The 55,947-nt window shown below is 69.9% G+C and carries 51 protein-coding genes, 1 pseudogene and 1 riboswitch (2 of these 53 running past the window's edge); of the genes and pseudogenes, 29 read left to right on the top strand and 23 right to left on the bottom strand.

Annotated features, from left to right (window positions below):
• Together mgtE and IE066_RS01830 are read left to right on the top strand one after the other, a co-directional pair.
• Positions 1-685 carry the 3' portion of a magnesium transporter gene (gene mgtE / locus IE066_RS01835; RefSeq protein ID WP_189446621.1) on the top strand. It extends 677 nt beyond the left edge of the window, so only the last 685 of its 1,362 coding nucleotides appear in the window; the start codon falls outside the window, past its left edge; it ends in the stop codon at positions 683-685.
• Between the two features lie 67 nt (positions 686-752).
• Positions 753-1,757 (top strand): HDOD domain-containing protein, encoded by a 1,005-nt coding sequence (locus tag IE066_RS01830; RefSeq protein WP_189446620.1) that lies wholly within the window; start codon positions 753-755, stop codon positions 1,755-1,757.
• Here IE066_RS01830 and IE066_RS01825 read toward each other — a convergent pair.
• The 5 genes from IE066_RS01825 to IE066_RS01805 form a co-directional block, all read right to left on the bottom strand.
• On the bottom strand, positions 1,754-2,704 hold the full coding sequence (locus IE066_RS01825) for an aspartate carbamoyltransferase catalytic subunit (RefSeq protein ID WP_425488880.1): 951 nt from the start codon (positions 2,702-2,704) through the stop codon (positions 1,754-1,756). The two genes, IE066_RS01830 and IE066_RS01825, sit on opposite strands and share 4 nt — an antisense overlap.
• The gene (gene ruvX / locus IE066_RS01820) at positions 2,670-3,134 is read right to left on the bottom strand and encodes a Holliday junction resolvase RuvX (RefSeq protein WP_189446618.1); all 465 of its coding nucleotides are present in this window, start codon (positions 3,132-3,134) and stop codon (positions 2,670-2,672) included. Before ruvX ends, IE066_RS01825 begins: the two co-directional genes overlap by 35 nt.
• Before the next feature lie 2 nt (positions 3,135-3,136).
• Positions 3,137-3,706 (bottom strand): YqgE/AlgH family protein, encoded by a 570-nt coding sequence (locus IE066_RS01815; RefSeq protein WP_189448730.1) that lies wholly within the window; start codon positions 3,704-3,706, stop codon positions 3,137-3,139.
• Between the two features lie 111 nt (positions 3,707-3,817).
• Entirely contained in the window at positions 3,818-4,978 is a 1,161-nt protein-coding gene (locus IE066_RS01810) for a PilT/PilU family type 4a pilus ATPase (protein WP_189446617.1), read from the bottom strand.
• A 77-nt stretch (positions 4,979-5,055) separates the two neighbouring features.
• Complete coding sequence (locus tag IE066_RS01805) at positions 5,056-6,093, bottom strand: type IV pilus twitching motility protein PilT (protein ID WP_189446616.1); 1,038 nt, start codon at positions 6,091-6,093, stop codon at positions 5,056-5,058.
• Between the two features lie 121 nt (positions 6,094-6,214).
• Here IE066_RS01805 and IE066_RS01800 point away from each other — a divergent pair, with 121 nt between their 5' ends.
• Genes IE066_RS01800 through IE066_RS01785 form a run of 4 tightly spaced genes read left to right on the top strand, consistent with a single transcriptional unit; the run spans position 6,215 to position 8,527 of the window.
• Positions 6,215-6,907 (top strand): YggS family pyridoxal phosphate-dependent enzyme, encoded by a 693-nt coding sequence (locus tag IE066_RS01800; protein WP_189446615.1) that lies wholly within the window; start codon positions 6,215-6,217, stop codon positions 6,905-6,907.
• Positions 6,908-6,910: 3 nt separating this feature from the next.
• Positions 6,911-7,195, top strand: a complete 285-nt coding sequence (locus IE066_RS01795) for a hypothetical protein (protein ID WP_189446614.1) — start codon at positions 6,911-6,913, stop codon at positions 7,193-7,195.
• A gap of 25 nt (positions 7,196-7,220) precedes the next feature.
• The gene (proC, locus tag IE066_RS01790; protein WP_189446613.1) at positions 7,221-8,051 is read left to right on the top strand and encodes a pyrroline-5-carboxylate reductase; all 831 of its coding nucleotides are present in this window, start codon (positions 7,221-7,223) and stop codon (positions 8,049-8,051) included.
• A gap of 8 nt (positions 8,052-8,059) precedes the next feature.
• Positions 8,060-8,527: a DUF4426 domain-containing protein gene (locus tag IE066_RS01785; protein WP_189446612.1), complete on the top strand. Its 468-nt coding sequence runs from the start codon at positions 8,060-8,062 to the stop codon at positions 8,525-8,527.
• 3 nt (positions 8,528-8,530) lie between these two features.
• Here the strand turns inward: IE066_RS01785 and IE066_RS01780 are convergent, their stop codons facing one another.
• Together IE066_RS01780 and pdxH are read right to left on the bottom strand one after the other, a co-directional pair.
• Positions 8,531-9,361, bottom strand: a complete 831-nt coding sequence (locus tag IE066_RS01780) for an ABC transporter substrate-binding protein (protein ID WP_189446611.1) — start codon at positions 9,359-9,361, stop codon at positions 8,531-8,533.
• The gene (pdxH, locus tag IE066_RS01775; protein WP_189446610.1) at positions 9,334-9,936 is read right to left on the bottom strand and encodes a pyridoxamine 5'-phosphate oxidase; all 603 of its coding nucleotides are present in this window, start codon (positions 9,934-9,936) and stop codon (positions 9,334-9,336) included. Before pdxH ends, IE066_RS01780 begins: the two co-directional genes overlap by 28 nt.
• 17 nt (positions 9,937-9,953) lie before the next feature.
• Between pdxH and IE066_RS01770 the strand changes: the two genes are divergently transcribed.
• The 6 genes and pseudogenes from IE066_RS01770 (at position 9,954) to IE066_RS01750 (ending at position 14,492) form a co-directional block, all read left to right on the top strand.
• Positions 9,954-10,805, top strand: a complete 852-nt coding sequence (locus IE066_RS01770) for a kinase (protein ID WP_189446609.1) — start codon at positions 9,954-9,956, stop codon at positions 10,803-10,805.
• Positions 10,802-11,296: pseudogene (locus IE066_RS14715) on the top strand (shikimate kinase); the annotation flags it as partial. The gene IE066_RS01770 and the pseudogene IE066_RS14715, both read left to right, overlap by 4 nt.
• Before the next feature lie 48 nt (positions 11,297-11,344).
• Positions 11,345-12,433 carry a 3-dehydroquinate synthase gene (gene aroB / locus IE066_RS01765; RefSeq protein WP_229790717.1) on the top strand — a complete coding sequence of 363 codons (1,089 nt, stop codon included), beginning with the start codon at positions 11,345-11,347 and terminating at the stop codon, positions 12,431-12,433.
• Positions 12,434-12,502: 69 nt separating this feature from the next.
• Positions 12,503-12,754 (top strand): WGR domain-containing protein, encoded by a 252-nt coding sequence (locus IE066_RS01760; RefSeq protein WP_189446608.1) that lies wholly within the window; start codon positions 12,503-12,505, stop codon positions 12,752-12,754.
• Positions 12,755-12,978: 224 nt separating this feature from the next.
• Positions 12,979-14,055: a uroporphyrinogen decarboxylase gene (gene hemE, locus IE066_RS01755; RefSeq protein WP_189446607.1), complete on the top strand. Its 1,077-nt coding sequence runs from the start codon at positions 12,979-12,981 to the stop codon at positions 14,053-14,055.
• Positions 14,052-14,492: a hypothetical protein gene (locus IE066_RS01750; protein ID WP_189446606.1), complete on the top strand. Its 441-nt coding sequence runs from the start codon at positions 14,052-14,054 to the stop codon at positions 14,490-14,492. The genes hemE and IE066_RS01750 overlap by 4 nt, the downstream gene beginning before the upstream one ends.
• A 13-nt stretch (positions 14,493-14,505) precedes the next feature.
• Here the strand turns inward: IE066_RS01750 and IE066_RS01745 are convergent, their stop codons facing one another.
• Entirely contained in the window at positions 14,506-18,042 is a 3,537-nt protein-coding gene (locus IE066_RS01745) for a two-component regulator propeller domain-containing protein (RefSeq protein ID WP_229790623.1), read from the bottom strand.
• Positions 18,043-18,184: 142 nt separating this feature from the next.
• On the opposite strand from IE066_RS01745, the gene IE066_RS01740 reads away from it, so the two are divergent.
• From IE066_RS01740 to IE066_RS01730, 3 genes are read left to right on the top strand one after another with little or no spacing between them, the layout of a single operon-like run.
• Positions 18,185-18,790, top strand: a complete 606-nt coding sequence (locus tag IE066_RS01740) for a YceI family protein (protein WP_189446605.1) — start codon at positions 18,185-18,187, stop codon at positions 18,788-18,790.
• The gene (locus IE066_RS01735) at positions 18,787-19,368 is read left to right on the top strand and encodes a cytochrome b (protein WP_189446604.1); all 582 of its coding nucleotides are present in this window, start codon (positions 18,787-18,789) and stop codon (positions 19,366-19,368) included. The genes IE066_RS01740 and IE066_RS01735 overlap by 4 nt, the downstream gene beginning before the upstream one ends.
• Positions 19,365-19,910 carry a YceI family protein gene (locus tag IE066_RS01730; RefSeq protein WP_189446603.1) on the top strand — a complete coding sequence of 182 codons (546 nt, stop codon included), beginning with the start codon at positions 19,365-19,367 and terminating at the stop codon, positions 19,908-19,910. The genes IE066_RS01735 and IE066_RS01730 overlap by 4 nt, the downstream gene beginning before the upstream one ends.
• Before the next feature lie 8 nt (positions 19,911-19,918).
• Here the strand turns inward: IE066_RS01730 and IE066_RS01725 are convergent, their stop codons facing one another.
• Entirely contained in the window at positions 19,919-20,164 is a 246-nt protein-coding gene (locus IE066_RS01725; RefSeq protein WP_189446602.1) for a glutaredoxin family protein, read from the bottom strand.
• Between the two features lie 79 nt (positions 20,165-20,243).
• Here IE066_RS01725 and IE066_RS01720 point away from each other — a divergent pair, with 79 nt between their 5' ends.
• Positions 20,244-21,626, top strand: a complete 1,383-nt coding sequence (locus tag IE066_RS01720) for an L-serine ammonia-lyase (protein ID WP_189446601.1) — start codon at positions 20,244-20,246, stop codon at positions 21,624-21,626.
• 138 nt (positions 21,627-21,764) lie between these two features.
• Here the strand turns inward: IE066_RS01720 and IE066_RS01715 are convergent, their stop codons facing one another.
• Genes IE066_RS01715 through metX form a run of 3 tightly spaced genes read right to left on the bottom strand, consistent with a single transcriptional unit; the run spans position 21,765 to position 25,083 of the window.
• Complete coding sequence (locus IE066_RS01715) at positions 21,765-22,868, bottom strand: homoserine dehydrogenase family protein (protein ID WP_189446600.1); 1,104 nt, start codon at positions 22,866-22,868, stop codon at positions 21,765-21,767.
• A complete protein-coding gene (gene metB, locus IE066_RS01710) occupies positions 22,868-24,064 on the bottom strand; it encodes a cystathionine gamma-synthase (RefSeq protein ID WP_189446599.1) in 1,197 nt (398 codons plus the stop codon). The genes IE066_RS01715 and metB overlap by 1 nt, the downstream gene beginning before the upstream one ends.
• On the bottom strand, positions 24,061-25,083 hold the full coding sequence (gene metX / locus IE066_RS01705) for a homoserine O-succinyltransferase MetX (protein WP_189446598.1): 1,023 nt from the start codon (positions 25,081-25,083) through the stop codon (positions 24,061-24,063). The genes metB and metX overlap by 4 nt, the downstream gene beginning before the upstream one ends.
• A gap of 64 nt (positions 25,084-25,147) precedes the next feature.
• A riboswitch (SAM riboswitch) is annotated at positions 25,148-25,249 on the bottom strand.
• 108 nt (positions 25,250-25,357) lie between these two features.
• Between metX and IE066_RS01700 the strand changes: the two genes are divergently transcribed.
• Together IE066_RS01700 and IE066_RS01695 are read left to right on the top strand one after the other, a co-directional pair.
• The gene (locus IE066_RS01700) at positions 25,358-26,461 is read left to right on the top strand and encodes an NHL repeat-containing protein (protein WP_189446597.1); all 1,104 of its coding nucleotides are present in this window, start codon (positions 25,358-25,360) and stop codon (positions 26,459-26,461) included.
• On the top strand, positions 26,458-27,384 hold the full coding sequence (locus tag IE066_RS01695) for a peptidoglycan DD-metalloendopeptidase family protein (protein ID WP_189446596.1): 927 nt from the start codon (positions 26,458-26,460) through the stop codon (positions 27,382-27,384). The genes IE066_RS01700 and IE066_RS01695 overlap by 4 nt, the downstream gene beginning before the upstream one ends.
• A gap of 3 nt (positions 27,385-27,387) precedes the next feature.
• On the opposite strand, the gene IE066_RS01690 is transcribed toward IE066_RS01695, so the two are convergent.
• On the bottom strand, positions 27,388-28,470 hold the full coding sequence (locus tag IE066_RS01690; protein WP_189446595.1) for an HDOD domain-containing protein: 1,083 nt from the start codon (positions 28,468-28,470) through the stop codon (positions 27,388-27,390).
• 177 nt (positions 28,471-28,647) lie between these two features.
• On the opposite strand from IE066_RS01690, the gene IE066_RS01685 reads away from it, so the two are divergent.
• The 3 genes from IE066_RS01685 to IE066_RS01675 all read left to right on the top strand — a co-directional run bounded on the left by IE066_RS01685 (position 28,648) and on the right by IE066_RS01675 (position 33,126).
• Positions 28,648-30,252 carry a peptide chain release factor 3 gene (locus IE066_RS01685; protein ID WP_189446594.1) on the top strand — a complete coding sequence of 535 codons (1,605 nt, stop codon included), beginning with the start codon at positions 28,648-28,650 and terminating at the stop codon, positions 30,250-30,252.
• A gap of 64 nt (positions 30,253-30,316) precedes the next feature.
• On the top strand, positions 30,317-30,991 hold the full coding sequence (gene trhA, locus IE066_RS01680; protein ID WP_189446593.1) for a PAQR family membrane homeostasis protein TrhA: 675 nt from the start codon (positions 30,317-30,319) through the stop codon (positions 30,989-30,991).
• Between the two features lie 158 nt (positions 30,992-31,149).
• Entirely contained in the window at positions 31,150-33,126 is a 1,977-nt protein-coding gene (locus IE066_RS01675; RefSeq protein ID WP_189446592.1) for an AsmA family protein, read from the top strand.
• On the opposite strand, the gene IE066_RS01670 is transcribed toward IE066_RS01675, so the two are convergent.
• Both IE066_RS01670 and mtgA read right to left on the bottom strand, forming a co-directional pair.
• Positions 33,114-34,073: a glycosyltransferase family 2 protein gene (locus IE066_RS01670; protein ID WP_189446591.1), complete on the bottom strand. Its 960-nt coding sequence runs from the start codon at positions 34,071-34,073 to the stop codon at positions 33,114-33,116. The genes IE066_RS01675 and IE066_RS01670 overlap by 13 nt on opposite strands.
• Positions 34,074-34,095: 22 nt before the next feature.
• Complete coding sequence (mtgA, locus tag IE066_RS01665; protein ID WP_189446590.1) at positions 34,096-34,821, bottom strand: monofunctional biosynthetic peptidoglycan transglycosylase; 726 nt, start codon at positions 34,819-34,821, stop codon at positions 34,096-34,098.
• An 84-nt stretch (positions 34,822-34,905) separates the two neighbouring features.
• On the opposite strand from mtgA, the gene hslO reads away from it, so the two are divergent.
• From hslO to IE066_RS01650, 3 genes are all read left to right on the top strand, one after another.
• Positions 34,906-35,805, top strand: a complete 900-nt coding sequence (gene hslO / locus IE066_RS01660; protein ID WP_189448723.1) for an Hsp33 family molecular chaperone HslO — start codon at positions 34,906-34,908, stop codon at positions 35,803-35,805.
• 103 nt (positions 35,806-35,908) lie between these two features.
• Positions 35,909-36,742: an XOO1806 family protein gene (locus IE066_RS01655; protein WP_189446589.1), complete on the top strand. Its 834-nt coding sequence runs from the start codon at positions 35,909-35,911 to the stop codon at positions 36,740-36,742.
• Between the two features lie 164 nt (positions 36,743-36,906).
• Positions 36,907-39,795 (top strand): TonB-dependent receptor plug domain-containing protein, encoded by a 2,889-nt coding sequence (locus IE066_RS01650; RefSeq protein WP_189446588.1) that lies wholly within the window; start codon positions 36,907-36,909, stop codon positions 39,793-39,795.
• Between the two features lie 100 nt (positions 39,796-39,895).
• On the opposite strand, the gene IE066_RS01645 is transcribed toward IE066_RS01650, so the two are convergent.
• Entirely contained in the window at positions 39,896-40,933 is a 1,038-nt protein-coding gene (locus tag IE066_RS01645) for a sulfotransferase family protein (protein ID WP_189446587.1), read from the bottom strand.
• Between IE066_RS01645 and IE066_RS01640 the strand changes: the two genes are divergently transcribed.
• The gene (locus tag IE066_RS01640; RefSeq protein WP_189446586.1) at positions 40,919-41,176 is read left to right on the top strand and encodes a hypothetical protein; all 258 of its coding nucleotides are present in this window, start codon (positions 40,919-40,921) and stop codon (positions 41,174-41,176) included. The genes IE066_RS01645 and IE066_RS01640 overlap by 15 nt on opposite strands.
• 326 nt (positions 41,177-41,502) lie before the next feature.
• Here the strand turns inward: IE066_RS01640 and IE066_RS01635 are convergent, their stop codons facing one another.
• Positions 41,503-43,302 carry a phosphoenolpyruvate carboxykinase (GTP) gene (locus IE066_RS01635; RefSeq protein WP_189446585.1) on the bottom strand — a complete coding sequence of 600 codons (1,800 nt, stop codon included), beginning with the start codon at positions 43,300-43,302 and terminating at the stop codon, positions 41,503-41,505.
• A gap of 48 nt (positions 43,303-43,350) precedes the next feature.
• Positions 43,351-43,935 (bottom strand): TetR/AcrR family transcriptional regulator, encoded by a 585-nt coding sequence (locus tag IE066_RS01630; RefSeq protein ID WP_189446584.1) that lies wholly within the window; start codon positions 43,933-43,935, stop codon positions 43,351-43,353.
• A gap of 207 nt (positions 43,936-44,142) precedes the next feature.
• Between IE066_RS01630 and IE066_RS01625 the strand changes: the two genes are divergently transcribed.
• The gene (locus IE066_RS01625) at positions 44,143-46,614 is read left to right on the top strand and encodes an acyl-CoA dehydrogenase (protein WP_189446583.1); all 2,472 of its coding nucleotides are present in this window, start codon (positions 44,143-44,145) and stop codon (positions 46,612-46,614) included.
• Positions 46,615-46,676: 62 nt separating this feature from the next.
• Complete coding sequence (locus IE066_RS01620) at positions 46,677-47,141, top strand: hotdog fold domain-containing protein (protein WP_189446582.1); 465 nt, start codon at positions 46,677-46,679, stop codon at positions 47,139-47,141.
• Here IE066_RS01620 and IE066_RS01615 read toward each other — a convergent pair.
• Together IE066_RS01615 and IE066_RS01610 are read right to left on the bottom strand one after the other, a co-directional pair.
• Positions 47,107-47,997, bottom strand: a complete 891-nt coding sequence (locus tag IE066_RS01615) for a metallophosphoesterase (RefSeq protein ID WP_189446581.1) — start codon at positions 47,995-47,997, stop codon at positions 47,107-47,109. The genes IE066_RS01620 and IE066_RS01615 overlap by 35 nt on opposite strands.
• Entirely contained in the window at positions 47,994-49,304 is a 1,311-nt protein-coding gene (locus tag IE066_RS01610) for an NTP/NDP exchange transporter (RefSeq protein ID WP_189446580.1), read from the bottom strand. Before IE066_RS01610 ends, IE066_RS01615 begins: the two co-directional genes overlap by 4 nt.
• Positions 49,305-49,414: 110 nt before the next feature.
• Here IE066_RS01610 and IE066_RS01605 point away from each other — a divergent pair, with 110 nt between their 5' ends.
• Both IE066_RS01605 and IE066_RS01600 read left to right on the top strand, forming a co-directional pair.
• A complete protein-coding gene (locus tag IE066_RS01605; protein ID WP_189446579.1) occupies positions 49,415-51,010 on the top strand; it encodes a GMC family oxidoreductase in 1,596 nt (531 codons plus the stop codon).
• A gap of 222 nt (positions 51,011-51,232) precedes the next feature.
• Positions 51,233-52,567: a serine hydrolase domain-containing protein gene (locus IE066_RS01600; protein ID WP_189446578.1), complete on the top strand. Its 1,335-nt coding sequence runs from the start codon at positions 51,233-51,235 to the stop codon at positions 52,565-52,567.
• A 670-nt stretch (positions 52,568-53,237) separates the two neighbouring features.
• Here IE066_RS01600 and IE066_RS01595 read toward each other — a convergent pair.
• The 3 genes from IE066_RS01595 to gcvT all read right to left on the bottom strand — a co-directional run.
• The gene (locus IE066_RS01595) at positions 53,238-53,681 is read right to left on the bottom strand and encodes a histone H1-like repetitive region-containing protein (RefSeq protein WP_189446577.1); all 444 of its coding nucleotides are present in this window, start codon (positions 53,679-53,681) and stop codon (positions 53,238-53,240) included.
• Positions 53,682-54,593: 912 nt separating this feature from the next.
• Complete coding sequence (gene gcvH, locus IE066_RS01590) at positions 54,594-54,986, bottom strand: glycine cleavage system protein GcvH (RefSeq protein ID WP_189446576.1); 393 nt, start codon at positions 54,984-54,986, stop codon at positions 54,594-54,596.
• 108 nt (positions 54,987-55,094) lie between these two features.
• Positions 55,095-55,947: the 3' portion of a glycine cleavage system aminomethyltransferase GcvT gene (gene gcvT / locus IE066_RS01585; protein WP_189446575.1), read on the bottom strand. 242 nt of this gene lie beyond the right edge of the window; the window shows 853 of its 1,095 coding nt (coding positions 243-1,095); the start codon falls outside the window, past its right edge; its stop codon occupies positions 55,095-55,097.

The raw sequence follows: 55,947 nt of genomic DNA, 5'->3' as shown, positions 1-55,947 counted from the left end.
GTTCTCCGACTACGACTGGATCAGCGCCCCGGTCGTCGACGAGAACAACATCCTGCTCGGCCGCATCACCATCGACGACGTGGTCGACATCATCCGCGACCAGGCCGAGCACCAGGCGCTCTCGGCGGCCGGCCTCGACGAGGACGAGGATCTCTTCAGCCCCGTGCCGCGCGCGATGCGCCGGCGCCTGATCTGGCTGTCGATCAACCTCGCCACGGCATTCGTGGCGGCCAGCGTGGTGGGCCAGTTCGAGGGCACGATCTCGAAGCTCGTGGCGCTCGCGGCGCTGATGCCGATCGTCGCCGGCATGGGCGGCAACGCCGGCACGCAGGTGCTCGCCCTGATGGTGCGCGGCCTCGCGCTGGGTCAGGTCAGCGCGTCCAACCTGCGCGTGCTGCTGTGGAAGGAGATCCGCGTCGCGCTGCTCAACGGGCTCGCGCTGGGCACCATCCTCGGCCTGGTGGTGCTGCTCTGGTTCAAGATGCCGGGGCTCGCGCTGGTCATCGCGGTCGCGCTCACGCTCAACCTGCTGTTCGCCGCCAGCGCGGGGGTGCTGGTGCCGATCACGCTGCGCCGCATGGGTTTCGACCCGGCGCTCGCCAGCAGCATCTTCCTGACCACCGTCACCGACGTCATGGGCTTCTTTACGTTCCTCGGCCTCGCGACACTGTTCCTGCTCAAGTAAACGCGGCCCGGGCCGCTACCATGTCGGAACGGACTGCGTCGATGGACCGGCCGACCAGGGGATTCTCATGTTGAAGCGCTTTCTGCAGCGGCTGCAGGGACGTCCCGCGCGGCGCGAGGAGAATGCCGGCGCAACGGCCGATGCCGCCGACGCGCCGCTTGCAACGAACGCCGTCGTCATCGATCGCGACCGGCTCGCGGCAGGCTTCCTGCGCCACCTGCTCGATACCGCGCCGGCCGAGGCGGTGGCGGATGGTCTGGCCGACGACATGATCGATCGCCTCGGAACGGTGGCCGGACGCCTCGACCTCGCGCGCCTGCCGCGCCTGCCCGCGCTGGTGCCGCAACTTCTCGCCGCACTACGCCGCGACGACGTCGATGCGAATGCCTTGGCGGCGATGGTCGGCCGCGATCCGACGCTGGCTGGCGCCGTCGTGCGCTCGGCCAACAGCGTGCATTACAGCCGCAGCACGACGGTGTCGGCGTTGCCGCAGGCGATCAGCGTGATCGGCAACGAGGGGCTGCGCTTCGTCGTGCTGACCAGCGTGATGCGGCCGATCCTGCAGGCCGATCCGTCGCGACAGGGCGCCCGCGCCGGCCAGTGCCTGGTCGCGCAGAGCGAAGCGCGCACCTGGGCCTGCGGCGCCCTCGCCGCGCGCGGCGGCGATCCGGGGCAAGCGCAGCTCGCCTCGATCATTGCCTCGACCGGCACCGCCGCACTGTTGCGGATGATGCCGCACGCGCTACTCGCTCAAGCAGCGGCCGACCCCACGTTCGCGCCGCGCTTCTTCCACCTTGCCGCCGACCTCTCCGCGCGCACCGCTGCCCACTGGCGCCTGGACGCGGCTCTGCAGCAGGCGCTTCTGAAGATGCCAGGCGACGCCGCGCCTTCGCCGCTCGCAGCCACGCTGGCGACCGCCGACGCGCTGTCGATGCTGCACGTGCTGCGCGCCGCCGAGGCGATCGATACCGATGCGGTGCTGTCGGCCGATCCGGCCCTGCAGCAGGTCCATGCCGGCCTGCTGCGCACGCTGGCCGCGATGGACGCGGCCGAGGACGCCGCGGCTGCCTAGCCGCGGGCGGCGAGCAGCCGCTCCAGCACCGCCATGCGCACCGCCACGCCGTTCGCGACCTGGCGCAGGATCAGCGAGCGCGGGCCGTCTGCCACCTCGTCGGTGATCTCCACGCCGCGGTTGATCGGCCCCGGATGCATCACCAGCGCACCGGGCGCCGCGCTGCGCAGGCGCGCCTCGGTGATGCCGTAATCGCGGTGGTAGCCGTCCAGCGATTCGACCAGCCCGTCCTCCATGCGCTCGCGCTGCAGGCGCAGCGTGATCACCGCATCGGCGCCGTCGATGGCCTCGTCGAGATCGTGCGTGACGCGGCAACCGGCAAGCGTCGCCGCCTCCGGCAGCAGCGCGGCGGGCCCGCAGACTCGGATGTCGGTGGCGCCGAGCGCGCGCAAGGCGTGCAGGTCCGAACGCGCGACGCGCGAATGCTTCACGTCGCCGACGATCGCGATGCGCATCCGGGCGAAATCGTCACCCTTGGCCTGCCGCAGCGTCAGCATGTCCAGCAGACCCTGCGTGGGATGGTTGCTGCGCCCGTCGCCCGCGTTGAGCAACGCCGTGCCCTCGCCCGCCGCCGCGGCGAGTTGCGCGACCGCGCCGTCGTCGTGGTGGCGCACGATGAAGCCGCGCACGCCCATCGCTTCGAGGTTGCGCATGGTATCCAGCGCGGTCTCGCCCTTTCGCGCCGACGAGGTCGACACGTCGAAGTTCAGCACGTGCGCGCCCAGTCGCATCGCGGCGAGCTGGAAGCTCATCCGCGTGCGCGTGGACGGCTCGAAGAACAGCGTGCAGGCCGCGATGCCTTTCAGCGCGTCGACGTCGCCGCGCAGGTCGGCGAAGTGCTGCGCGCGGTCGAGCAGCTCGACGACGGTGGCGCGGGGCATGCCGTCGAGCGTGAGCAGGTGTCGCATGGGTCTATCCGGAAAGTGTGGCTTCGAGGTCGACCGCATCGGCCGGCGCCGCCAGCCAGCGTTCAACGATGATCGCGGCGGCCACCGCGTCGAGAATCTGCGCGTCGCGCCGGCGCTTGCCTCCCTGCGCGCGCTCCACGGCGAAACGCTGCGCGGCCTCCACCGAAGAGGAGCGTTCGTCGACGAGCATCACCGGCTTGCCGAAGCGGCGCCCGAGCTCACGCGCGAAGGCGATCGCGCGCCTGCGCGCGGGCTGGTCGCCACCGTCGAGGGTCATCGGGTCGCCGACGACGAAGCCGTCGGGCCGCCATTCGCGCGCGAGCTTCTCGATCGCGGGCCAGTCGGGGCCGTTGGCATGCACGTCGACCACCGCGATCGGACGCGCGCCGGTACCGAAGGCGCTGCCCACGGCGACGCCGATCCTGCGGGCGCCGACGTCGAAACCGAGGACCGTCGTCGCCGCCGCCATGATCAGGCGTGCCCCGTGTAGTCGGCCAGGCGCGCGAAGTCCACGCCGATGCGGCCCGCGGCGGCGCGCCAGCGTTCTTCCAGGGGCGTGTCGAACAGCAGCGACGGATCGGCCGGCGCGGTGAGCCAGCTGTGGTCGACGCTGAGTTCCTGCTCCAGCTGCCCCGCACCCCAACCCGCGCAGCCCAGCGCGACGACCGCGTGCTCAGGGCCCTCGCCGTTGGCCATGGCTTCGAGGATCTCGCGCGAGGTCGTCAGCCAGAGGTCCTCGCCGATCGGCAGCGTGGAATCCCAGCGCGTGCCGCCGTCGTGGATCACGAACCCGCGCTCACGGTGCACGGGGCCGCCGTTGAGCACGATCTGCGAGCGCAGCGCTTCGCTGCCGCCCTCGAAGCCCATCTGTTCGAGCACCTCACCCACCGTGTACTCGGACGGACGGTTCACCACGATGCCGAGCGCGCCGTCCTGGTCGTGCTGGCAGATCAGCGCGACAGACTTCGAGAAGCCGGACTCGGCGAGCGACGGCAGCGCGATGAGCAGCTGGCTGGCGAGGGGCGTCGGGCTGTCGGACAGGGCCATGCCCGCATTCTAGCCCGCGTTCCCTGGCGCGATGGAAGCCCCTCTACGCGACGAAAACGGCGAAGGCGCCCGAAGGCGCCTTCGCTTGGAACGATTCGGACGCGGTCAGCGGATGTCGGCCACGCCCACGTCGCCGAGCCCGGCCGCGAGCGTGCGCGCATCGCCGCCCTGCGCGAGCTTGATACGCAAGCGCACCTCGTTCTGCGAGTCGGCGTAGCGCAGCGCGTCCTCGTAGGAGATCTCGCCGGCCTGGTAGAGCTCGAACAGCGCCTGATCGAAGGTCTTCATGCCCAGGTTGGTCGATTCCTTCATGACCTCCTTGAGCTTGTGGATCTCGCCGTCGCGGATGTAGTCCTGCACCAGGGGCGTGCCGAGCAGGATCTCCATCGCGACGCGGCGGCCCTTGCCGTCCGGCGTCGGGATCAGCTGCTGCGCGACCACGCCCTTGAGGTTGAGCGACAGGTCCATCAGCACCTGCGCGCGACGGTCCTCGGGGAAGAAGTTGATGATGCGGTCCATCGCCTGGTTGGCGTTGTTCGCATGCAGCGTGCAGAGCACCAGATGTCCGGTCTCGGCGAAGGCGATCGCGTGGTCCATGCCCTCGCGCGTGCGCACCTCGCCGATCATGATCACGTCAGGCGCCTGGCGCAGCGTGTTCTTCAGCGCGGCTTCCCAGCTGTCGGTGTCGATGCCGACCTCGCGCTGCGTGATGATGCAGCCCTCGTGCTTGTGCACGAACTCGATGGGATCCTCGATCGTGATGATGTGGCCGGTCGAGTTCTTGTTGCGGTAGCCGATCATCGCGGCGAGCGAGGTCGACTTGCCGGTACCGGTCGCGCCGACGAACATGATGATGCCGCGCTTGGTCATCGCGAGCGTCTTGATGATCGGCGGCAGCTGCAGCTCCTCGACCGTCGGGATCTTGCTCTCGATCCGGCGCAGCACCATGCCGACCTGGTTGCGCTGGAAGAAGCAGCTGACGCGGAAGCGGCCGACGTTGGCCACGCCGATCGCGAAGTTGCACTCGTGCGTCTTCTCGAACTCCTCGCGCTGGGCGGGGCTCATCACCGACAGCACCAGGTCGCGCGACTGCTGCGGCGTGAGCGGCTGCTGGGTGATCGGCGAGATCTTGCCGTGCACCTTGATCGACGGCGGCATGCCGGCGGTGATGAACAGGTCCGAGGCGCGGTGCTGCGCCATCAGCTTGAGGTAGGACGAGAAATCGATCGCGCCGGGGCCGGGCGCTGCGGGATTGGGCGTGCTCATCGTGTGCTCCTCGGGAGCGTCTGAAGCCGGGCGGAAGTTCGATCAGGTGTAGTCGCGGCCGGGCCGCGGCTACCGCGTCATTCGAACAGGCGCTTGTCCTTGGCGTACTCGCGGGCCTGTGCCTTGAGGATGAGGCCGCGCTTGACCAGGTCCTGCAGGTGCTGGTCGAGCGTCATCATTCCGTAGTTCTGGCCCGTCTGGATCGACGAGTACATCTGCGCGACCTTGTCCTCGCGGATCAGGTTACGGATGGCGGGCGTGCCCACCATGATTTCCCACGCCGCGGTACGACCGCCGCCGACCTTTTTCAGCAGCGCCTGCGAGATCACCGCGCGCAGCGATTCGGACAGCATCGAGCGCACCATCGGCTTCTCGCCGGCGGGGAATACGTCGATGATGCGGTCGATCGTCTTCGCGGCCGACGAGGTGTGCAGCGTGCCAAACACGAGGTGGCCGGTTTCCGCGGCCGTGAGCGCGAGGCGGATGGTCTCGAGGTCGCGGAGCTCGCCGACGAGGATGTAGTCGGGGTCCTCACGCAGCGCCGAACGCAGGGCCTCGTTGAAGCCGTGCGTGTCGCGGTGCACCTCGCGCTGGTTGATCAGGCACTTCTGCGAGGTGTGCACGAACTCGATCGGGTCTTCGACCGAGAGGATGTGCGCGTACTCGTTCTTGTTGATGTGGTCGAGCATCGCCGCGAGCGTGGTCGACTTGCCCGAGCCCGTCGGGCCGGTGACGAGGATCAGGCCCTGCGGCTGGTTGATCAGCTCGCGGAAGATCGGCGGCGTGCCGAGGTCCTCGAGCGTCAGCACTTCCGACGGAATCGTACGGAACACCGCCGCGGCGCCGCGGTTCTGGTTGAACGCGTTGACGCGGAAGCGCGCCAGGCCCGGGATCTCGAACGAGAAGTCGACCTCGAGGAATTCCTCGTAATCGCGGCGCTGCTTGTCCGACATGATGTCGTAGACGAGCGCGTGCACCTGCTTGTGCTCGAGCGCGGGAATGTTGATGCGGCGAACGTCGCCGTCGACGCGGATCATCGGCGGCAGGCCCGCCGACAGATGCAGGTCTGACGCCTTGTTCTTGACCGAGAAGGCCAGCAGCTCGGCGATATCCATGTAAGTCCCCGGTGGTGCGAACGATCCCTCGATCCGGCGCGGTCTGGCCGCCCGGACCCCCTGAGGGCAGTATAGGCTCCCGCTCCGGCCCGGCAATCGGGCCGACCAAGAGGTCACCGACGTGCTCGCCGACGCCCTGCGCGAGGTCTCCGACAGCCTTTATAGCGCGGCCACCGCGGCCGGGTGCTCCGTACCCGTGCTGGTCGCCGTTTCGAAACTGCAACCTGCGGGTGCGATCACGGAACTCGCGGCCGCGGGCCAGCGCGATTTCGGCGAAAACTACGTGCAGGAAGCCCTGCGCAAGCAGCAGGAACTGCGCGCGTCGGGCGGTGCGCAAGCGGCCGTCTGGCACCTGATCGGGCACCTGCAGGGCAACAAGGCCAAGGAAGCGGCCGCGGCCTTCGATTGGGTGCAGACGGTCGACCGGCCCTCGATCGCCGAGGCGCTCTCGAAGCATCGCCCCGCCGACCGGCCGCCGCTGAACGTGCTGCTGCAGGTCAACGTGGACGACGAGGCCGGCAAGCATGGCTGCCACCCCGGTGAGCTGCCGGCGCTGGCAGCGGCCGTCGCGGCGCTGCCGCGGCTCGCGCTGCGTGGGCTGATGATCATCCCGACGCCGCATCCGGACCTCGAGGCGCGCCGCCCGGCCTTCCGTGCCGCGCGACAGCTGTTTGACGACCTGAAAGCCGCGCATCCCGGCGTCGACACCCTGTCGATGGGCATGAGCGACGACTACCTGCTCGCGCTCGGCGAGGGCGCGACGATGGTCCGCATCGGCAGCGCGCTGTTCGGCGCCCGTACGCCGCGCGCCTGAGCGATGCTGCATCGACTGCGGCCCGTGGTCCTCACGTTCCGCCTGGCCATCGTGGCCGGGGGTCTGGGGTTGTTGCTGCTCGCGGTCGCGGTGACGGTTGCCGCGGCGCGCTTCGGCAGTTGCGGGCCTAGTGCGCTCAATGCCGTCGAGCCGGCCTGCCGGCACGGCCTGCAACTGCTCGTCGCCGCCTATGTCGTCCTGTCGGCTGCGCTCGTGCTGGGCGCGACCAGCCTGACGCTGCTCTGGAGCGACCGCCGCCGTCGGCGCCGCGGGACGCCGCTATCCTGAGACGTCCGCAACGAGGAAACCGTCGATGACGCAGCAAGACGCCGCAGGCCCGATCGCCTTCATCGGTGGCGGCAACATGGCGCGCAGCCTGATCGGCGGGCTCGTGGTGCAGGGCCGCGCAGCCGGTTCGATCCGCGTGGCCGAGCCGGTCGATGCGCTGCGCGATGCGCTGGCGAAGGACTTCGGCGTCGCCGTGTTCGCGACCGCGGGCGAGGCGGCGGCGGGCGCGTCGACTGTGGTGCTGGCGGTGAAGCCGCAGGTGATGCGGGCGGTCTGCGGTGAACTCGCGGGCGTGGCACCCGCCGACGCGCTCATGGTCTCGATCGCCGCAGGGATCACCAGCGCGCAGATCGACCGCTGGCTCGGCGGCGGCCGCGCGATCGTGCGCGCGATGCCGAACACGCCGTCGCTGATCGGCCAGGGCGTCACCGGGCTGTTCGCGACGGGCGCCGTCACGCCCGCGCAGCGCCAACGCGCCGCGGCCCTGCTCGAAAGCGGCGGCCCCACCACGTGGATCGACGACGAGGCACTGATGGACGCGGTGACCGCCGTGTCCGGCAGCGGCCCGGCCTACGTGTTCCTGCTCGCCGAGGCCATGCAGGCCGCAGCCGAGCGCCAGGGCCTGCCCCCGGACGCCGCTTCGCTGCTGGTGCGGCAGACGATCGCGGGCGCGGCCGCCATGCTGGTGCAGGCCGTCGAGCCCGCACCGGTGCTGCGTGCGCGGGTGACCTCGCCCGGCGGCACCACGCAGGCTGCCGTCGAAACCCTGCAGGCCGGCGGCTTTGCAGCCTTGCTCGACCGCGCGATCGAGCGCGCCACGCAGCGCGGCCGCGAGCTGTCGGCCGCCAACGACTGAGGAATCCCATGCGACGCATCGCCCTGCTGGCTCCCTTCGTCCTCGCCCTCGCCGCCTGCGGCGGGAGCACCCCGCCGGTGACGGCCTCCACGTCGCAGGCCCCGCAGCAGGCCGAGGCGCGCCTGGGTGACGTCGTCGTGCATGCCAGCGCGCTGCAGACCTCGACGCTCGACGAGGCAATCGCGAAGCGCTATGGACTGGAGCGCTCGGGTCGCGTCGCCATGCTGCTGGTCAGCGTGCGCCGCGCCGACGGCAGCGACGCCGCCGGCCTGCCGGTGAGCATCGATGCGACGGTGACGCCCGACCGCGGCACGCCCGAGCGCATCACGTTGCGCGAGATCAGCGTCGACGGCTTCGTGGACCGTGTCGGCACCGTCCAAATCGCGCCGCCCGAATCGCTGCGCTTCGACCTGGTGATCCGCTACGGCAATTCGACGTCGACGATGCAGTTCACGCGGGACTTCTTCCCGCACTGAGCCTCAGGCGCGTCGAGCCGCCCAGGCGTGCACGATCCGCTGGATCTCCCGCACGCCGTCAGTGAGCGCCGCGGGGCCCGGCTGCAGGATCAATGGCGACTTGATCTCGTGCAGTTCGTCGTCGCGCACCGCGGGCACGTCCTGCCAGCCGGGCCGCGCGGCCACGCGCTCGGGCCGGAACTTCTTGCCGCACCAAGAGCCGATGACGATGTCGGGCGCGGCCTGCGTGATCTCCCGGTCGTCGGCGATGATGCGGTTCTTCGCCAGCGGCTCGATCGCGCGCGCGGGCAGCAGGTCGATGCCGCCGGCGATGTCGATCAGCTCGGCCACCCAGCGGATGCCGGTGATGATCGGCTCGTCCCATTCCTCGAAATACACCTTCGGACGCACCGGCAATGCACGGCCCGCGGCGGCGATCTCGTCGAGCCCGCGCGCGAGCGCGTCCGCATAGGCGTTCGCGCGCTCGCCGGCGCCGACCAGCGCGCCGAGCCGGCGGATGTAGTCCAGGATGCCGTCCACGCTGCGGTGGTTGCTGATCCAGACTTCGACACCGTGACGGATCAGCGCCGACGCGATGTCGGCCTGGATGTCGGAGAAGCCGACCACGAAGTCGGGCTGGAGCTTGAGGATCTCGTCGATCTTCGCGCTGGTGAACGCGCTGACCTTCGGCTTCTCCTTGCGCGCCTTCGCGGGGCGAACGGTGAAGCCGCTGATGCCGACGATGCGGCGGTCCTCGCCGAGCGCGTAGAGCGTCTCGGTCGGTTCCTCGGTTAGGCAGACGATGCGTTGCGGCCCGACGACGCGGGTCACGGATAGAGCATCCGCGTGGTCCATTCCCCGGCCACGTCGCGCTCGTAGACCTTGCGCTCGTGCAGCCGGTACTGCGCGCCGTACCAGAACTCGATGCGGCGCGGCTTGACCCGGAAGCCGGTCCAGCGTGGCGGGCGCGGGATGTCGCGGCCGGCGAATTCGCGTTCGACCTGCTGCAGACGGGACTCGAAGGATTCCACCGACTCCAGCGTTTCCGACTGCTTCGACGCCCAGGCGCCGATCTGGCTGCCGCGCGGACGCGAGGCGAAGTAGAGGTCGGCCTCCTCGTCGGCCACCACCTGCACCTCGCCCTCGATGCGTACCTGCACGCCGTTGCGCAGGCGCGGCCAGTGGAACAGCAGCGAGGCCTGCGGGTTGTCCTGCAACTCGCGGCCCTTGCGGCCGTCCATGTGCGTGTAGAACACGAAGCCGCGCGCATCGTGCGCCTTCAGCAGCACCATGCGCAGCGAGGGGCGCGCATCGAGCGAGGCCGTGGCCAGCGCCATCGCGGTGGGATCGGGCTCGCCGGCCTCGGCGGCCTGCACGAACAGGTGCTCGAAAGTGGCGAGGGCTTCGGCAAGCAGGGCGGGCGTCTCCATCGCGCTATTGTGCGGGCATGTCCGTACCGCTGCACGTGCATGCCCCGGCCAAGACGTTCGTCGACGCCGTGCTCGCGCGGGCGCTCGCCGCGCCGATGCCCTATGCGATCGCGGGGCTGCAGGGTTCGGGCAAGTCGACGCTGGCCGCCCGCTGCGTGGAAGCGGCCGAGGCGCGCGGGCTGCGTGCGATAGCGGTGTCGCTCGACGACTTCTACCTCGACCGTCCCGCACGCCTGGTGCTGGCGCAGCGCGTGCACCCGCTGCTGGCCACGCGCGGGCCGCCGGGCACCCATGACGTCGAGTTGGCGATCGAAACGCTCGACGCATTGGCCGCGCGGCGCCCGCTGCGGCTGCCGCGCTTCGACAAGCGCAGCGACCGCCGCCTTCCCGTGCGCGACTGGCCGCCTGTCCATGCCTGCGACCTGGTGTTCGTCGAAGGCTGGTGCCTGCGACTCGCGCCGGAGCCGTCGTCCGCACTCGCCACGCCGGTGAACGCACTGGAGCGCGACGAGGATCCGCAGGGCATTTGGCGAGGATGGTGCAACGAGGCGCTCGCGCGCGACTACCCCTCGCTCTGGTCGCGGCTGCCGGGCCTGCTGTTCCTCGCGCCGCCGGGCTTCGACGTCGTGGCCGGCTGGCGCTGGGAGCAGGAACGCGCGCTGCACGCCGGCGATCTGTCGCGCGGAATGTCGCCGGCGCGAATCGAGCACTTCGTGCAGCACTTCGAGCGCCTGAGCCGGCACGCGCTGCGCGCGCTGCCGGGCATCGCCGATGCGGTGGTGCGCATCGATGCACAGCGCGTTCCCGATGCGGGCGACGTCGAACGATTACGTAATGCGAATACGACGCCGCCTAGAATCGGCGCATGACCTCCTACCAGCGATTCGTACTCGTCGGGCCCACCGGCGCCGGCAAGTCGACCGTCGGCCCGTTGCTGGCCACGCGGCTCGGCCTGCGATTCGTCGATCTCGACCAGACCCTCGAGCAGGCCGCGGGCCGCCGCATCACCGATATCTTCGAGCAGGACGGCGAGGCCGCGTTCCGTGCGCTGGAGTCCGAGATGCTCGTGCGTTGCCTCGAGGAGGACGGCATCGTGCTGGCCACGGGCGCCGGCGCGGTGCTCGACGCCGGCAACCGCGAGCGCATGCGTGCGGCCGGCTGCGTAGTGCACCTGCATGCCGGCGTGCGCCGCCAGCTCGAGCGCCTGCGCGATCGCGGCGACCGCCCGCTGCTCGCGCTGGTCGACCGCGAGGCGACGCTCGAGGCGATGGCCCGCGATCGCGGCGCGCATTACGCGGCGGTGGCGCACCTTCGGCTGGACACCGACGCGCGTACCGCGCACGAGGTCGTCGAGGCGCTGTTCCGCGCGCTGCCGCTTGCATCGGCCTCGGGCGGCGCGCGCCATCGCCTGGACGTCGACTCGCCGTCGGGCCCCTACCCGATCCACATCGGTGCCGGCCTCGTGGCCGACGGCGAGGCGCTGGCCGCCGCGCTTCGCGGACGCCAGGCGCTGCTGGTTACCGATGCGAACGTCGCCGCGCTGCACGCGCCAGTGGTCGAGGCCGCGCTGCGGCGGCATCGGCCGACGCTGGACCTCGCCACACATGTGATTCCACCGGGCGAATCGGAAAAGACGCTGGACCGCTGGCGCGAAGTGATCGATGCGCTCGCAGCGCTCGGCGCCACGCGCGACGCGGCGGTGGTCGCACTCGGCGGCGGCGTGGTCGGCGATCTTGCCGGCTTCGCGGCCGCCTGCTGGATGCGCGGCATCGACGTGGTGCAGGTGCCCACCACGCTGCTGGCGATGGTCGATTCCTCCGTCGGCGGCAAGACCGCCGTGGACCTGCCGGCCGGCAAGAATCTCGTCGGCGCGTTCCATCCGCCGTCGGCGGTGGTGGCCGACACGGCGATGCTCGCCACGTTGCCGGATCGCGAACTGCGCGCGGGTCTTGCCGAGGTGGCGAAATACGGCGCGGTGTTCGACGCGCACTTCCTGGGCTGGCTGGAAGCGAAGGCCGACGCGCTGCTCGTGCGCGATCCGGACGCCATCGCCGAGGCGGTGGCGCGCTCCTGCGGGTTCAAGGCCGAGGTTGTCGCGCGCGATCCGTTCGAGCGCGGCGATCGCGCGCTGCTCAACTTCGGCCATACCTTCGGTCACGCGATCGAGGCCGAGCAGGGCTATGCGGGCGCGGTCGGCGGACTGGTTCATGGGGAGGCGGTCGCGGTCGGCATGGTGCTGGCTGCGCGTCTCTCGGCTGCGCTTGGGCGCGCACCGATGGCGGACGCCGATCGACTCGAGCGCCTACTTGCCCGTTTCGGCCTGCCCACGCGGATTCCGGCCGGGCTGTCGCCGCCGTCGTTGCTCGCCCGGATGCGGCTGGACAAGAAGGCCGATGCCGCGGGCCTGCGCTTCATCCTCTGGGACGCGGCCGGCGAAGGCCGCATCGCGCGCGATGTTCCCGAGGCGAAGGTGCTCGAGGTTCTGGCCGCCGACTGATCGGCGCGCCGCGGGCGACCGGACCGGCCCGCGGCCCGGCATTCACCCCGCGCGGCTACAATTCCGCCGATGCGACTGCTCCTGCAACAACGGCCCGAAGGCCGCGAAGCGCCGCGCTTCGTCCAGTTCATGCTCCAGCCCGACCTGCTCGGCGGGTGGACGCTCGTGCGTGAGTCCGGCCAGATCGGCGGCCGCAGCACCGTGCGTCGCGAGCAGTTCCTGGACCAGGCTTCCGCGTTTGCAGCGCTGGAAAGCGCGCGCGACACGCACATCAAGCGCGGCTTCCAGCTGATGTTCGCGGAGGGCGCTGCCCCGCGCTGATGGACTGCCGGGGCAGTCCATGCGGGGCAGCGCGCCCGGGCATGGATGCCCGGGCAGGACGATCGGAAGCGATCCGCGTGCGCCATGGATGGCCTCAGTCGACGACCGAAGCGACGTGAGCGCCGTCGATGGCATCAACCGTTCCCCGAAGCGACGTAACCGCCGCCTGCGCCATGCGCAGAATGCACCGCACCCGACCAGACCAGCCGGAGCGACGTTCCCACATGACTCATCCCACCCTCCAGAACGACCGCTTCCTGCGCGCGCTGCGCCGCGAATCCGTCGACCGCACGCCCGTGTGGCTGATGCGACAGGCCGGCCGTTACCTGCCGGAGTACCGCGCCACGCGCAAGCGCGCCGGCAGCTTCCTGGCCATGGCGAAGAACCCGGAGATCGCCTGCGAGGTCACGCTGCAGCCGCTGGAGCGTTTCCCGCTGGATGCGGCGATCCTGTTCTCCGACATCCTCACCGTGCCCGACGCGATGGGCCTTGGGCTGTACTTCGTCGAAGGCGAGGGCCCGAAGTTCGAGCGCCCGGTGCGCACGGCCGACGACATCGCCAGGCTCGCCGTGCCCGACGTCGGCAGCGAGCTCCGCTACGTCACCGATGCGGTCTCGCTGATCCGCCGCGAGCTGGGCGGTCGCGTGCCGCTGATCGGCTTCTCGGGCAGCCCGTGGACGCTGGCCTGTTACATGGTCGAAGGCGGCGGCAGCAAGGATTTCGCGCGGGTGAAGTCGCTCGCGCTCAACGATCCGCAGGCCATGCATCGCCTGCTCGACGTGGTCACCGACGCGGTCATCGCCTATCTCGACGCGCAGCGCATCGCCGGTGCGCAGGCGATGCAGGTGTTCGACACCTGGGGCGGCGTGCTGTCGCCGGCCATGTACCGCGAGTTCTCGCTGCGCTACCTCGAGCGCATCGCGCGCGAGCTGCCGCGCGGCGAAGGCGCTGACGCTGCGCCGCTGATCCTTTTCGGCAAGGGCAACGGCCTGCACCTCGAAGCCCTCGCCGCGACCGGCGCCGAGGGCGTCGGCATCGACTGGACCGTCGACCTCGGCGACGCTGCGCGTCGCACCGGCGGTCGCGTCGCGCTGCAGGGCAATCTCGACCCGGTGACGCTCTACGCCTCGCCCGAGGCGATCCGCCGCGAGGCCGGCCGCGCGCTCGATTCGTACCGCGACGGCAACGGCGGCTCGCGCGAGGGGCACGTGTTCAACCTCGGACACGGCATGTCGCCTGACATGGATCCGGAGCACGTCGCCGCGCTGGTGCGCGCGGTGCACGAGCTCAGCGCGCGATGAGGGCGCTGGCGCTGCTGCTCGCGGGCATGGTGCTCGCGCCGGCTGCAGGTGCCACCGAGAGCTTCTCCGGACGCTACGACCACCGCACCGACGGGCCGCCCGATCCCGTCTGGACGCTTCGCGACACGGCTACGGGCGTGCGCATGGAGCGCCATGACGGCCTTTCACTGCCCGTGCGCGCGCTCGACGGTGGCGAACTCGCGCAACTGTGGTCACGTCTCGACTGGCCGGCCGACACCGCGGCCGCCGTGAGCTGCATGGGCTGGGCCGACGAGCCCGGCCCGTTCTCGCAGCCCTTCGTCGGCACCCTGACCGCGGTGATCTGCCGCGTGCCCGCCGCCGCACGCGCACGCATCGACTGGCTGCGCGACAACGCCAGCGACTGGATCTACTACGACACCGGCTTCGGCGTCACCGCGCTGCGTCGCTTCGACTGACGACGCGCGCAGCTCAGCCCGCCTCCGCCGCCAGCGTCTCGCGCAGCAGTTCGCCCAGCATCGCGCCGGTCACGGGCTTGCGCAGGAAACCGTCGAAACCGGCCGCGCGCGCCGTCGGCTCGGATGCCGCGTCGGCGCGTGCGGTCACCGCGACCATCGGCGCCCGGAAGCCCTGCGCGCGCAGCTGGCGCGCCACGGCGAAGCCATCGATGCCCGGCAGGTCGAGGTCCAGCAGCGCGATGTCGTAGGCGGCGACCGTCGCCTCCGCGAGCGCGGCCAGGCCGTGCGCCACGTGCTTCACGCGGTGGCCCTGCGCTTCCAGCAGGCCGCGCACCACGGCCGCCACGGTCGCGTCGTCCTCTACCAGCAGCACCGACAACGATGGCAGTGGCGACGCCTCGCGGACGGCAGGCGTCGCCGGTATCGAAACCGGGGCCGACACCGCCTCGCGCAGCGGCAGGTCGACGTGGAACGTCGCGCCCGCGCCGGGCACGCTTTCGACCGAGATGCGGCCGCCCATCGCGTCCGCGAGTTCGGCGCTGATCGCGAGGCCCAGCCCGCTGCCGCCGTAGCGTGCGGCGGTGCGCGCACCCTCGGCCTGCTGGAAGCGATGGAACAGGCGCGCGGCCTGCTCGCGCGACAGACCCGGGCCCGTGTCGGACACGCTGAAGCGCAAGCGGTCGCCGTGCCGTGCGATGCGCAGCCTGATGGAGCCGTGCTCGGTGAACTTGCCCGCGTTGCCGAGTAGGTTGAGCAGGATCTGCCGCAGCCGGCTGCAGTCGCCGACGATGGCGCGCGGCACGTCGGGCGCGACCGCAAGCGCGAAGGCGAGCCCGCGCTGCCCGGCCAGCGGCGCTGTCAGCGCGGCGACCTCGTCGAGCATGCGATGCAGGTCGAACGGCTCGTCGGCGATTTCCAGATGTCCCGAATCGATGCGCGCGAGATCCAGTGCGTCGTTGAGCAGACGCAGCAGGTGCTCGCCCGCCGTGCGGATCGAATCGAGGTAGCCGCGTTGGCGCGCGTCCAGCGGCGTGTCGGCGAGAAGCTCGGTCATGCCGAGCACGCCCGTCATCGGTGTGCGCACCTCGTGGCCGAACGTGGCGAGAAACCGCGTCTTCGCGTCGGAGGCCTCCTGCGCCAAGCGGCGCTCGTGCTCGATGCGCTGCAGGGCGGCGCGCCGCTGCAGGCGATTGCGGAGCACCAGCGCGGCAGTCGCCAGCGCGAGCAGCGCGACTACGGCGAAGGTCGCGTAGGCCCAGCCGGTGCGCCACCACGGCGGCCGCACGCTGAATTCCAGGCTTTGCGGCGCGGACCAGACCTGGTCGGCGCCCCGCGCGATCACCTGCAGCCGGTAGCGGCCCGCCGGCAGTTGCGAAAACACGCGCTCGCCGTCCGCGCCCACGTCGATCCAGCCGCGGTCGAAGCCGGCGAGCCTGAAACGATAGGCATTGGCGCCCGCGTTGTTGAACGACACCAGCCGCGCGCGCACGCGCAGGTCGCGATCGCCGTCGCGCAGTTCGGCGAGCGTTCCGGCCGACAGCGGGATACGGCGGTCGCCGCGGCGCACGTCCACCGATTCGATGCGCAGTTGCGGCACGTGCGACGCCGGCCGCACCACCGCCGGGTCGAACACGACCAGCCCCTCGGGCGTACCGACCAGGATGCGGCCGTCGCCCGGGCGTGCCACCGGTGCCGCGGCGAACTCCTGGCTCGGCAGCCCGTCGCGCACGCCGTAGACGCGGATACGCCGTGCCAACGGATCGACGCGCACCAGGCCGCGCACGCTGGTCGCCCAGCCGATGCCGTTCGCATCGACGGTGATGCCGGTGGGGGCGACGCGCGGGAAGCCGGCGTCGGCATCCAGGCGATCGCGCAACGCGAGCCGGCCATGCTGCAGGCGATAGCGCTCGACCGCGCCGAAGCGCGCGAGCCAGACGTCGCCCGCCGCATCGAGCGCGAGGCCATGCACCGCGGCACCGTCGGTGCCGGCGACGCGCACCAGGCGCTGCCGCGCCTCGCTCCATTCCAGCAGGCCGACGGAGGTGGCGAGCCAAGGCACGCCACCGGGGCCGAGCTCGAGATCGTGCACCGCCGCGCCGCGCGGCAGGCCGCGGCCGTCGCCGGGCTGCAACGAGGCCAGCACGCGCCCACCGGGCTCGCGCAACTGCACGCCGCCCTCGCCGCCCAGCCAGATGCGACCGGCGCGGTCCTGCAGCAGCGCGTGCGACTCGCCCGACAGCGCGCCGTCGTGCATGCCGACCGACCAGCGCATGAGGCGGCCGCTCGGGGGATCGAAGCGCGCGAGGCCGTCGAGGTAGCTGATCCAGACGCGGCCGTCGCGATCGGCCAGCACGCCATCGAGGATCACGCCCTGGCCGACATCGTGCGCGACGTGGTCCACCTCGCCGGTCTCGCTGTCGAAGCGGTCGAGCACGCCGCCGCTGCCCACCAGCCACAGCGTGCCGTCGCCGCCCGGTGCGATGCCGCGCACCTGCGCGTTGGCCAGCGTGGCGGGATCGTCGATGCGCCGCGACAGCACGGAGAACTGCCGCCAGCGCGGCGGCAGGTACCACAGGCCGTGCGTATTGCTGGCGAACCACAGGCCGCCTTCGTGGTCCTCGTGCGCGCCGACCCACGCGGGCCGCACCAGCCCGCGCGACGCGGAGCTGTAGAGCGGCACGGTCACCACGCGGTGCTCGCTTTCCACGCCGAGGCCTTCCGGCACGTCGAACCAGTGCGTGTCCTCGCGGTCGCGCAACAGCATCTGCAAAGGCGCGCCGCCGGTGGGGGTCCACGCCGGCGCGTGCAGCGACCCGTCGCGATCGCGTCGCACCAGGCCGCGCGGCGTGCCGATCCACAGCGCGCCATCGCGCTCGGCGGCGAGCCCGTTGATGGCGGGATCGGGCAGCCGCGTGGCGTCGTCGCGCACGAATCCCGCGCCGTCCCAATGCGCGACGCCGTTGGCGGTGCCCACCCAGAGGCGGCCGTCGCGCCCGATCTCCAGCTTGCGCACGGCCGTGTGCGGCAGGCTGCGTGCATCGCCCGGGCGCGGCACGAAGCGCTCCACGCGCCCGGCGTGAAGGCGATGCAGGCCGGCACTCGCGGTGCCGAACCAGATATCGCCATCGCGCGCGGCGGCAACGCACCAGACCTCCGTTCCGCCCACGCCCGGCGTGGTGGCGTCGTACCAGGTGAAGCGCTCGCGGCGCGCGTCCAGCATCGCGAGACCGGCGCTGCGGGTGCCTATCCATACGCGGTCCTGCGCATCGATCGCGAGGCTCCAGACGAAGTTGTCGCGCAACCCCTGCTCCACGCGCCAGATGCGGAAGGACACGCCGTCGAAGCGCGCGAGCCCGTCGCTGGTGGCGATCCACAGGTAGCCGGCGCGATCCTGCGCGATGTCGTTGATGCGGTTCGAGGGCAGGCCGTCGGCCACGGTGAACTGCCTCGGCCGCGGTGTCTCGGGCAGGCCCGCGCGCGCGTGGCCACCTGCCAGCATTGCCGCCACGACGAGCAGCCCCGCGATGCGGCCGACGATTCCCCTGTGCATCCTGCATCCCCCCTGGTTCCGGCGAAGGCTGCGCCATCGCGTCCGCCGGGGCAACTTCGATGGAACGTCCCGTTCCGGCGCGGCCCGACACTCGCTTCCGCGCGGCGCGCCTAGAATCGGCCGCATCCGCCGAGGACCGTCCATGCGCCCACGCCTGCTGCTCGCTGCCTCGCTGCTGCTGCCTGTCGTGGCGATCGCCGAGGACTTCGCGATCGATCCCGTGCACACGCGGGTGATGGTCGCGGTCGAGCACGCCGGTTTCTCGCGCGCGCTGGGCACCGTGTCCGGCAGCAGCGGGCGGGTGACGTTCGAGGAGGGCTGGCGGAATGCGCGCGTCGAGGTCGCCATCCCGCTCGACCGCCTGGACTTCGGCGACGCCGACTGGAATCGGGCCGTGCAACGCCTGCTCGACAGCGCGCGCACGCCCAGCGCGCGCTTCGTGTCAGACCGCGTGACGCCGCGGGACGCCACGCATGCCGAGATCTGCGGCACGCTGAGGCTGCACGGCATCGATCGCCCGCTGTGCATGGAGGCCACGTTGAACGCGCTCAAGCGCCATCCGATGCCGCCGTTCCGCCGCACGCTCGGCGTCTCCGCGACCGCGCGCCTCGACCGTTTCGACTACGGCATCGACGACTGGCCCGGCGTGATCGGCCGCGACGTCGAGATCCGCATCGAACTCGAGGCCAGCCGCGGCATCGGCGCGCCGAGGGCGGACCTTCCCCCCGACGAGGACACCACGAAATGAGCACCGGCGCCTCGCTGCTGCCGCCCCGCTGGGGCGTCGTCAGCCAGCTGTTCCACTGGACCTGCGCTGCACTCGTGATCGCGCTCGGCGCGATCGGCCTGTACATGACCGAGCTCAGCAGCCCAGTGGCGAAGATCCGCATCTATGCGCTGCACAAGTCGCTGGGCATCACGCTGCTCGCGCTGGTCGTCTTGCGCCTGCTCTGGCGATGGAGCCGCCCCGCGCCCGGGCCGGTGCCCGGCATGTCGCGGCATCTGCGCCTCGCCGCCGACGGCACGCACGGCTTTCTCTACGTGATGATGATCGCCATGCCGCTGAGCGGCTGGCTGTACAACTCCGCATCGGGTTATCCGCTGCAGTGGTTCCGCCGCTTCAACCTGCCCGCGCTCGCGGGCAAGGACGAACAGCTCGCCAGGCTCGCCCACGCGTTGCACGAATACGGCTTCTGGCTGCTGCTGGTGCTGGTCGTCGGCCACGTCGGCGCCGCGCTCTACCACCACCTCTTCCTCGACGACGGCACGCTGCACCGCATGCTGCCGTGGCGTCGCCGCCCGCCTCCGCCGGAGTCCCTGCCGTGATCCGCTTCGCCCCGTTCGTCCTCGCGCTCGCCGCGCTGTCCGCCCATGCCGCCGACTATGTGCAGGCACCGGGCTCCACGCTCACGTTCGCCACCAAGTACCAGGGCGAGGTCTTCGTCGGCCGATTTCCCGCGTTCACCACGCGGCTGAGCTTCGATCCGAAGGCACTCGCGGGTTCCAGGCTCGACGTCGCCATTCCGCTCGCGGGCGCCGCCACGGGCGACGGCGAGCGCGATTCCAGCCTCAGGGGCGCGGACTTCTTCGACGTCGCGAAATTCCCGCAGGCCCGCTTCACCTCGACGAAATTCCGCGCGCTCGGCGGCAACCGCTATGCCGCCGACGGCCAGCTCACGCTGCGCGGCGCGACGCGTCCGGTCACGTTGACCTTCACCTGGACGCCAGGCGCGAAGCCGGTGCTCGCGGGCCAGGCGACGGTCAAGCGGCTGGACTTCGGCGTCGGCGGCGGCGACTGGGCCGATACCGGGCTCATCCCGAACGAGGTTGCCGTGAGCACCAAGGTGATCTTCGCGCCTGCGAAGTAAGCCCGGGTCTAGCGGGAGGTGTCGCCCGCGAGTGCCGTCGCGCGCGCGGCATCGAAGGGCCAGTCGAGTTCACGCCCGGTGGCCGCGTCCCGCAGTACCGGCACGCGCATGCCATAAGCGGTCTCCAGCACCTCGTCCTCGTCGATGAAGACGCTTTCGAAGTCGGGGAAGCGGGCCTGCGCCAGCACCTCGAGCGCGAGGTCGCAGAGGTGGCAGTCGTCGCGCTGGAAAAGGATGAACCGGGTCAGGGGCATGCGCTGCAGTACGGAAAAGCGGCGGCGGGTACGGACGTAGAATAGCCGCCTCCCTCTTCTTCCTTGCGCTGGAGCCGGCGTGGCCGTCAGCACCTTCGACCTGTTCAAGATCGGCATCGGCCCGAGCTCCTCGCACACGGTGGGGCCGATGCGCGCCGCCGCGCGTTTCGTCGAGCGCTGGCTGGTGGAGAACGGCGATCTCGCCCGCACCGCGCGCGTACGTGCCGAGGTATTCGGCTCGCTCGCGCTCACCGGCCGTGGCCACGGCACCGACAAGGCCGTGCTGATGGGGCTGGAAGGCCATTGGCCGAACCTGATCGATCCCGACGTCATCCCGCCGGCGCTCGAGCGCATCCGCGCGACCAAGCGCATCCACCTGCACGGCGAGCACGAGATCGGCTTCGACGAGAAGCACGACCTCATCATGAACAAGCGCCAGAAGCTGCCATTCCACACCAACGGCATGCGCTTCACCGCGTACGACGCGCACGGCGAGGTGATCGCGACGCGCGATTACTACTCCGTGGGCGGCGGCTTCGTGGTCAACCAGGACGAGGCGGCGGAAGACCGCATCGTCGCCGACGAGACCGAACTGCCCTACCCGTTCTCCACCGGAGACGAGCTGCTCGCGCAGTGCGAGCGCACGGGCCTGTCGATCGCGCAGCTGATGTTCGCGAACGAGCAGGTGTGGCGCTCGCCCGCCGAGATCGAAGCGGGGCTCGACGAGATTTGGAACGCGATGCAGAGCTGCGTGGCGCGCGGCATCCGCGAGGTCGGCACGCTGCCGGGCGGCCTGCACGTGCCGCGCCGCGCGCCGGCGCTGCATGGGGAGCTTTCCTCGCGCCCGGAGGCGGCGATGCGCGATCCGCTGACCACGCTCGACTGGGTGAACCTCTACGCGCTCGCGGTGAACGAGGAAAACGCCGCCGGTGGCCGCGTCGTCACCGCTCCCACCAATGGCGCGGCCGGCATCATCCCGTCGGTGCTCCACTACTACGACCGCTTCATCCCGGGCTCGAACATCGGCGGCGTGCGCACGTTCCTGCTGACGGCGGCGGCGGTCGGCATCCTCTACAAGGAGAACGCGTCGATCTCGGGCGCGGAAGTCGGCTGCCAGGGCGAGGTCGGCGTGGCCTGCTCGATGGCCGCGGCGGGGCTCACCGCGGCGCTCGGCGCATCGCCGGGCCAGATCGAGAACGCGGCCGAGATCGGCATGGAGCACAACCTCGGCCTTACCTGCGACCCGATCGGCGGCCTCGTGCAGATCCCGTGCATCGAGCGCAACGCGATGGGCGCGGTAAAGGCGATCAACGCCAGCCGCATGGCGGTGCGCGGCGACGGCAAGCACAAGGTCTCGCTCGACAAGGTCATCAAGACCATGCGCGACACCGGCCGCGACATGCAGGACAAGTACAAGGAAACCAGCCGCGGCGGGCTGGCGGTGAACGTCATCGAGTGCTGATCGCGTGACCGCTTGGCCCACGCGTTGACCGCGACCGCCTTTTCCTGCGGGCCACGCGCTCCTCGTGCGCATCAGACGTAGCGACCGCAGCTCGGGACATCGGTGATGCGACATCGGCGGTTCGACGCCATCCGCGCATCAGCAGGACGCGTCGCGCACGATCGCCAGCACATCGTCCAGCAGCGCGGCCGCGGTGACGCCGGCACCGGCGCCCGGCCCCTGGATCAGCAAAGGTTGTCCGTCGTAGCGGTCGCAGCGGATCGCGACGCGGTTGTCGGTGCCGCGGCCCGGCGCCAGCGGGTCGTCGGGCGCGAGCGATTCCAGTCCCACGCGCGCCAAAATCCGGCCGTCGGCGACCTCGAGCCGCTCGACATGACGCAATCGCTCGCCGCGCCTGTAGGCGGCCGCGAACCGTTCGCGCGTTACCTTGTCGAGCATGGGCAGCGACGCGTCGACGCCATCGCGGGGCAGCGCGGCGAGATGCACGGGCACGAGCGACTCCACGTGCACGTCGTCGCGCTCCAGCGGGAAGCCCGCGGTACGCGCGAGGATCAGCAGCTTGCGGCGCACGTCCTCGCCTGAAAGGTCCTCGCGCGGATCGGGCTCGGTGTAGCCGCAATCGCGCGCCGTGCGGACGAAGCCGGAGAACGGCCGAAGCCCGTCGAACTCGCCGAACAGCCAGGCCAGCGAACCCGACAGCACGCCCGCGATGGACGTGATCGCATCGCCGCCGTCGCGCAGTGCGCGCAGACTGCGCAGCAGCGGCAGGCCGGCGCCCACCGTCGCGGCGTCGCCGTAATGCGTGCCGGCGCGAGTGCAGGCCTCGCGGATCGCTCGCCATCGATCGAGACCGGCGCCCTGCCCGAGCTTGCTGGCCGTCACCACATGCACACCGCGGGCGAGCCAGCCCGCGTGGCATGCGGCGATCGCCTCGCTGCCGCTCGCATCGACGACGATGGCCGGCACGCGGCCGTCGAAAGCATGCAGTGGATCGCTCGGAACGCGCGCGTCGTCGGCGAGACGCGCGCGTGCCAAGGCGGCATCGATGCCGTCGCCGCCCACCACGGCGCCGCGCGAGTTGGCGAGATGCACCAGCCGCAACGGCGGGATCCGGCCGTCGAGCCGCGCCAGCCGGTCGAGCAACGCACCGCCCACCGTGCCGATGCCGAGCAGCGCGATCTCCGCCGCCACGACGGGGCGCCGACGCAATGCAACCGCCGTTGTCGACAACGCGGCGGCCATTACGCCACTGCCGGTTCGCGCCGGCACGCGCGCCGCACGCGGGCAAGCGCGGCGTCGATGTCCTCGATCAGGTCGTCGACGTGCTCGATGCCCACCGACAGCCGCAGCAGCCCGTCGCCGATGCCGGCGCCGCGGCGCGCCTCGGGCGACATCGCCGCATGCGTCATCGTGGCCGGATGGGCGACGAGGCTTTCGACGCCGCCGAGCGACTCGGCCAGGGTGAAACATCGCAGGCCGTCGAGGAAGGCGCGCACGCCCGCCTCGCCGCCTTCGATCTCGACGCTCAGCATCGCGCCGAAACCGTCCTGCTGCCGCGCGGCGAGCGTGTGCCCCGGGTGCGTCGCAAGGCCGGGGTAGTGCACGGCGCGCACCGCGTCGTCGGCCACCAGCCGCTGCACCAGCGCCGCGGTGTTCTCCTGGTGGACGCGCAGCCGCGCATCCAGCGTGCGCAGGCCGCGCAGCGCGAGGAAGCTGTCGAACGGCGAACCGGTGAGGCCAAGTGCGTTCGCCCACCACGACAGCCGTTCGTGCACGGCGGCATCGCGCGCCACCGCGGCGCCGCCTACGACGTCGCTGTGGCCGTTGATGTACTTGGTCGTCGAATGCACCACCACGTCGGCGCCGAATCCGATCGGGCGCTGCAGCGCGGGGGAGAGGAACGTGTTGTCGACCACCGCCAGCGCACCGGCCGCGTGCGCGGCCCCGACAGTCGCCGCCAGGTCGGTGATGCGCAGCAGCGGATTGGACGGCGTTTCGATCCAGACCAGCGAAGCGCCGTCGGCGAGCGCCGCGTCACGCGCGGCCGCGTCGGTCAGGTCGGCCGTCACCAGCTCGAACATGCCCTTCGCAGCCAGCGCGTTGAACAGGCGCCAACTGCCGCCGTAGGCATCGTGCGGCACCACGATCCGCCCGCCCGCCGGCACCAGCGCATGCAGCACCAGGGCGACCGCCGACATGCCGGTCGACGTGATCACGCCGCCGCAGCCGCCTTCGAGCGTGGCCAGCGCGTCGCCGAGCAGGTCGCGCGTGGGGTTGCCACTGCGCGTGTAGTCGTAGGCGCGCTTCACTCCGAAGCCTTCGAACGAGAAGTTCGACGACAGCACGATCGGGGGCGTCACCGCGCCAAACGCGGGGTCGCGGTCGATGCCCGTACGCACCGCGGCGGTCGCGGGTCGCGGCACGGCACGCCCGCTCATGCCGGCTGCTCCGCGTCGATGGCCTCGCGCAGGATCGCGGCGATCGCCTCGGGCTCCTTCAGGAACGCATCGTGGCCGTAGCGCGAGCGCAGCACGCGCAGCCGCGTTTCGCCACGCAGGCCCTGCGCGAGTGCGTAGGCATCGGCCACCGGCACCAGCCGGTCCTGCTCGACCGCCACCAGCGTCACAGGCGCGGTGACGGACGACGGCGCGACGTCCTGCAGGTCGATCGATTCGGACAGGCGCAGGAACGCGGTGATCGGCGTGCGCGCGGCATAGGCCTGGCCGGCGTGGTCGAGGTAGTCCTCGGCGGGCACATGCACGCGGCCGTCCACCACCCGTGCCGCGCCGAAACGCTCCTCGAATTCCTCCGGCGTGCGATAGCCGAGCAATGCGACCTGCCGCGCGAGCACCAGCCCGTCGACGCCGTCGCACTGCAGGGCGCCCAGCTGCACGACACGGCGCTGCAGCGCGCGCCAGGCACTCGAATACGGATGCGCGCGATGCACGCCGCTGATCGCCACCAGCCGATCGACGCGTGCCGGATGCCGCGCCGCGAGCTGCAGGCCCACCATGGCCCCGTACGACGCGCCGGCGAAGGCGTGCAGATGCGCCACGTCGAGGCGGTCGAGCAACGCGGCGATCGCGTCGGCCTGGTCTCCGGGATCGATCGGCACGTCGAGCACGCCATCGGCGCCGAGCCAGTCGATGGCGAGGACGTGGTGCCGCGCGGGATCGATCGCGCGGCCGGCGCCGACCTGTGCTTCCCACCAGCCGCGCACCGGGTCGGCCGCATTCGCGGCGAGGTGCCGATGCGCCGAGATGCCCCCGGCGACGAAGACCGCCGGCAGGCGCGGGTCGCCCACCGTCTCGTAGCGCAGGCGCACGCGGCGCATGCCGGCATGGCGCAGCGCGAGGTCGAACTCGAACTCACCGCGACGGACGGGCGGCGGCGCGAAAAGGATGTCGGTGGCCGTCCATTCGACGTCGCGACGGGAAACGGTTGAAACGAGGCTCATGGCGTGCGCTCCGGGTTGACGGGGCCATCGAGCCTGCGACCCCCGCCCGCGAAGGCGGGGAGCGCGACCATCTTCCGGCATGACGCCGCAGGAATTGGCACCTGGCACTCGCGTGCTGGTTGCCCCGGCGTCTAAGGGCCTGTCCCTCAGCCGGTCTCGATGGATGGCGCGCAGTCTGCCCATGCGGCGCGAGCCTGTCAATCGCTTCATTGCGATGAAGCGATGAAAGCAAATCGCTCAGGCTCCGTGCGGGTGGCGCCCGTACACTGGCGGCATGCGTTCGACCCTCCTGCTCGCCGCGATCCTCGCGGCCCTGACCGGCTGCGCGACGTCGCGCCCAACCACACGTATCGCGTCGCCTGAAACGCCTGCGGTCGACACGGTCGCGCCCGTCACCGGCGCGATCGTGGCCGAACGCTTCGTATCCGAGGCGGACGCCGCCGACGAGCTCGATTCGGCCGCCACGTGGACCACCGAGGACGGCCGCACCTGGGTGATCGTCACCGCCAAGTCGTCCAATCGCCTGGTCGTGTTCGACGGCGACAGCGGCGAGCGCCTGCGCGTGGTCGGCGGCGATGCCGGCGTCGTATTCGGGCGTCCCAACGGCATCGCCGTGCATGGCGATCTCGTCTTCGTCGTCGAACGCAATGCGCATCGCGTGCAGGTGCTGTCGCTGCCGCGATTCGCGCCTGTCGCCGTCTTCGGCGAGGGCGAGCTGCGCAATCCCTATGGTGTCTGGCTCAACGAGACCGCGCCCGGCGAGCTCGACGCCTACGTCACCGACAACTTCATGTACGGCGAACGTTACGACCGCCTGCCGCCGCTCGCCGAGCTCTCGCAGCGCGTCAAGCGCTTCCGCATCGACGTGGATGGCGACCGCGTGCGCGCCAGGCCCGCCGGCGCATTCGGCGACACCAGCGAGGCCGCCGCGCTGCATGCGGTCGAGTCGATCGCGGGCGATGTCGATCACGATCGCCTGCTGATCGCCGACGAGGACGCGGGGCGGCCCTCCACGCTGCGCGAGTACACGCTCGCCGGTCGTTACACCGGCCGCAGCCTGCCGCAGGACACGTTCGACGCCGAGGCCGAAGGCGTCGCGCTCTGGACGTGCGACGACGACGCCGGCTACTGGATCGCGGTCGACCAGCTCCGGCCGCAGACCGTCTTCCATGTCTTCGACCGCGCCACGCTCGCGCCGCGAGGGCAGTTCCGCGGGCGGATCACCTCGCATACCGACGGCATCGCGCTGCACGCCGCCGGCACGCCGAGCTTCCCCGCGGGCGTGCTCTATGCCATCCACGACGACCGCGCGATCACCGCCTTCGACCTGCGCGACGTCGCGCACGCGCTCGGGCTGTCCGAGCGCTGCGCGCGGTGAGCCGTCGCTTCGCCCGCTTCGCGCTGGCCGCGCTGGTCGCACTCGCGGTACTGCCGGCCGTACGCGCCGGCAAGGTCTATCGCTGGGTCGACGCGAAGGGCGTCGTGCACTACGGCGACCACGTGCCGCAGGACGACGCGGCGACGGCACCGGCGCGCGTGGACGTGGTGCCGGTGTCGGCCGAACCCACCGCCATCGCGACGCTGCGCACGCAGGCCTCGGGCCACGGTTTCCAGGCCATCGCCGAGAACCGGCTCGCCGGCCCGATCGAGGTTCGCATGGATTTCTCGCGTGCCCGCAACGTGCGCGGTAATCCGGATCTGCCGGTGCGCGCCGTCGTGCCGGCGCTGCGCGGCGCGGTGGTCAGCTACATCGACAGCGTGGACCTGTCGCAGCCGGGGGATTTCGAGCTGCGCATGGACGTGGTGCCGGGCGACCCGCGCGCGCGGCCGCAGGACGTCGAGTACGTGCTGCCGCTGCAGATGGCCGGCTGGCGCATCGACCAGGGCTTCGGCGGCAGCTTCAGCCACGACGACGAGCAGAACCGCTACGCGCTCGACCTGGCTGCACCGATCGGCACGCCGGTGCTGGCCGCGCGCGACGGCGTGGTGATGCAGGTGGAATCGGATTTCGCGCGCGCCGGCCTGAATCGCGAGCGCTACGCGGGCCGCGCGAACATGGTCCGCATCCTCCATGACGACGGCACGATGGGGCTGTACGCGCACCTCGACGTGGCCGGCGTGCGCGTTCGCAACGGCGAGCGGGTGCGCGCCGGGCGGGTCATCGCGCGATCGGGCAATACCGGCTTCACCACCGGGCCGCACCTGCACTTCGCGGTGCAGGTGAATCGCGGCATGCGGCTGGAATCGATCCGCTTCCGCATGCGCGGCCCGCAGGGGCCGCTCAACCTCGGCGGCGGCTGATCCTCAGACGGCCGCGAGCTTCTCGGCCTTGTCGCGCCATTCCGGCACGCGCTCGATCTGGAACACCGAGCGCAGGTACTCCTCGTCCAGCGGCAGGCCGCCGACCAGCGCGCAGGCCACGTGCACGGCGCCCGGCACCCAGAAGCCGGACATGCGCACCGCGCCCGGGCGGTGGTGGTAGGCCACGGCCTCGACGATCGGCATTGGCAGGCCCCACAGGCCCAGCAGGTAGGCGCCGGCCTCGGCGTAATGCGGGCCCGCGTCGTCGGGGCCACCACGGTTCACGCCCGGCAGCAGCTTGCCGACCTCGGCCAGCAGCGCGGCCGTCGCCGCGAGCTCGCCGCTCGGGCCGCTGAGCAGCTGCCCGGCCAGTCGCGACGTGCGCAGCGCGCGGTCCTGCATCGCCTCGCGCTCCACGTTCGACACCGCGCCGGATCCGAACGCCTCGCTGGTGAGCACGAGGCGCTGCAGGATGCGCGTGCCCAGCCGCGTCACCGCCGTGCGCATGTCGGTGATCGCGCGGCCGGACGAGAAATACGCGGAGTTGCACAGCCGCAGCACCTTCGCCACCACCGCCGGGTCCTGCGAGATCAGCTCGGCGATCTCACCGGCGCCCACGTCCGGGTCCTGCATCAGCCGCTCCAGCTCCATGTAGAGCTTCGGCGGCGGCGGCAGCGAGCCGATGCGGCCGATGGTCTGTACCAGCGTCGGATTGGTGAGCAGGTCGCGCAGTTCCTGCACGCTCTCCACCGCCTCGATCAGTTCGCTCGCGTCCAACGGCTTGCGCAGGAAGCGGTGGGCGACGTCGAGCACGCGGGTGGCATCGGTGCCCTGGCTGCGCTCGAGCAGCAGGATGCGCGCGGCCTCCGGATGCAGCGTTCGCACCTGCTCGAGCAGCTCGCTGCCGGCCATCGCGCCCACCTGCATGTCGCTGACCACCACGTCGATGCGGCGGTCGGACGGCAGCGTCATCGCGTCGCCGGTATCAGTGAGCCAGCAGACCGTCCAGTCCAGGCCGAAATCATGCAGCGCGAGCTGGAGCTCGCCCGCACGGCCACCTTCTTCACCCACGATGACGATGTACACCGATCCCCCGGAACAAAACGGTTCAGGCCCGTACGGCGGTAACGGCCGCCGACGGCGGTTCTTCAGCCCGGTGCGGGCGGGACTGCGACCTCCCGCCCGTTTCGGGCCCGGAGCGGCCGCGCCGGTATAATCGGCGCCCTCCCCGCTCCGCTGCCGCGCGAACCGCGCGCCGACGCCATGTCCGACGTTTCCCTCGAGGCGCTGCGCCGCCGCACCTTCGCCATCATTTCCCATCCCGACGCCGGCAAGACCACGCTGACCGAGAAGCTGCTGCTGTTCGGTGGCGCGATCCAGATGGCCGGCTCGGTCAAGGGACGCAAGGCCGCGCGCCACGCGACGTCCGACTGGATGGCGCTGGAGAAGGAGCGCGGCATCTCGGTGACGTCCTCGGTGATGCAGTTCCCCTACGAGGGCCGCATCGTCAACCTGCTCGACACGCCCGGCCACGCCGACTTCGGCGAGGACACCTACCGCGTGCTCACCGCGGTCGACAGCGCACTGATGGTGATCGACGTCGCCAAGGGCGTCGAGGAACGCACGATCAAGCTGATGGAGGTGTGCCGCCTGCGCGACACGCCGATCATGACGTTCATCAACAAGCTCGACCGCGAGGGCAAGAGCCCGATCGACCTGCTGGACGAGGTCGAGAGTGTGCTGAAGATCCAGTGCGCCCCGGTGACCTGGCCGATCGGCATGGGCCAGCGCCTCAAGGGCGTCGTGCACCTGCTGACGGGCGAAGTGCACCTGTACGAGCAGGGCCGCAATTTCACGCGGCAGGACTCGACGATCTTCTCCTCCATCGACGACCCCGAACTCGAAGCGCGCATCGGCGCGCAGATGCTCGCCGAGCTGCGCGACGAACTCGAACTCGTCGAAGGCGCGTCGCATCCGTTTGACGTCGAGGCCTACCTGCGCGGCGAGCAGACGCCGGTGTTCTTCGGCTCCGCGGTCAACAATTTCGGCGTGCAGCTGCTGCTGGATTTCTTCGTCGAGCACGCGCCGGCGCCGAAGCCGCGCGCGACCACTGGACGCCCGGTCGAACCGGTCGAAGACAAGCTGACCGGCTTCGTGTTCAAGATCCAGGCGAACATGGACCCGCAGCACCGCGACCGCGTCGCCTTCATGCGCATCTGCTCGGGCGAGTTCAAGGCCGGCATGAAGGCCTTCCACGTGCGCAGCGGCAAGGAGCTCAAGCTCGCCAACGCGCTGACCTTCATGGCCAGCGACCGCGAAATCGCCGAGGCCGCGTACCCGGGCGACGTCATCGGCATCCACAACCACGGCACGATCTCCATCGGCGATTCGTTCACCGAAGGCGAGGCGCTGAGCTTCACCGGCATTCCGAACTTCGCGCCCGAGCTGTTCCGCCGCGCGCGACTGCGCGATCCGCTGAAGCTCAAGCAGCTGCAGAAGGGCCTCGCGCAGCTGTCCGAGGAAGGCGCGACGCAGTTCTTCCGCCCGCTGATGTCGAACGACCTGATCCTCGGCGCGGTCGGCATGCTGCAGTTCGACGTCGTCGCCTATCGCCTGAAGGACGAGTACGGTGTCGACGCGAGCTTCGAGCAGGTGCAGGTGGCGACGGCGCGCTGGATCCGCTGCGACGATGCCAAGAAGCTCGAGGAATTCCGCGAGAAGAACGCGATGAACCTCGCGATCGACGCGGCGGGCGAGCTGGTCTACCTCGCGCCGACTCGCGTCAACCTGCAGCTGGCGCAGGAGCGCGCGCCCGCCGTGGAATTCCTGGCCACGCGCGAGCACGCGCATGCGGTCGGCATCGACTGAGGCCCAGCCGGGTCGCTCAAGCGGCTGTCACACCCCATCCGGGCCCGTATCGTAGGATCGGGGCATGGACGCCACCTCCAGCCTCGACCGACCTACCGCTTCGCGCCGGCACGACGCCGTCGAGCACGCCACGCACGAGCTGGCCAATGCGCTGACCCACGGCCTCGGCGCGATCGCGGCGCTCGCCGCCGGCTCGGTACTGATCACGCTGGCGGCCATCTACGGCAACGGCTGGCAACTCGCCGGCGCCATCGTGTTCGGCGTCTGCCTGCTGCTGCTCTACCTCGCCTCCACGCTCTACCACTCGGCGCGTCACCCGGCCACCAAGGCGCGGCTCAAGGTCTTCGACCACTGCGCGATCTACCTGCTGATCGCCGGCACGTACACGCCCTTCACCCTCATCGACCTGCGCGGCCCTTGGGGCTGGGGCCTGTTCGCGGCGATCTGGGCTCTGGCCATCGCCGGCATCGTGTTCAAGCTGTTCTTCACCGGCCGCTTCAAGCGCCTCTCCACCATCCTCTACATCGCCATGGGCTGGATCGCGATCGTCGCGATCCGCCCGCTGATGCAGGCCGTGGATGCGGCGACGCTGGGCTGGCTGCTCGCCGGCGGCGTCGCCTACACGCTGGGCACCGTGTTCTACCTGCGCAACTCGCGTTACTCGCACGCGGTCTGGCACCTGTTCTGCGTCGCCGGCAGCGTGTGCCATTACGTCGCCGTGCTGCGCCAGGTGGTCTGAACCGCGCGCAACGGATTCACCGCTCGTCGACCGGCCGCCGGGGAAGGTGCGGCCGAATCGATCGGAGCGCGCCATGCCGTCACCGCTTCGCCTGTCCGCCTCGCATCGCGTTGCGCCTGCAAGCGCAGGCCGCGCAGTCCTGATGACCCGCTGACGTCATGGCGACGGAGACTGCGGATACGCCCGATAGCGCACCGACACCGCCCACCGGCGGTCCGCTCGCCGCGCTGCGCCGCCATCCGATCCGCACGCTGCTGGCACTTCTCGCCGTCGCGATCGTCGTGCTGATCGTGCTCTGGGACTGGAACTGGTTCCGTCGCCCGATCGAGAAGATCGTGCACGCCAAAACGGGCCGCACGCTGCACATCGCCGGCGACCTCGATGTCGACCTCGGCTGGGTGCCCGTGATCACCGCCGACCGCATCACCTTCTCGAACGCCGACTGGGCGCGCCGCCCGCTGATGGCGAGCACCGATCGGCTGCGCTTCGCCGTCGACCTCAAGTCGCTGTTCAGGCGCCGGGTGGTGATTCCCTCGCTGGCGCTGACGCGCCCCGTTGTGAATCTCGAGCGCGGCAAGCAGGGCGGCAACTGGGTCTTCGACAAGGAGGACGACGGCGGCAACGACGTACAGTTCCGCAACCTGTGGGTCGAGGACGGCAAGCTCGAGTACCTCGACACGCCGCGGCGCATGGACATCGCGCTGCAGGTGCAGAACGAAAAGGCAGAGGGCGACGGCCCACCCCCGATCGTCGCCAAGGGCAGCGGCCACTGGCAGGGCAATGCATTCACGATGTCCGGCCGTGCCGAATCGCCGCTGCGCCTGAAGGACGCCGACACGCCTTACCGCGTCGACATCCGCGCGGCCGCGGGGCGCACGCGCGCGCATGCGCGCGGAACCCTGCTCGACCCGCTGCGGCTGCGCGATTTCGACGTGAAGTTCGCGCTTAGCGGGCAGAACCTGGAGGACCTCTATCCGCTGTTCGGCATCGCGATGCCGCCCACGCCGCCCTACTCGCTCGATGGCCGCCTGACCCGCGACCGCGACGGCCGCAGGACGTCCTGGCACTACAACGGCTTCAAGGGCCGTGTCGGCGACAGCGACCTTTCCGGCGACGCGACCTACGTCACCGGCGGGCCGCGCCGCTTCCTCAAGGGCCGATTCGTCTCGCATCGCCTCGACTTCGACGACCTCGCCGGCTTCATCGGCGCGGCGCCGCAGCGTGGCGAGACCACCAACCCCGAGCTCGCCGCCAAGGCCGCGCGCGACGCCGCGCGTTCGCGCCTGCTGCCCGATGAGCCCTACAAGCTCGACAAGCTGCGTGCGATGGACGCCGACGTCACGCTACGCGCGACGCGGATCAACGCGCCATCGCTGCCGCTGGACAACATGGACGCGCACCTCAGGCTCGACAACGGCGTCGCGCGGCTCGAACCGCTGAACTTCGGCGTCGCCGGCGGCAAGGTCCGCTCCGTGATACGCATGGATGCACGCGAGTCGCCGATCCGAACGCGTGCGCAGATCAGCGCATCCGGCCTCAACCTGCAGCAGTTGCTGCCCCGCTCGGAGGTGATCAAGGACGCCGTGGGCAAGGTCGGCGGCGAGGTCGCGCTGACGGGGACGGGCAACTCGATCGCGAAGATCCTCGGCTCGGCCGATGGCGACGTCGCACTCGGCATGGGCCGGGGCCACATCAGCAACCTCACGATGGAACTCGCCGGCCTGGACGTGCAGGAAGCGCTGAAATTCCTGATCACGAAGGACCGGCGCATTCCCGTGCGCTGCGCGTTCGGCGACTTCGCGGTGAAGAACGGGGTCATGAATGCGCGCTCGCTCGCGTTCGACACCACGGACACCATCATCATCGGCGAGGGCAGCATCAGCCTTCGCGACGAAACGCTCGCGCTGAAGCTGCGCCCCCGCCCGAAGGATCGCAGCCTGTTCTCGTTCCGCGCGCCGCTCTACATCAGTGGCAGCTTCAAGCAGCCGAGTTTCCGGCCCGACATGAAGCGCGTCGGCCTGCGCGCCGCGCTTGCGCTCGCACTCGGCAACATCGCGCCGCCCGCGGCGCTGCTGGCTACCATCGAGATGGGCGGCGGCAAGAACGCGGACTGCGGCGGTCGCTACGCGCGCTGAGGCGGTTCGACGCCCGCCGCGTGGAACTCGTCGACGAAATAGAGCGGGCGCTGCTTGGATTCGTCGTAGAGCCGGCCGAGGTATTCGCCGATCAACCCGAGCGCGATCAGCTGCACGCCGCCCAGGAACAGGATCACCGACATCATGGTCGGCCAACCCGCGACGGGATCGCCCCAGAGCAGCGCCTTGGCGATGATCCACACGCCATAGAGAAAAGCGACCAGCGCCGTCATCAGGCCGAGATAGGTCGCAAGCCGCAGCGGGGCGGTGGAGAAGCTAGTGATGCCTTCGATGGCGAAGTTCCACAGCCGCCACAGGTTGAACTTGGAGGCGCCCGCCAGTCGCGCGTCGCGCTCGTAGGGAATCGAAACGCTGCGATAGCCGACCCAGCCAAACAGGCCCTTCATGAAGCGATGGCGCTCGCGCAGCTGCCGCAGTGCCGCGAGCGAGCGTGGCGACAGCAGGCGGAAGTCGCCGGTGTCGGCAGGAACCGGCGTCTTCGACAGGCGCCCGATCACGCGATAGAACGCGTGCGCCGTCACGCGCTTCAGCCAGCCCTCGCCGGCGCGCAGCACACGCGTGCCGTATACGTCGTCGAAGCCCTCGCGCCACTTCGCCACGAACGCGGGTACGAGTTCCGGCGGATCCTGCCCGTCCGCGTCGAGGATCAGCGCCGCGCCCTCGGTGACGAGGTCCAGGCCCGCGGTGAGTGCCGCCTCCTTGCCGAAGTTGCGCGACAGCCGCAGCAGCGAAACGCGCGCGTCCTTCGAGGCGATTTCGCGCAGCACCTGCCATGTGGCGTCGCGACTGCCGTCGTCGACGTAGAGCACGCGGGCATCGAGTCGCTCGATGCCCGCCAGTGCGGCGACGATGCGCGGATGCAGCAACGGCAGGCTTTCGGCCTCGTTGTAGGCGGCGACCACGACGGTCAGGCGATCGGTATGCATGCCCGGCATCCTAGCGGGACGGTCAATCCAGGCGCTCGAGATAGTCGCGCCCGCCTATCAGCCGCATCTGGCGCTCGATCGCCTTCGCCCGCCGCGCGACGTACGGCCCCGGCCGCGCCGCGTTGTAGCGCTTCGGCGCCGGCAGCACGGCGGCGAGCCGCGCGCTTTCCGACGGCGTGAGGCGCGACGCGTCCTTGCCGAAGAAGCGCCGCGACGCCGCCTGCGCGCCGTATACCCCGTCGCCGAACTCCACCACGTTGGCGTAGACCTCGACGATGCGCCGCTTCGGCCACATCGCCTCGATCAGCAGCGTGTACCAGGCCTCGATGCCCTTGCGCACGTAGCTGCGTCCGCTCCACAGGAACAGGTTCTTGGCGAGCTGCTGGCTGATCGTGCTGCCCCCGCGCAGCTTGCGCCCCTTCGCATTGGCGCGACTGGCCTTTTCGATCGCGGCCATGTCGAAGCCGAAATGCTCGGCGAAGCGCTGGTCCTCCGCGGCCACCAGCGCGACGGGCAGGCTCGGCGAGATGCGTTCGAGATCGCGCCAGCGATAGGCCACCGAGAAGTCGAAATCGCCCGACGTCCAGGCCTCGACCTGCCGTATCGCCATGAAGCTGGAGAACAGCGGGTCGACGAAGCGCAGCGTCGCCACCTGCAGCATCGTCACGAGCACTAGGACCACCGGCAGCCAGAGCAGCCGCCGCAGCCAGCGCCGGCGCCATCCAGGTGCGCCTTGTGATGTCTTCATCGAGCCCCCATGTCCTCGCGTCGCCTTTGCAGCCCCGACAGGCATTATCCGGCAAGCGCCGCCGCGAACTCCGCCATGACCGACATGACCCACGACGACCGCCAGCGCGACCATCTCACGCGCTTCCTCATCCATCGCGCCGGCGTGCGCGGCGTGCACGTGCGTCTCAATGAGACCTGGCGCGAGATCCGCGAACGCGAAGCCTATCCCGAGGCCGCGATGACGCTGCTCGGCCAGGCTGCCGCGGCGGCGGCGCTGTTCACCGGCCACACCAAGGTCGACGGTCGCCTGTCCGTGCAGATGCGCAGCGAAGGCGCGATCCGCACGCTGTTCGCCGAGTGCACTGCTGCGGGCACGCTGCGCGGCATCGTGCAGCTCGACGAGGACGCCACAGACGTCGCGCCGGGCCTGAAGGCACTGGGCCCGGGCGGCATCCTTGCGATCACCATCGAGAACGCCGGCCCCGACGGCGAGCCGGTGCGCTACCAGGGCCTCGTGCCGCTGGAGGCCGACCGCCTCGATGCCGCGTTCGAGGACTATTTCCGCCAGTCCGAACAGTTGCCGACCCGCCTGCTGCTGGCCGCGAACGCCGACACCGCTGCCGGCCTGATGCTGCAGAAGCTGCCGGGCGACGAAGGCGACGAGGACGGCTGGAACCGCGTCGGCGCGCTGTTCGATACGCTCGGCACTCCCGAACTGCTTGCCACCGATGGCATCCAGCTCCTCCATCGCCTGTTCCACGAGGACGGCGTCGAACCGTTCGTCGGAAAGGATCTCGCGTTCGGCTGCTCGTGCTCGCGGGGCCGCGTCGAATCGATGCTGGTCGCCATCGGTAAGGACGAGGCGCGCCTGGCCGCGCAGACCGGCCAAGCCCATGTCCGCTGCGAGTTCTGCGGCCAGTCCTACGCTTTCACGCCCGACGAGATCGAGCAGCTGTTCGTGACCGCGGAGCGCGAAATGGAGGCCCCGGGGAGGGTTCAGTAAGCCCTCGACCGGGCCGATTGTTAAGGATCTATAAATCCCCTATTATCGGGCCGTCTTCACACGTACGGAACTTTCCGGTCCATATCCGGTCGCACTCCACGTGATGCCTGCAACCCGCCCGCTCCGCCGATTCCTCGCCGCCAGCCTGCTTCTGGTGGCCGGCGCTGCGTCCGCGCAGGTCGCCAAGCCGCGCGCCCAAGCGCTTCCGGTGTGGAACCAGAGCAGCGGAAAGGTCGAAGCGGTTCTCCTGCTCGAGCCGGTCACCACCGGAACCTGGCAGTTCGGCAATTCGCGCCTGGACAGCGCCCTCGGCGTGGGCTCCGGCGACACGCTCGGCCTGCTCTGCGATCGCAAGCCCGGCCTCGCCAGCGCGATCGGAAACCTCGCCGACAACTGCCTGCTCGCCTCGCTCGGCAACTCCCGCAACGCACGCCAGGCCAATGCAGGTGCCTCGCTCGTGCGCAAGGGCGGACGCCTCGGGGTCGGCTTCGGCAACAGCCGTGACGTGCTGCCGTCCTGGCTCGCGCCCGGCAAGGCGAATTCGCGCGTCAACCAGAACACGCTCACGCTGATCGGCGAGAAGAACATCGGCCGCGAGGCCACCGTGTCCATCGCCGGCACCCTCGCCCGCGCGCGCCTCGTCGCGCCCGATGCCGTGCCCGAGCTTGCCGATCGCTGGGACATCAAGACCCTCAGCGTCGGCACCAATGTCGGACGCTTCGGCGCGAACGTCATCGGGCGCGTCATCGAGTCCCCGCAGGATCCGGGCCGCTGGGAAGGCCTTGACCTCGGCCTGAGCTGGCGCACGCCGTGGCGCGGGCAGCTGAGCGTCGGCGCGGAAAATGTCGTCACGCGTGGCCGGAATCCTTTTGCACCACGTTCGGACGACAAAGACGAAGGCGCGATCCCGTACGTGCGCTACCAGCAGGATCTCTGACGCCTGCGACACCATTTTTCGAAGGCCGCCCACCGGGCGGCCTTTTTCGTTAACGACACTTTAATTTCCGGAAACAGGTGGCTACTATCGGCCCGACCCTGCCGGTTCTAGGTGTCCCGGGAGGTTCCCTTGGTAGTACTGCAAGACTCACTTTGGAGAGAGAGATGACCTTTAAGACCACCAGGCTCCGCGACGCGATCACGTTCGCGCTCGCCGTGGGTACCGCGGCGGGCGGCAGCGTCGCGTTCGCACAGGACACGACGGACACGCAGGGCGATGCCCAGCAGCTCGATCGCATCGAAGTCACGGGTTCGCGCATCCGTCGCGCGGAAGTTGAGACCGCGCAGCCGATCATCACGCTGAGCCGTGACCAGATCCAGAATCAGGGTTTCACGTCGGTCGCCGACATCCTGCAGAACCTCACGTCGGCGGGTTCGCCGGCGATCTCGCGCGCTGAAGCGCTCGCCTCGGGCGAGAACGTCGGCGGCTACTACATCGACCTGCGCAACCTCGGCGCGGCGCGCACGCTGGTGCTCGTCAACGGTAAGCGCCTCGGCATCACGACCTCGGGCCTGCAGGACCTCAGCCAGATCCCGGTCTCGGCGATCCAGCGCATCGAAGTCCTGAAGGACGGCGCCTCGGCCATCTACGGCTCCGACGCGATCGCCGGCGTGGTCAACGTCATCACCCGTCGCAATTTCGACGGCGCCGAAGCTAACGTCTACCTCGGCAGCTTCGACGAGGGCGACGGCTTCCGCCAGTCCTACGACGTTACGCTGGGTGCCACTGGCGAGCGCGCGAGCGTTACGCTGAGCGCCGAGTACACGAAGGAAGATCCGGTCTTCGCGCGCGACCGCTGGTTCAGCGCGTACGGCAACTCGGGTCCGAACTTCCCGTTCTCGGGCTGGAGCGCCATCAGCCAGAACGGCGTGTGGCTCGGCAACGTCGACGCGGACGGCAACTTCACCGCTCCGACCTGCTCGAGCGGCCTCTGCACCGTCAATGCGGGCCAGGATCCGCGCAACCCGGCGAACTACCACAACCTGACGCCGGCCGAGCGCGCCAATGCCAACCAGCAGATGATGCTGCAGACCGGCATCGAGCGCCGTTCGGTCCTCGTCAGCGGCACGCTGGACATCACCGACGAGCTGAAGTTCACGGCCGACGTTGGTTACACCAACCGTACGACCGACCAGCAGATCGCCGGCTATCCGTTCAACTACGGCTTCGGTCTGGTCTCGGCTGACAGCTACTTCAACCCGAACCCGGCCGCCGGCGACGCCTACTTCTACCGCCGCCTGTGGGAAGTGCCGCGCACCACGCGTAGCCAGCTCGACACCCTGCGCGTGAGCCTGGGCCTCGAGGGCGTGCTGAACTTCGGCGACAAGCAGTGGGATTGGGACGTCGGTTACCTGTCCAACCGCAACACCTCCAACAAGTACGGTCGCGGTGATGCGAACACGCTCGCCACCGCGCGTGCGATGGGCGCCTCGTACTTCAACGGCGCTACCGGCCGCGTCGAGTGCGGTACGGCCGCGAACCCGATCGCTTATGGCAGCAACTACGGCAACGGCGAGTGCATCCCGTTCAACCCGTTCCTGCCGTACGGCCAGGCGGGCCAAGGCTCGCTGTCGAACCCGGACCTGCAGACGTTCCTGTTCCCCGAGTACCACGACGCCGGCCTGACCACCACGACGATCTACAGCGCGAACATCGGTGGCAGCCTGTTCTCGCTCCCGGCGGGCGATCTCGGCATTGCGTTCGGTATCGAGCATCGCGAGGAAGACGGCCGCTTCGTGCCGGACGCGTTCAACCAGGGCGGCCTGAGCACCGGCCTGCCGGCGACGACGACCGCGGGCAGCTACTCGCTCAACGAAGCTTATGCTGAGGTCGAGATCCCGGTGCTGGCGGACGTCGCGTTCGCGAAGGAACTGACCTTCAACGTCGCGACCCGCTACTCCGACTATTCGAACTTCGGCGACACGCTCAACAGCAAGTTCTCGATGCGCTGGCGCCCGATGGAAGGCCTGCTGTTCCGCGCCACGTATGCGGAAGGCTTCCGTGCCCCGACGATCAACGACCTGTACGGCGGCATCGGCGGCAGCTTCGAGTCGTACACGGATCCCTGCGCGGCCGGTCAGCCGGGCGCAGGCGGCCCGGCCTGTACGGCCGCTGGCGTGCCGGCGACTTACGTGCAGCTCGGCCAGGGCAACATCCCCTGCACCACCCTGCCGTGCCAGACCAACTTCCAGTTCCTGAGCGGCTCGAACCCGAACCTCTCGCCGGAATCGTCGACGTCGAAGACGGCCGGCGTGGTGTGGAGCCCGAAGTTCGTGCAGGGCCTGGACTTCACGCTTGACTGGTTCGACGTGAAGATCGAGGACACGATCGCCGACGACTCGGTCGACCTGATCCTGGGCGACTGCTACGTGTCGAACATCCCGGCTCGTTGCGCGGGCATCGTGCGCGATCCGAACACCCACGTGATCCGCAACCTGTTCTTCGGCCTGACGAACCTCGGTGCGATCCGCACGGAAGGCTACGACTTCGGCGTGAACTACCGCGCGCCGGAAACGTCGTTCGGCAAGTTCAACGTGAACTGGCAGACCACCTACACCAGCAAGTACGACCAGCTGTCGGACAACAGCCCGGAAACGCTGTGGGTCGGCTACGTCGGCTCGCCGGGTGTCTTCCGCATCCGTTCGAACCTCGGCCTGCTGTGGGAAATGGGTGACTACGCGGTCTCCTACACCGCCCGCTACTACTCGGGCATGAAGGAGTCCTGCGCATCGGCTCCGCGTCCGTGCTCGGACGCTGGCCACCGCGACGTCTACGGTGCCGCTGATCCGCTGAACCGCGTCGGTGCCAACACGTTCCACGACCTGCAGTTCTCCGTGAAGCTGCCCTGGAACGCGACGGCGGCGATCGGTGCGAACAACATCACGGACCACTACGGCCCGATCATGTTCACGCAGCCGAACAGCAGCTTCCCGTACTACGGCGGCTTCGACATCGGTCGCGTCTGGTACCTCAAGTACCAGCAGCGCTTCTGATCGATCGAGTAACCGGTTAGACCCACGGCCCCGAAAGGGGCCGTGGTTTTTTGTACCGGGCGAAAGTTCGCGCGGCGAGCGTGCGTGTCGCCGCCGAGGATCAGGCGCGATCGAGCAGATCGAGCATCGGCGCGAGATGTGCCGCGTAGTGGCGCCAGTCGTCGCCACGATTCCTGAGAATGCCCCGGCGCAGCTCGCCGGCGCTGGCCGTCGTGGTATGCCCGCGAGCCGCCGCGAGGTCGAGCACGCGCGGGTCGAAATTCAGGCCGCAGAAGGCGAGCAGCCTTTCGGCTTGGCGGGCCGGATCGGCAACGAAATCGGCGTATTGGACGTCGAGGATGCATCCCGGCATCGCACGATGCCAATGCGCCATCAGTGCCTCATACGCGCGGTAATGCCGTGCCATGTCCATGGCGTCGTTCGAATACGCCGCAGCGCCCCGGAACATAGTGCGCAGGTTGGAGAAGCACGTGTCGCGGGCGTCGCGTCGCAGATGCACGATCTTCGCGTCCGGCAGCGCGCGCAGGATCCACGGCAAGAGCAGATAGTTGGACGGCAGTTTCTCGGTCAGCCGCGCCTTCCCGCCCTTGCGCCAGGTGGCGTAGGCGGCCATGCGTTCGCCGACCCGCGCGTAGTCGATATGCGGCGCGCGCGCGAACAATGGTAGATCGATGACGCCCGTTCCGTCCTGGTCCGCCGCTTCGCGCATGGCCGCGGTGAACTGGTAGGTCTCGCCGCCGTCCACGACGTCGGGATGTCCGGTCAGCACGCGCTCGATCAGGCTGGTGCCCGAGCGAAACATGCCGACGACGAAGATCATTCCCCCGCCGCTGACGCCGTCCCGCGCCGACGCGATCGCGCTCGCGTCGGTTGCCCGCAGGGCGTCGAACAGCGCGTGGTCGGCGGACGCGTCAAAGGGATCGAGGCGGCGCCCGATCGCCAGCCCGCGGTCGAGTTCCGTCCATGCCTCCTCGTAGCGCTGAAGCGAGTGCAGGCGACGGTGCAGGGAGAAGCGCAGATAGGCCTCCACCTCCGAGCCCGGCACGACGCCGGGCAGCGCGCGACGCATCGCATCCACGTGGGCCGCCGCCGAGCCTGCGTCCGCCTGCATCGCAACCAGCCAGTGCGCATTGCCCATGCGCGGCTCGATGGCGGTCGCGCGATCGAGGTGCTGCAGCGACGGCTCGCGCTCGCCGCGGAACATCGCGAGAAGACCGGCGACGTACTGCGCGTCGGCACTCGCCGGCAGTCGGCCGAGCATGCGGTCCGACAGTCGGCTGGCGACGTCGAACAGCGAGGCCGAGCTCGCGAGCAGCGTCAGCTCCGGCAGGACGGCATCGGGCAGCGTGGAGACGTCGTGGCGTTCGAGCAGCCGCTCTAGCTCCGCAGGCATCTCGAGCCGGCGCAGTAGTCGCACGTAGCGCATGAGCGCGGCCGGATCGAGCTGTCCCTCCGCGGCCGACGCGCCACGCGCCAGCTCGCAGGCTTCGGCGTAGGCGCCGAAACGGAGCGACACATCCGCGCCGAGTGCGAGAACATCGACAGTCGGACACTCGCGCACGAGCGGCGCGAGCAACGCAGCCGCACGTCGCCAGTCGCCGCGGGCGACGTGCGCCGACGCCTCGCGGTAGCGCGGGTCAGCCTGCATCGGTCATCGCTGTCGCGCGCCAGGTCGGATCCGTCCTCCGGCTTGGCGCGCCGTGGCTATCAGTCCAGGCTCGCGGCGATGCGCGCCTGCTCGTCGTGCAGAGCCTGCGGCATGCGGGGGCCGTATTCGCGCAGGTAGTCGCCGATGCTGACGAGTTCGGCACGCCAGCCGTCGCGGTCGAAGCCGAACAGCTTTTCGCGCGCCTCGCCGGAGAGCTGCACGCCTTCGAGGTCCAGATCCTGCTCGCGCGGCAGCGCGCCGATCGGCGTCTCTACCGCATCCGCGCGGCCTTCCACGCGACCGATCATCCACTCGAGCACGCGCAGGTTGTCGCCGAAGCCCGGCCACAGGAACTTGCCGTCGTCGCCCTTGCGGAACCAGTTGACGTGGAAGACCTTCGGCAGCTTGTTCCGGCCGTTGTCGAACGACAGCCAGTGCGCGAAGTAGTCGGCGAAGTTGTAGCCGCAGAACGGCTTCATCGCCATCGGATCGCGGCGCATGACGCCAACCGCGCCGGTGGCCGCGGCGGTCGTCTCCGAGCCCATCGCGGCGCCCACCAGCACGCCGTGCGTCCAGTCGCGCGCCTCGAACACCAGCGGGACAAGCGAGGCGCGACGGCCGCCGAACACGATCGCCGAGATCGGCACGCCGGTCGGGTCCTCCGCGTGCTCGCTGTAGCTGGGGCACTGCTTGGCCGAGACGGTGAAGCGTGCGTTCGGATGCGCGGCCGGGCCGTTGGCGGCATCGTAGGCGTTGCCGCGCCAGTCGGTGACGGGCTGGCCGTCGTCGAGGCCTTCCCACCACGGACCGTCGTCGGCGGTCACGCCGACATTGGTGAAGATGGTGTTCTTCGCGATGGTCGCGAGCGCGTTCGGATTCGACTTAGCGGACGTGCCGGGCGCGACGCCGAAGAACCCGGCTTCGGGGTTGATCGCGTACAGGCGGCCGTCCGGGCCGGGGCGCATCCAGCAGATGTCGTCGCCGATGGTCCAGACCTTCCAGCCTTTCTCGCGGTAACCCTCCGGCGGGATGAGCATGGCGAGATTGGTCTTGCCGCAGGCCGACGGGAACGCCGCTGCGACGTAATGCGTCTCGCCCTGCGGGTTCTCGATGCCGAGGATCAGCATGTGCTCGGCGAGCCAGCCTTCCTGGCGTGCCTGGTGCGAGGCGATGCGCAGTGCGTGGCACTTCTTGCCGAGCAGCGCGTTGCCGCCGTAGCCGGAGCCGTACGACTTGATCGTCAGCTCTTCCGGGAAGTGCATGATGAAGCGGCGATTCGGGTCGAGCTCGCCGGTCGAATGCAGGCCACGGACGAACGTGCCCTCGCGCTCGATACGCTGCAGGGCCGCCTCGCCCATGCGCGTCATGATCCGCATGTTGGCGACGACATACGGGCTGTCGGTGATCTCGACACCGCAGCGCGAAATCGGCGAGTCGATGGGGCCCATGCAGTACGGGATGACGTACATCGTCCGCCCTTCCATGCAGCCCTCGAACAGCGAGTCCATCTGCGCGTGGCCGTCGGCCGGCGACATCCAGTGGTTGTTCGGGCCGGCGTCGTCCTGCTCGCTCGTGCAGACGAAGGTGAGGTGCTCGACGCGCGCGACGTCGTCCGGGTGCGAGCGGTGCAGCCAGCTCCCGGGGTTCGTCTCCTCGTTGAGGCGGATCAGCGTGCCGTCGGCTTCCATCTTCGCGACGAGCGCAGCGTTCTCGGCGTCGGAGCCGTCGCACCAGTGGATGGCGGCCGGGCGCGCCAGCGCGGCGACCTGGTCCACCCACTGCTTGAGGCTTTCCAGCGTGGTGCCACGGCCCTGCACCTCGGGGGCGCGCTTGTCGACGTCCTGGACGAGGGCATTCATGTGGAACCTCCTGCGATGTGAAAAAGGAAAACGCGAAACCGCCGATTCTCAGGGAATCAACGTGGCCATCATGTGCTCGACGAACGCCTCGAACTCCTCGCGCGGCAGCCGCGTCTGGTTGAGCTGGAGGTTGAGCTGCAGGAAGCCGACATAGGCGGCATACGCCAGCCGCGCGCGGTGCTGCGCGGAGGTCGGGTCGAGCCCGGCCTGGCGGAAGGACGCGGCCAGCCATTCGAGGCGGCGCTGCGAGACGCGGCCGATGACCGGCGCGACGATCGGGTGGTCCAGCGCCTTGAGCAACGCCGAATAGACGATGTGCGAGGTCACCTCGTGCGCCACCACGTCGAACAGCTGGCGCAGGCGCTGACGCGGATCGGCGATCTGCTCGAGCTGGCCGAAGATGGCCTCCTGCTCGGTCTTTTCCCAACGCTCCAGCGCGGCCACCAGCAGTGATTCGCGCGACGGGAAGTGCCAGTAGAAGCTGCCCTTGGTGACGCCGAGACGACGCGCCAGCGGCTCGACGGCCACGGCGGGCACGCCCTGCTCGGCGATCAGGTCGAGGGCGGCCTGCGCCCAGTCGTCGGCGCTGAGGCGCCCGGTTCGATCGGACTTGGCAGGCGTTTCACTCGTCATGTGCGCAGTGTATCCGTACGGGTACGGCCGGGACAGTATGCATCGGGAAACAGGCCCGTCCGACGGTGGAAAACGGGCGTTGACAGCGGTCCGCGGACGTTACCATACTCGTGCGTATGTCGAGCGTTTCATGCCGGCGTTTGAATCCGCCTCGACAGCCTCAATCCACGATCACCCGCGCGGACGCGACGTCCGCAGGAGCGCTCCATGAGCATCGCCGCACCGTTCCTCGTACTGCTGATCATCGCTGGCATCGCCGCCTACCATCGCCTCCGCCTGCCGGTCTGGGTCGCGCTGTCGGCGGTCGGCCTGGTCGCCTGCTGGCTGCTGCAGGCCAATCCGACCGCCACCGTCCTGGCCGCCGTCCTGCTCGCGATCGTCGCGGTGCCGCTGCTGGTGGTGCCGCTGCGCCGCGCGCTGATCGCCGCGCCGCTGTTCGGCATCTTCAAGAAGATCCTGCCGCCGCTGTCGGAAACCGAGCGCGTCGCGCTGGAGGCCGGCACGGTCGGCTTCGAGGGCGAGCTGTTCACCGGCAAGCCGGACTGGAATGTGCTGCTGTCGCAGCCCAAGCCCGAGCTTCGTCCCGACGAGCAGGCCTTCCTCGACGGTCCGGTCGAGGAGCTCTGCAGGATGGTCAACGACTGGGAGATCACCCACGTCCATGCCGACCTGCAGCCCGAGCTCTGGGACTACATCAAGAAGAACAAGTTCTTCGGCATGATCGTGCCGAAGGAGTACGGCGGCCTCGGCTTCACCGCCCTGGGCAACCACAAGGTGATCGAGAAGCTGGCGTCGATCTCGTCGGTGGTGAGCTCCACCGTCGGCGTGCCGAACTCGCTCGGCCCGGCCGAGCTGCTGATGCACTACGGCACGCAGGAGCAGAAGGACTACTACCTGCCACGCCTGGCCGACGGCCGTGAAGTGCCCTGCTTCGGCCTGACCGGCCCGTGGGCCGGCTCGGATGCGACCTCGATCCCCGACTACGGCATCGTCTGCATGGGCGAGTGGAACGGGGCGCGCGTGCTCGGCGTCAGGCTCACCTTCGACAAGCGCTACATCACGCTCGCGCCGGTCGCGACGCTGATCGGCCTCGCCTTCCGCATGTACGACCCGGACAAGCTGCTGGGCGACAAGGAAGACATCGGCATCACCCTCGGCCTGCTGCCGCGCGACACGCCCGGCGTGGAGATCGGCCGCCGCGCGATGCCGCTCAACTCGCCGTTCCAGAACGGCCCGATCCGCGGCAAGGACGTCTTCATCCCGCTCAGCCAGCTCATCGGTGGCGAGGCATACGCGGGCAAGGGCTGGCAGATGCTGGTCGAGTGCCTGTCGATCGGCCGCTCGATCACGCTGCCGTCGACCGCCTCGGGCGGCTCGCGCCTGGGCGCGTTGGTGACCGGCTCGTATGCGCGCATCCGCAAGCAGTTCGGCCTGTCGGTCGGCCGTTTCGAGGGCGTCGAGGAAGCGCTGGCGCGCATCGGCGGCAATGCCTACACGGTGACCGCGCTGGCTGAAGCCTCGGCCGCAGCCGTCGCGCGCGGCGAGCTGCCGGCGGTGCCGTCGACGATCTCCAAGTACCACTGCACCGAGATGGGCCGCCAGCTCATCCAGGACGCCATGGACATCCATGGCGGCAAGGGCATCATCCTCGGCCCGCGCAACTACCTGGGCCGCGCGTGGCAGGCCTCGCCGATCTCGATCACCGTCGAGGGCGCGAACATCATGACGCGCTCGCTGATGATCTTCGGCCAGGGCGCGATCCTCTGCCATCCGTGGGTCCTCACCGAGATGAAGGCCGCGGCGAACGCCGACCGCGCGCAGGGCCTGCGCGACTTCGACCGCGCGCTCTTCAGCCACATCGGCTTCGCGATCTCCAACGCGGTGCGCTCGCTGTGGTTCGGCATCACCGGTGCGAGCATCGGCTCGGCCCCGGGCGACGACTACACCAAGCGCTACTTCCGCAAGCTCAACCGCTACTCGGCGGTGCTGTCCCTGCTCGCCGACACCTCGATGTTGCTGCTAGGCGGCAAGCTCAAGTTCAAGGAGTCGCTGTCCGGGCGCCTGGGCGACGTGCTGAGCCAGCTCTACATCTCCAGCGCGATGCTCAAGCGCTACGAGGACCAGGGCCGCCCGGCGGCCGATCGTCCGCTGCTGGCCTGGGCGTTCCACAGCTCGATGCACAAGCTGGAGCAGTCGCTCTCGGCCGCGCTGCGCAACTTCCCGGTGCGCGGCATCGGCTGGCTGCTGTGGGTGCTGGTGTTCCCGCTCGGCCGTCGCGCCGTGGCGCCGAGCGACCGCCTGAGCCGCAAGGTGGCCTCGATCCTGATGACGCCGAACGAGGCGCGCGACCGGCTCGGTCGCGGTGCCTTCCTCGCGCCGACGCCGAACAATCCGGCCGGTCGCATCGACAGCTACCTCGCCGCCGTCATCGCCGCCGAGCCGATCGAGCGCAAGTTCCAGAAGGCGCTGAAGGGCCAGGTGGAGGCGCACGACTTCGTCTCGCAGCTCGACCTCGCCGAGCGCAACGGCTGGATCACGGCCGACGAGCGCCGCCAGCTGGAGCAGTTGCGCGAGATGACGATCGACACGATCAGCGTCGACGACTTCGAGGCTGCGGAACTTCGCTCGGCGGGTTACGCGGGCCTCGCGACGGATGCCTCGTCGCGCGCCGCGGCCTGATCGACAACGATGTACGAATAACGGCGGGCTTCGGCCCGCCGTCTGCTTTTGCGGAGACCGCGATGAACCTGCTCGACCTTTACGCGCGCCTGGCACGCTGGCCCGCGGGACGCTGGCTGTTCGCCCGCGCGGTCTGCGTCCGGGCGCCCTACTTCGCCAGCATCGCGCCGCGCATCGACAGGCTGGAGGCCGGCCACTGCGTCGTGCGCTTCGCGCACCGCCGGCGCGTCACCAACCATATCGGCACCGTGCACGCCATCGCGCTGTGCAACGCCGCCGAACTCGCGGCGGGGCTCGCCACCGACACTGCGCTGCCGCCTTCGATGCGCTGGATTCCGCGCGGGATGCAGGTCGAGTACCTGCGCAAAGCGGTCGGCACGATGACGACGGTCGCACGCGTCGATCCGACGTCGATACCGACGGAAGCGGCCGACGTGCCGGTGCTGGTGGAGACCCGCAATCGCGAGGGCGAAACCGTGTTCCGGGCGACGGTCACGATGCGGGTGTCGCCCCGCCCGTCGCGCTGACGGCGGTACGCAGGGTCAGCCGCGAGATCTCCGGCGGCACGCCCAGCCGCAGCGGCAGGATGCTGGTGCCGATGCCCGGCGAGACGAACAGCAGCCGTGCGCCCTCCTGGTAGCTGCCGCGGATGTAGCGGTTCTCGGGCTTGCCCCACTGTGCGGGCTGGCCGATGCCCGGCAGCGATATCTGCCCACCGTGCGTATGGCCGGCGAGCACCAGCGAGGCTCGCGACGGCACCTGTGGCCACAGCGCGGGGTTATGGGTGAGCACGATGGCGGGCGCGTCGCCACTCACCGTCGAAAAGGCGCGACGCACGTTATGCGGCGCGGTCCAGAGATCGCCCACGCCGACCATCCAGACGTCGCAGTTGCGCAGACGGACACGCGCGGCCTGGTCTTCGAGCACCACGACGCCGGCCGACTCGAGTGCGCGGCGCACGGCGAGCCCGTCCTTCCACCAGTCGTGGTTGCCCAGCACCGCGAACACCGGCTTGCGCGCGGTGAGCGCGCGCAGGTGCGGGGCGACGCGACCGGCGGGGATGTAGCGGCCGCCGAGGACGCTGAGGATCACGTAGTCGCCGGTCAACACGACGGCATCGGAGTCGCTGGCGGCCAGGCGCGCGACGACGCGGTCGAGGTTGTCGAGGCCGTTGCCGGGTGAACCGGTGTGGATGTCGCTGACGTGGTCGAAGCGCAGACCGTCGCAGCGCGCAGGCCAGTTCGTCGGCGCCAGCGTGTAGTCGCGCTGTACCAGCCGGCGCGGCTCGACGGCCATGCCGTAGACCAGCGCGACGAAGGCCAGGGCGATCCAGACGATGAAGACGCGGCCGAGCCGGCGGCGCCAGACCGCACGCGGCCTCATTCGGCGTGCGGCTCCGCCTCGCGGATCGTGCCGGCGCGCGACAGCCGCCAGCCGATCGCCGCAGCTATGCCCGCGGCGACCACGCCGATGCCCGCTATCGCCGATACGCCCGCACCGAGCGCCTTCATGCCGTTCATCGAGAGCGCAATCACAAGATCACCGAAACGCCAGACCGCGGTGTCGACCGCGTTCTGGCCCTTGTAGCGCGCGTTGCGCGCGACCTGCGTGAACAGCGCGTGCCGCGCGGGCTCGGCAAGGCCGTAGGCCAGCGCGCGGCTAACGATCGCCGCGATCGCCACGGACGGCATCGCGCCCACCAGCGGGGCATACGCATCCGGTGCGAACACCACTAGGGCCAGCGCGGCCATCGCGATGCCCGCCCAGATGATCAACGCGCGCCCCGCGCCGATCATCGGCATCAACCAACAGGTCACGCCCGCCTGCAGCAGCATGGTCAACAGGTTGGTGGCGAGGTCGACCGTCGCGGCGAACTCGGTCCGTGCCTCGCCGGTGGCGAAGGTGGCGCCGGAATAGTCGGCGAGCAGCGCGTAATTGATGGTGCCGATGCCGTCCGCGAGGATCAGCAGCAGCGCCATACTGCGCATGAAGGGATGCGCGAACACCTGCTTGAGGCCATCGAGCATGCCGCCGCCGATCGGCGCATCGTCGCGGGCAGCCTGGCGCCGATCGTCGCGCGCCCAGCGCCCGAGCGCGACCGACAGCACCGTGGCCACGCCGAGCAGCACCGCGGAGACCACCAGCAACGGCGCGATGCCGATCACGCCCACGAGCGAGCGCGTGATCGCCGGCCCGGCCAGCGCGCCCGCGGTCCCCGCGAACGCGATCACCGGAAACAGCCGGCGCGCCTGCGCGGGCCACCAGATGTCGGACATGAAGATCCAGAACACCGACACCACGAACAGGTTGAACACGCTCACCCAGACGAAGAACACCACGCCGAGTACGCGTGCGGGCAGCAGGGTCGGGTCGGCGAAGAAGGGCACGAAGGCGAGCAGGCATGCCACGAACACGCCGTAGACCACCGGCACCATGATCCGCCGCGGCCAACGCGCAACCAGCGCGGCGAACAGCGGCGTGAGCAGCAGGGTCGCGACGAACGTGGCCGCGTAGAACCAGGGCAGCTGCGTCGAGCCGACCGCGGCCGACAGTTGCTCGCGCACCGGCCGCATCACGTAGTAGGCGGTGAGCACGCAGAAGAAGAACGCCATCGATAGCAGCAGTGCCGGCCATTCGCCGCGCAGCACGCGCGCCTGCTCGCTGGGGACGTGCCCGGGATCGGCTGTCATCGGTCGCGCATCGGCTCAGGGATGCGCACCGTACTCCCCGACCGGCCGCGCCGCCAGCCCGCGGCGCTATGCTCGTCCGTGGCGATGCACGACGGCTCCGGGGACTTCGCATGTATGACTACATCATCGTCGGCGCCGGCTCGGCGGGCTGCGTGCTGGCCAATCGCCTGAGCGCCGATCCCGCCGTGCGCGTCCTGCTGCTCGAGGCAGGACCGCGTGACCGCCACCCCTTTATCCACATGCCCGCGGGCATCGCCAAGCTGGTCAACGTGCCCAGCATCAACTGGAACTACGTCACCGAGCCCGAGCCGGCGCTCGAGGGCCGCCGCCTGTGGTGGCCGCGAGGCCGCGTCCTCGGCGGCTCCAGCTCGATCAATGCGATGTGCTACGTGCGCGGCCACCGCGCCGACTACGACGCCTGGGCGGCGAATGGCGCGACCGGCTGGGCCTGGCGCGACGTGCTGCCCTACTTCCTGCGCAGCGAATGCAATGCCGACCTCGGCGGCCCGCTGCACGGCCGCGATGGCCCGCTGCACGTGGCCTCGCTGCGCCACGTCAATCCACTGTCGCATGCGTTCGTCGAAGCCGGCCGCGAGCTCGGCTACGCGGTCAATAGCGACTTCAACGGCGAATCGCAGGCCGGCTTCGGCCTGTACCAGGTCACGCAGAAGGACGGCGCGCGCTGCTCCAGCGCGGTGGCCTACCTGCGGCCTGCCCTGCATCGGCCCAACCTCACCGTGCGTACCGGCGTGCTGACGACGCGCGTGGTGTTCGACGGTCGCCGCGCGGTCGGCGTCGAGTACGCCGAAGGCCGCCGGCTGCAGCGCGTACATGCCGACCGCGAGGTACTGCTCTGCGGCGGTGCGATCAACTCGCCGCAATTGCTGATGCTCTCGGGCATCGGCCCGCCCGACCCACTGCGCGCGCACGGCATCGCCGTGCTGCACGACGCGCCGGGCGTCGGCGCCAACCTGCAGGACCACCTCGACATCTGCACGCTGCACGCGAGCACGCAGCGTGTCACCTACGACCGCCTGAGCGACGCGCGCGTCGCCTTCGACTACTACCTGCGCGGGCGCCGCGGCCCGGGCACCTCTAACATCGCCGAGGCAGGCGCATTCGTGCGCTCCGCGCTCGCGCCCGACGAGCGCCCGGACATCCAGTTGCACTTCGTGCCGGCGCAGCTCGACGACCACGGCCGCCATCGCCTGCCGGGCGACGGCTACACCGTGCATGCCTGTTTCCTGCGCCCGCGCAGCCGCGGTCGCCTCGAGCTCGCGTCGGTGAATCCATCCGCGCCGCCGCGAATCTTCGCGAACTACCTGTCGGATGCGGATGGGCTCGATATGCGGATGATGGTCGAGTGCGCCCGCCTCTCGCGCGACCTGCTGCGGCAGCCCGCGTTCGCGCCTTACCGCGGAAGGCCGGTGATCCCGGATCGCGACGACCTCGATGACGCCGGCCTCGAAGCCTTCGTCCGTCGCAAGGCGGAATCGATCTACCACCCGGTGGGCACCTGCCGCATGGGCGTCGACGACGACAGCGTGGTAGCGCCGGACTTCTGCGTGCGTGGCGTGCAAGGCCTGCGCGTCGTCGACGCCTCGGTGATGCCGACGCTGCTTGGCGGCAATACGAATGCGCCGACGATCATGATGGCCGAGCGCGCATCGGATCTTTTCCGGGTCCGCGAGACCGTTGCCGCCTAACGAATTTCTTACGTCTTGCTGACGGGTCCGAAACGCCTTAACGCCTGAACATCCGTTCAGCGCGGGACACGTTCGCTGCGGAGCGGCTGCATCGCTGCGACAAGCGGCCGGCGCAATGTCACTTTTTCTGAAAGAACCACGTTCCTGAACATGCCAGCGCGTGGCACGCCGGTGTGACGCCGCTATGATCGGTACGTGAAATCGCCGTGGAAACCAGCGCCCATGACTGACAAGACCCGCTTCCGTCGCCGTGCCTGGCAGGTCGGCGCGCTTGCGTTCCTGCTCCCGGTCGCGCTCGGCACCGGCGCCGGCGCACAGACGCCGACGCCGACGCCGCAGGCGATGCCGGTCGTCGCGCCGCGGGTCGTGCGCAGCCCGCTGCCGATCGCCGCGGACTTCAACGTCGCGCAGATGGAATCGCTGGCGCAATCGCTCGTGGCCGGCCAGAAGGTGCCGGGCCTCGCGATGGCGATCGTGCACAAGGGCCGCGTCATCAGCGCGCGCGGCTATGGCATCACCGATCTCTCGGCCGCCGAACCGGTCGATGCGCACACCGTGTTCCGCCTCGCATCGCTGTCGAAGGCGTTCGCCGGCACGCTCACCGGCATGCTGGTCAACGACGGCTCGCTGCGCTGGGACAACAAGGTCACGCAGTACGTGCCGAGCTTCCGGCTGAGCGACCCGGTCGCGACGCAGAGCGTGACGGTCGCCAACGTGGTGAGCCAGAGCGTCGGCCTGCCGCGCAATACGCTGGACCGCGACCTCGAGTCCTACGTGCCCTACCAGACGCTGGCGCAGCGCCTGTCCACCGTTCCATTGTCCTGCCAGCCGGGCACCTGCTACGGCTACCAGAACGTCGCCTTCAGCCTGATCGGCGACGTGGTGTTCGCCGCTACCGGCCAGTTCTACGGCCAGGAAGTGCAGCGCCGCATCCTCAAGCCGCTTGGCATGGACGACGCGAGCGTCGGCATGGAAGGCCTGCTGTCCAGCCCGCGCTGGGCGCGCCCGCACGTGCACGGCCGCGGCGGCTGGGTGCCGGTGATGCCGAAGACGACCTACTACCAGGTGCTGCCCGCCGCGGGCGTCAATGCGAGCGCCAGCGACATGGCGCAGTGGCTGATCGCGCAGACGGGCTATCGCCCCGACGTGCTGCCGGATTCGCTGCTCGCCACGCTGCATCGCCCTGTCGTCGACACGCCCGGCGAGATGCGCGCCTCGGCATGGCGCCGGGAACGCCTGAGCTCGGCGGGTTACGGCATCGGCTGGCGCGTCTACAACTACGCCGGCAACACGATGGTCTTCCACGGCGGCGCCGTGCAGGGCTACCGCGGCGCCGTGGCGATGCTGCCCGACCGCGACTTCGGCGTCGCGCTGATGTGGAACAGCGAGAGCTCGCTGCCGTCCGCGCTGGTGCCCACCATCCTCGACCGCGCGCTGGGCATCCCCGGCAGCCGCTGGATGAAGGAGGACTTCGAGGAGCCCTCGCAGTTCGTGCAGAACGACGACGCGGATGCGGCCGGCGCGAGCGGCGGCAAGGCAATCGCCGCGCCACACTGAGCCCCTCATCGATCGCATCGACGGCCGGCGCAGTGCCGGCCGTTTTTGTTTGAGGCTGGCGATGCAGGTGGACAAGCATCGAGCGCGGGCGTGGTCTTCGGCAGCTCGATCCGTCGTCGGTCGGCCGCGTCCACGTGGCTATCGCGGACATCGCGGGGGATCCGACGATGCGTCGGGTCTGCTTGGGTAGCGTCGATCTACATAGGACCAGCGACGGCGGTCTTGCCGCTGCGAGTCCCTCACACATGGTGTCGACGACAGCCGCGCTGGCGGCGCCGGCGCAACGATGAGCGCCTTCCACGACGCCGCATCGGGGTCTCGGCTTGCGGCGACTTCACGACGTCCCGTCGGCATTCGACTTCAACGCGCACCTTTGCGACCGCTTCACCGCCGTGCCTTGCATCGAGCGCGACCGGCCGTGACGATCAAATGCATCGACGCCGCTTCTCATGTCGAGCCCGTGCCTCGCACCGCGTCCGCTCCGGGCGTCGTGAAACGCGAACGTGGCCGCGGCGCCCTATTTGCCAGGCGGCGATGCGCGCTGCCGCTGGCGACGCGCCGCAATCGGCAACCGGCAACCGCATCGCAGGCGAACGCGCAAAAAAAACTCTCCCCCGCCTGGGCTGCGGGAGAGAGTCGTTTGTCGCGGTAATCGGTGTTGTTTTTCTTCTTAGATCATCGGTGCCGGGGTCGCCGGCATCGCGGTCGGGGCCTCGGCCGCGCCGCGAGCCGAACGACGGCCCGACGTGCGACGGGCACCGCCCTTCTTGGCAGCCGTCTTGCGGGCGCTGCCCTTCTTCGCCGCGGTCTTGCGCGCGCCGGCCTTCTTGGCGGTGGCCTTGCGGGCGGTCGACTTCTTGGCGGTCGCCTTGCGGGCGGTCGACTTCTTGGCAGCGGCCTTGCGGGCGCCGCCCTTCTTCGCCGCGGTCTTGCGCGCGCCGGCCTTCTTGGCGGTGGCCTTGCGGGCCGTCGACTTCTTGGTCGCCTTCTTGGCGGTCGACTTCTTGGCGGTTGCCTTCTTGGCGGTGGCCTTCTTGCCAGCAGCCTTCTTACCGGCGGCCTTCTTGGTCGCCTTCTTGGCGGTGGACTTCTTGGTTGCCTTCTTCGTGGCCATGGGGTGGCTCCTCGTTAGTGGTCTATCGGGGTATTGCCCAGTTCAAGACGACGTCGCGGGAACAGCCCGGCGACTGGCCGCCGCATCCTGGAACCGATGCGACGGAAGCAGCGGCGGGCGGCATGCACCCGCCGAAATCGACAGCACCTGTCTGTAGCGCACGCGTGGCGCGGTCACGAAAAAGCCCGGCCCGCGAGCGGCGGGTCGGGCTGCTTCGGAATGCGCTGCGTGCTTTCGCGAGGGAAACGGAACCTGCGTCCACCGGTTTTGTATTCCGGGCGGAGGTCCGTTTTGTGTTGCGCGTTGTCGCGTCTGTTTTTTTCACTCGCTTATGCAGGTTTCGCTGCTGGGGCGAAACCTAATCAGCGTTTTTTTGCGTGTCAACAACTTGGGCGATTTTTTTTCGCCCCTGCCCGACGGGTGACAGTGCGAGGGAGCGGGCCGAGACGCGATGCCGTTGCCGCCTCGCATTCGCGGCCATGCACGTCGCGCGCTCGGGCACGAAGAAAAACATCGGAAAACATGCGGTTTTTAATCGCGCATTGCCGTGCGTGCAGTGCGATGCACACCCGCGTTCGTCGAGCCGGAGCTGCCCAAACGGAAGCCGAACGGGACGCGTCGCCGGTGTGTTCGCCACGCGAAGAAAACGACCGGCTTGCGCGTCGCACAAGCCCGATTGCGCCGATTTGCGCGAACCGCGGCGAGAGCATGCGCATGCGCCGGCACGCCCGTCGCGATCGTCGTATCGCGCGCGCGGCCGCACATCGGTCGCGACGCAGGCATCGCGCAGTCGACGCGAGCGCTTGCCGACCGCATCGGGCACGGCGCCGACGCTCGCAGTTCCAGCGACCGAAAAACGAAGAAGGCCGCGGACTTCCGCGGCCTTCCGGAGATACCACCTGAAAAGAACGATCAGTGATCGTCTTCCAGCTGCTCGGCGTAGTCGTCGGGCTCGAGCAGTTCGTTGAGCTGCTCGGCGTCCTCGATCTCGAGCTGGTACAGCCAACCCTCGCCATAGGCGTCCTCGTTGATCGTCTCCGGCTTGTCGGCGAGCGCCGAGTTGACCGCGACGACCTTGCCGGTGACCGGCGCATACACGTCCGAGGCGGCCTTGACCGACTCGACCACCGCACAGGCGTTGCCTGCCTCGACGCGGTCGCCGACGTTCGGCAGTTCGACGTAGACGAGATCGCCCAGCAGCCCCTGCGCGTGGTCGGAGATGCCGACGGTCACCTTGCCGTCGCCTTCGACGCGGGCCCACTCGTGGGTCTTGAGGAACTTCAAATCGCCAGGGATCTCGCTCATGGGGGCTCCGGTGCAGTGGGGTTCGCGATGGATGCGTGGGTGACGCGATGCGCGGCTAGTTTAGCCAAGCGCTGCGGACGCGACAGCCGCTCGTCCGCAGGCGGCGGGTCAGACGAGGCTCGCGCCTTCGCGGACGAACGGATACTTGACGACCCGTACCGGCACCTCGCGCCCGCGGATGTCGACGCGCACCTCGCAAAGCTCGCCCGACGGCACGCGCGCGAGCGCGATCGCCTTGCCGATCGTCGGCGAGAACGTGCCCGAGAGGATCTCGCCCTCGCCCGCGCTGGTCAGCACCTTCTGGCCATGGCGCAGCACGCCCTTCTCGTCCATGACGAGGCCGACCGTCTGCCTTGCGACGCCGTCGGCGAGTTGCTGCTCGAGTGCGGCGCGGCCGACGAAGTCGCGGCCTTCGTCCATCGCCACCGTCCATGCGAGACCCGCCTCGTAGGGCGACACGTCCTCGTCCATGTCCTGGCCGTAGAGGTTCATGCCAGCCTCCAGGCGCAGCGTGTCGCGCGCGCCGAGGCCGGCCGGCTTGACGCCCGCGTCGGCCAGGCGCTGCCAGACATGCGCGGTGCGGTCGGCCGGCACCAGCACCTCGAAGCCGTCCTCGCCGGTGTAGCCGGTGCGCGCGACGAACAGCTCGATGCCGTCATCGGTCGCGGCGGTGCCGGCGGCGAAGCGGCCGAGCTTGTCGATCGCGGTGCGCTGTTCCTCGCGCAGCAGGCCGATGACCTTCGCGCGCGCATTCGGGCCTTGCACCGCGATCATCCCGTAGTCGTCGCGCTCGGTGACCTCGACGTCGAACGCGAGCGCCTGGCCGCGGATCCACGCGAGATCCTTCTCGCGGGTGGCGGCATTGACCACGAGGCGGAAGAAGCTCTCGTCCATGTAATAGACGATCAGGTCGTCGATCACCCCGCCACGCTCGTTGAGCATGCAGGTGTACAGCGCCTTG

Source organism: Cognatilysobacter xinjiangensis, from assembly GCF_014651995.1.
Classification (GTDB): domain Bacteria; phylum Pseudomonadota; class Gammaproteobacteria; order Xanthomonadales; family Xanthomonadaceae; genus Cognatilysobacter; species Cognatilysobacter xinjiangensis.
The sequence above is the reverse complement of the archived record's forward strand: the minus strand, read 5'-3'. Positions and strand labels throughout refer to the sequence as shown.

Bases quoted from the DNA above. Each gene is read 5' to 3' on its own strand.
- metB (WP_189446599.1), bottom strand. From the start codon at position 24,064: ATGAGCGGGCGTGCCGTGCCGCGACCCGCGACCGCCGCGGTGCGTACG.
- trhA (WP_189446593.1), top strand. From the start codon at position 30,317: ATGGACGCCACCTCCAGCCTCGACCGACCTACCGCTTCGCGCCGGCAC.
- IE066_RS01770 (WP_189446609.1), top strand. From the start codon at position 9,954: ATGTCCGTACCGCTGCACGTGCATGCCCCGGCCAAGACGTTCGTCGAC.
- IE066_RS01685 (WP_189446594.1), top strand. From the start codon at position 28,648: ATGTCCGACGTTTCCCTCGAGGCGCTGCGCCGCCGCACCTTCGCCATC.
- mtgA (WP_189446590.1), bottom strand. From the start codon at position 34,821: ATGAAGACATCACAAGGCGCACCTGGATGGCGCCGGCGCTGGCTGCGG.
- IE066_RS01635 (WP_189446585.1), bottom strand. From the start codon at position 43,302: ATGAATGCCCTCGTCCAGGACGTCGACAAGCGCGCCCCCGAGGTGCAG.
- IE066_RS01600 (WP_189446578.1), top strand. From the start codon at position 51,233: ATGACTGACAAGACCCGCTTCCGTCGCCGTGCCTGGCAGGTCGGCGCG.
- IE066_RS01595 (WP_189446577.1), bottom strand. From the start codon at position 53,681: ATGGCCACGAAGAAGGCAACCAAGAAGTCCACCGCCAAGAAGGCGACC.
- IE066_RS01615 (WP_189446581.1), bottom strand. From the start codon at position 47,997: ATGAGGCCGCGTGCGGTCTGGCGCCGCCGGCTCGGCCGCGTCTTCATC.
- IE066_RS01805 (WP_189446616.1), bottom strand. From the start codon at position 6,093: ATGGATATCGCCGAGCTGCTGGCCTTCTCGGTCAAGAACAAGGCGTCA.
- pdxH (WP_189446610.1), bottom strand. From the start codon at position 9,936: ATGGAGACGCCCGCCCTGCTTGCCGAAGCCCTCGCCACTTTCGAGCAC.
- IE066_RS01810 (WP_189446617.1), bottom strand. From the start codon at position 4,978: ATGAGCACGCCCAATCCCGCAGCGCCCGGCCCCGGCGCGATCGATTTC.
- IE066_RS01675 (WP_189446592.1), top strand. From the start codon at position 31,150: ATGGCGACGGAGACTGCGGATACGCCCGATAGCGCACCGACACCGCCC.
- IE066_RS01630 (WP_189446584.1), bottom strand. From the start codon at position 43,935: ATGACGAGTGAAACGCCTGCCAAGTCCGATCGAACCGGGCGCCTCAGC.
- proC (WP_189446613.1), top strand. From the start codon at position 7,221: ATGACGCAGCAAGACGCCGCAGGCCCGATCGCCTTCATCGGTGGCGGC.
- IE066_RS01645 (WP_189446587.1), bottom strand. From the start codon at position 40,933: ATGGGCAATGCGCACTGGCTGGTTGCGATGCAGGCGGACGCAGGCTCG.
- IE066_RS01610 (WP_189446580.1), bottom strand. From the start codon at position 49,304: ATGACAGCCGATCCCGGGCACGTCCCCAGCGAGCAGGCGCGCGTGCTG.
- IE066_RS01830 (WP_189446620.1), top strand. From the start codon at position 753: ATGTTGAAGCGCTTTCTGCAGCGGCTGCAGGGACGTCCCGCGCGGCGC.
- IE066_RS01750 (WP_189446606.1), top strand. From the start codon at position 14,052: ATGAGGGCGCTGGCGCTGCTGCTCGCGGGCATGGTGCTCGCGCCGGCT.
- IE066_RS01725 (WP_189446602.1), bottom strand. From the start codon at position 20,164: ATGCCCCTGACCCGGTTCATCCTTTTCCAGCGCGACGACTGCCACCTC.
- IE066_RS01745 (WP_229790623.1), bottom strand. From the start codon at position 18,042: ATGCACAGGGGAATCGTCGGCCGCATCGCGGGGCTGCTCGTCGTGGCG.
- IE066_RS01780 (WP_189446611.1), bottom strand. From the start codon at position 9,361: ATGGACCACGCGGATGCTCTATCCGTGACCCGCGTCGTCGGGCCGCAA.
- IE066_RS01715 (WP_189446600.1), bottom strand. From the start codon at position 22,868: ATGGCCGCCGCGTTGTCGACAACGGCGGTTGCATTGCGTCGGCGCCCC.
- IE066_RS01735 (WP_189446604.1), top strand. From the start codon at position 18,787: ATGAGCACCGGCGCCTCGCTGCTGCCGCCCCGCTGGGGCGTCGTCAGC.
- gcvH (WP_189446576.1), bottom strand. From the start codon at position 54,986: ATGAGCGAGATCCCTGGCGATTTGAAGTTCCTCAAGACCCACGAGTGG.
- IE066_RS01825 (WP_425488880.1), bottom strand. From the start codon at position 2,704: ATGCGGTCGACCTCGAAGCCACACTTTCCGGATAGACCCATGCGACAC.
- IE066_RS01625 (WP_189446583.1), top strand. From the start codon at position 44,143: ATGAGCATCGCCGCACCGTTCCTCGTACTGCTGATCATCGCTGGCATC.
- IE066_RS01605 (WP_189446579.1), top strand. From the start codon at position 49,415: ATGTATGACTACATCATCGTCGGCGCCGGCTCGGCGGGCTGCGTGCTG.
- IE066_RS01795 (WP_189446614.1), top strand. From the start codon at position 6,911: ATGCTGCATCGACTGCGGCCCGTGGTCCTCACGTTCCGCCTGGCCATC.
- IE066_RS01740 (WP_189446605.1), top strand. From the start codon at position 18,185: ATGCGCCCACGCCTGCTGCTCGCTGCCTCGCTGCTGCTGCCTGTCGTG.
- IE066_RS01620 (WP_189446582.1), top strand. From the start codon at position 46,677: ATGAACCTGCTCGACCTTTACGCGCGCCTGGCACGCTGGCCCGCGGGA.
- IE066_RS01700 (WP_189446597.1), top strand. From the start codon at position 25,358: ATGCGTTCGACCCTCCTGCTCGCCGCGATCCTCGCGGCCCTGACCGGC.
- hemE (WP_189446607.1), top strand. From the start codon at position 12,979: ATGACTCATCCCACCCTCCAGAACGACCGCTTCCTGCGCGCGCTGCGC.
- ruvX (WP_189446618.1), bottom strand. From the start codon at position 3,134: ATGGCGGCGGCGACGACGGTCCTCGGTTTCGACGTCGGCGCCCGCAGG.
- IE066_RS01785 (WP_189446612.1), top strand. From the start codon at position 8,060: ATGCGACGCATCGCCCTGCTGGCTCCCTTCGTCCTCGCCCTCGCCGCC.
- IE066_RS01760 (WP_189446608.1), top strand. From the start codon at position 12,503: ATGCGACTGCTCCTGCAACAACGGCCCGAAGGCCGCGAAGCGCCGCGC.
- IE066_RS01670 (WP_189446591.1), bottom strand. From the start codon at position 34,073: ATGCATACCGATCGCCTGACCGTCGTGGTCGCCGCCTACAACGAGGCC.
- IE066_RS01650 (WP_189446588.1), top strand. From the start codon at position 36,907: ATGACCTTTAAGACCACCAGGCTCCGCGACGCGATCACGTTCGCGCTC.
- IE066_RS01655 (WP_189446589.1), top strand. From the start codon at position 35,909: ATGCCTGCAACCCGCCCGCTCCGCCGATTCCTCGCCGCCAGCCTGCTT.
- metX (WP_189446598.1), bottom strand. From the start codon at position 25,083: ATGAGCCTCGTTTCAACCGTTTCCCGTCGCGACGTCGAATGGACGGCC.
- hslO (WP_189448723.1), top strand. From the start codon at position 34,906: ATGACCCACGACGACCGCCAGCGCGACCATCTCACGCGCTTCCTCATC.